At 70.2% G+C, this 56047-nt stretch carries 51 protein-coding genes and 1 pseudogene (1 of these 52 cut by a window edge); 30 read left to right on the top strand and 22 right to left on the bottom strand.

Translation table 11 applies throughout. The features are described 5' to 3' along the window. Positions 1-65 precede the first annotated feature (65 nt). Positions 66-947 carry an NmrA family NAD(P)-binding protein gene (locus OCJ37_RS01560; RefSeq protein ID WP_263111931.1) on the bottom strand — a complete coding sequence of 294 codons (882 nt, stop codon included), beginning with the start codon at positions 945-947 and terminating at the stop codon, positions 66-68. Positions 948-1083: 136 nt separating this feature from the next. Between OCJ37_RS01560 and OCJ37_RS01565 the strand changes: the two genes are divergently transcribed. Both OCJ37_RS01565 and pcaD read left to right on the top strand, forming a co-directional pair. After that, on the top strand, positions 1084-1989 hold the full coding sequence (locus OCJ37_RS01565; RefSeq protein WP_263111932.1) for a LysR family transcriptional regulator: 906 nt from the start codon (positions 1084-1086) through the stop codon (positions 1987-1989). A 226-nt stretch (positions 1990-2215) separates the two neighbouring features. Beyond that, a complete protein-coding gene (gene pcaD / locus OCJ37_RS01570) occupies positions 2216-2995 on the top strand; it encodes a 3-oxoadipate enol-lactonase (protein ID WP_263111934.1) in 780 nt (259 codons plus the stop codon). 103 nt (positions 2996-3098) lie between these two features. On the opposite strand, the gene OCJ37_RS01575 is transcribed toward pcaD, so the two are convergent. Together OCJ37_RS01575 and OCJ37_RS01580 are read right to left on the bottom strand one after the other, a co-directional pair. Then, a complete protein-coding gene (locus tag OCJ37_RS01575) occupies positions 3099-4145 on the bottom strand; it encodes an NADPH-dependent curcumin/dihydrocurcumin reductase (RefSeq protein ID WP_263111935.1) in 1047 nt (348 codons plus the stop codon). After that, positions 4142-5101, bottom strand: coding sequence for an aldo/keto reductase (locus OCJ37_RS01580; protein WP_263111936.1), 960 nt, complete (start codon positions 5099-5101; stop codon positions 4142-4144). The genes OCJ37_RS01575 and OCJ37_RS01580 overlap by 4 nt, the downstream gene beginning before the upstream one ends. Positions 5102-5470: 369 nt before the next feature. Between OCJ37_RS01580 and OCJ37_RS01585 the strand changes: the two genes are divergently transcribed. After that, positions 5471-6328, top strand: coding sequence for a class I SAM-dependent methyltransferase (locus OCJ37_RS01585; RefSeq protein WP_263111937.1), 858 nt, complete (start codon positions 5471-5473; stop codon positions 6326-6328). Between the two features lie 104 nt (positions 6329-6432). After that, positions 6433-6969 (top strand): pseudouridine synthase, encoded by a 537-nt coding sequence (locus tag OCJ37_RS01590; protein WP_263111938.1) that lies wholly within the window; start codon positions 6433-6435, stop codon positions 6967-6969. A 222-nt stretch (positions 6970-7191) separates the two neighbouring features. Here OCJ37_RS01590 and OCJ37_RS01595 read toward each other — a convergent pair whose 3' ends face one another. Both OCJ37_RS01595 and hrpB read right to left on the bottom strand, forming a co-directional pair. Further along, the gene (locus OCJ37_RS01595; RefSeq protein ID WP_263111939.1) at positions 7192-7608 is read right to left on the bottom strand and encodes a hypothetical protein; all 417 of its coding nucleotides are present in this window, start codon (positions 7606-7608) and stop codon (positions 7192-7194) included. 516 nt (positions 7609-8124) lie between these two features. Next, entirely contained in the window at positions 8125-10752 is a 2628-nt protein-coding gene (gene hrpB / locus OCJ37_RS01600; protein WP_263111941.1) for an ATP-dependent helicase HrpB, read from the bottom strand. Between the two features lie 111 nt (positions 10753-10863). Here hrpB and OCJ37_RS01605 point away from each other — a divergent pair, with 111 nt between their 5' ends. The 3 genes from OCJ37_RS01605 to OCJ37_RS01615 all read left to right on the top strand — a co-directional run bounded on the left by OCJ37_RS01605 (position 10864) and on the right by OCJ37_RS01615 (position 15924). Next, positions 10864-11661 (top strand): TatD family hydrolase, encoded by a 798-nt coding sequence (locus OCJ37_RS01605; RefSeq protein WP_263111942.1) that lies wholly within the window; start codon positions 10864-10866, stop codon positions 11659-11661. An 88-nt stretch (positions 11662-11749) separates the two neighbouring features. Beyond that, on the top strand, positions 11750-12850 hold the full coding sequence (locus OCJ37_RS01610) for an efflux RND transporter periplasmic adaptor subunit (protein WP_263111943.1): 1101 nt from the start codon (positions 11750-11752) through the stop codon (positions 12848-12850). Then, positions 12847-15924, top strand: coding sequence for an efflux RND transporter permease subunit (locus OCJ37_RS01615; RefSeq protein ID WP_263111945.1), 3078 nt, complete (start codon positions 12847-12849; stop codon positions 15922-15924). Before OCJ37_RS01610 ends, OCJ37_RS01615 begins: the two co-directional genes overlap by 4 nt. Before the next feature lie 13 nt (positions 15925-15937). Here OCJ37_RS01615 and OCJ37_RS01620 read toward each other — a convergent pair whose 3' ends face one another. The 5 genes from OCJ37_RS01620 to OCJ37_RS01640 form a co-directional block, all read right to left on the bottom strand. Next, positions 15938-16450: a hypothetical protein gene (locus OCJ37_RS01620; RefSeq protein ID WP_263111947.1), complete on the bottom strand. Its 513-nt coding sequence runs from the start codon at positions 16448-16450 to the stop codon at positions 15938-15940. A gap of 490 nt (positions 16451-16940) precedes the next feature. Further along, complete coding sequence (gene panE / locus OCJ37_RS01625) at positions 16941-17885, bottom strand: 2-dehydropantoate 2-reductase (protein ID WP_263111948.1); 945 nt, start codon at positions 17883-17885, stop codon at positions 16941-16943. Positions 17886-17927: 42 nt separating this feature from the next. After that, entirely contained in the window at positions 17928-18380 is a 453-nt protein-coding gene (locus OCJ37_RS01630; RefSeq protein WP_263111949.1) for a hypothetical protein, read from the bottom strand. Between the two features lie 2 nt (positions 18381-18382). After that, positions 18383-19198: an ABC transporter permease gene (locus OCJ37_RS01635; protein WP_263111950.1), complete on the bottom strand. Its 816-nt coding sequence runs from the start codon at positions 19196-19198 to the stop codon at positions 18383-18385. A gap of 22 nt (positions 19199-19220) precedes the next feature. After that, positions 19221-20243, bottom strand: coding sequence for an ABC transporter ATP-binding protein (locus OCJ37_RS01640; protein ID WP_263111951.1), 1023 nt, complete (start codon positions 20241-20243; stop codon positions 19221-19223). 102 nt (positions 20244-20345) lie between these two features. On the opposite strand from OCJ37_RS01640, the gene OCJ37_RS01645 reads away from it, so the two are divergent. Beyond that, the gene (locus OCJ37_RS01645) at positions 20346-21095 is read left to right on the top strand and encodes an FAD-binding oxidoreductase (protein ID WP_263111953.1); all 750 of its coding nucleotides are present in this window, start codon (positions 20346-20348) and stop codon (positions 21093-21095) included. Between the two features lie 113 nt (positions 21096-21208). Here the strand turns inward: OCJ37_RS01645 and OCJ37_RS01650 are convergent, their stop codons facing one another. After that, positions 21209-21577, bottom strand: coding sequence for a helix-turn-helix domain-containing protein (locus OCJ37_RS01650; RefSeq protein ID WP_263111954.1), 369 nt, complete (start codon positions 21575-21577; stop codon positions 21209-21211). A 27-nt stretch (positions 21578-21604) separates the two neighbouring features. Further along, positions 21605-22102 carry an AraC family transcriptional regulator gene (locus OCJ37_RS01655; RefSeq protein ID WP_263111955.1) on the bottom strand — a complete coding sequence of 166 codons (498 nt, stop codon included), beginning with the start codon at positions 22100-22102 and terminating at the stop codon, positions 21605-21607. Between the two features lie 239 nt (positions 22103-22341). On the opposite strand from OCJ37_RS01655, the pseudogene OCJ37_RS01660 reads away from it, so the two are divergent. Beyond that, a pseudogene (locus OCJ37_RS01660) lies at positions 22342-23096 on the top strand (SDR family oxidoreductase). Between the two features lie 152 nt (positions 23097-23248). Here OCJ37_RS01660 and OCJ37_RS01665 read toward each other — a convergent pair. Next, positions 23249-24004 carry an SDR family oxidoreductase gene (locus OCJ37_RS01665; RefSeq protein WP_263111956.1) on the bottom strand — a complete coding sequence of 252 codons (756 nt, stop codon included), beginning with the start codon at positions 24002-24004 and terminating at the stop codon, positions 23249-23251. A 111-nt stretch (positions 24005-24115) separates the two neighbouring features. On the opposite strand from OCJ37_RS01665, the gene OCJ37_RS01670 reads away from it, so the two are divergent. Next, a complete protein-coding gene (locus OCJ37_RS01670; RefSeq protein WP_317633207.1) occupies positions 24116-24694 on the top strand; it encodes a TetR/AcrR family transcriptional regulator in 579 nt (192 codons plus the stop codon). Between the two features lie 53 nt (positions 24695-24747). Here the strand turns inward: OCJ37_RS01670 and OCJ37_RS01675 are convergent, their stop codons facing one another. Continuing rightward, positions 24748-25665 carry a LysR family transcriptional regulator gene (locus OCJ37_RS01675; RefSeq protein WP_263111959.1) on the bottom strand — a complete coding sequence of 306 codons (918 nt, stop codon included), beginning with the start codon at positions 25663-25665 and terminating at the stop codon, positions 24748-24750. 156 nt (positions 25666-25821) lie between these two features. Here OCJ37_RS01675 and OCJ37_RS01680 point away from each other — a divergent pair, with 156 nt between their 5' ends. From OCJ37_RS01680 to OCJ37_RS01715, 8 genes are all read left to right on the top strand, one after another. Further along, positions 25822-26985, top strand: coding sequence for a mandelate racemase/muconate lactonizing enzyme family protein (locus OCJ37_RS01680; RefSeq protein WP_263111961.1), 1164 nt, complete (start codon positions 25822-25824; stop codon positions 26983-26985). Positions 26986-27193: 208 nt separating this feature from the next. Continuing rightward, entirely contained in the window at positions 27194-27934 is a 741-nt protein-coding gene (locus OCJ37_RS01685) for an NADPH-dependent F420 reductase (protein ID WP_263111962.1), read from the top strand. 422 nt (positions 27935-28356) lie between these two features. After that, the gene (locus OCJ37_RS01690; RefSeq protein WP_263113546.1) at positions 28357-28887 is read left to right on the top strand and encodes a hypothetical protein; all 531 of its coding nucleotides are present in this window, start codon (positions 28357-28359) and stop codon (positions 28885-28887) included. Then, entirely contained in the window at positions 28884-29084 is a 201-nt protein-coding gene (locus OCJ37_RS01695; RefSeq protein WP_263111964.1) for a type II toxin-antitoxin system RelB family anti-toxin, read from the top strand. Before OCJ37_RS01690 ends, OCJ37_RS01695 begins: the two co-directional genes overlap by 4 nt. Positions 29085-29178: 94 nt before the next feature. Next, positions 29179-30696, top strand: a complete 1518-nt coding sequence (locus OCJ37_RS01700; RefSeq protein ID WP_263111965.1) for an alpha/beta hydrolase — start codon at positions 29179-29181, stop codon at positions 30694-30696. Positions 30697-30727: 31 nt separating this feature from the next. Then, complete coding sequence (locus OCJ37_RS01705) at positions 30728-31474, top strand: ABC transporter ATP-binding protein (protein ID WP_263111966.1); 747 nt, start codon at positions 30728-30730, stop codon at positions 31472-31474. Beyond that, positions 31462-32652 carry an ABC transporter permease gene (locus OCJ37_RS01710; RefSeq protein ID WP_263113547.1) on the top strand — a complete coding sequence of 397 codons (1191 nt, stop codon included), beginning with the start codon at positions 31462-31464 and terminating at the stop codon, positions 32650-32652. The genes OCJ37_RS01705 and OCJ37_RS01710 overlap by 13 nt, the downstream gene beginning before the upstream one ends. 158 nt (positions 32653-32810) lie before the next feature. Then, a complete protein-coding gene (locus tag OCJ37_RS01715; RefSeq protein ID WP_263111967.1) occupies positions 32811-33740 on the top strand; it encodes a CPBP family intramembrane glutamic endopeptidase in 930 nt (309 codons plus the stop codon). A gap of 89 nt (positions 33741-33829) precedes the next feature. Here the strand turns inward: OCJ37_RS01715 and OCJ37_RS01720 are convergent, their stop codons facing one another. The 3 genes from OCJ37_RS01720 to OCJ37_RS01730 all read right to left on the bottom strand — a co-directional run bounded on the left by OCJ37_RS01720 (position 33830) and on the right by OCJ37_RS01730 (position 36914). Then, a complete protein-coding gene (locus OCJ37_RS01720) occupies positions 33830-34960 on the bottom strand; it encodes an alpha/beta fold hydrolase (RefSeq protein ID WP_263111969.1) in 1131 nt (376 codons plus the stop codon). A 154-nt stretch (positions 34961-35114) separates the two neighbouring features. After that, positions 35115-36140, bottom strand: coding sequence for an energy transducer TonB (locus tag OCJ37_RS01725; RefSeq protein ID WP_263111971.1), 1026 nt, complete (start codon positions 36138-36140; stop codon positions 35115-35117). A 162-nt stretch (positions 36141-36302) separates the two neighbouring features. Further along, positions 36303-36914, bottom strand: coding sequence for a TIGR00645 family protein (locus tag OCJ37_RS01730; RefSeq protein ID WP_263111972.1), 612 nt, complete (start codon positions 36912-36914; stop codon positions 36303-36305). A gap of 111 nt (positions 36915-37025) precedes the next feature. Between OCJ37_RS01730 and OCJ37_RS01735 the strand changes: the two genes are divergently transcribed. The 4 genes from OCJ37_RS01735 to OCJ37_RS01750 all read left to right on the top strand — a co-directional run bounded on the left by OCJ37_RS01735 (position 37026) and on the right by OCJ37_RS01750 (position 42756). After that, a complete protein-coding gene (locus OCJ37_RS01735; RefSeq protein ID WP_263111973.1) occupies positions 37026-37715 on the top strand; it encodes a glutathione binding-like protein in 690 nt (229 codons plus the stop codon). A 76-nt stretch (positions 37716-37791) separates the two neighbouring features. After that, positions 37792-40023, top strand: coding sequence for a dipeptidyl aminopeptidase 4 (locus OCJ37_RS01740; protein ID WP_263111974.1), 2232 nt, complete (start codon positions 37792-37794; stop codon positions 40021-40023). Between the two features lie 43 nt (positions 40024-40066). After that, positions 40067-40663: a cytochrome c oxidase assembly factor 1 family protein gene (locus OCJ37_RS01745; protein WP_263111976.1), complete on the top strand. Its 597-nt coding sequence runs from the start codon at positions 40067-40069 to the stop codon at positions 40661-40663. 305 nt (positions 40664-40968) lie between these two features. Continuing rightward, the gene (locus OCJ37_RS01750; protein WP_263111977.1) at positions 40969-42756 is read left to right on the top strand and encodes a DUF885 domain-containing protein; all 1788 of its coding nucleotides are present in this window, start codon (positions 40969-40971) and stop codon (positions 42754-42756) included. Between the two features lie 156 nt (positions 42757-42912). On the opposite strand, the gene OCJ37_RS01755 is transcribed toward OCJ37_RS01750, so the two are convergent. Together OCJ37_RS01755 and OCJ37_RS01760 are read right to left on the bottom strand one after the other, a co-directional pair. Then, a complete protein-coding gene (locus tag OCJ37_RS01755; protein ID WP_263111978.1) occupies positions 42913-43284 on the bottom strand; it encodes a hypothetical protein in 372 nt (123 codons plus the stop codon). A gap of 306 nt (positions 43285-43590) precedes the next feature. Continuing rightward, positions 43591-44058: a YbjQ family protein gene (locus tag OCJ37_RS01760; RefSeq protein ID WP_263111979.1), complete on the bottom strand. Its 468-nt coding sequence runs from the start codon at positions 44056-44058 to the stop codon at positions 43591-43593. 178 nt (positions 44059-44236) lie between these two features. On the opposite strand from OCJ37_RS01760, the gene OCJ37_RS01765 reads away from it, so the two are divergent. After that, positions 44237-44485 (top strand): hypothetical protein, encoded by a 249-nt coding sequence (locus OCJ37_RS01765; protein ID WP_263111980.1) that lies wholly within the window; start codon positions 44237-44239, stop codon positions 44483-44485. A 308-nt stretch (positions 44486-44793) separates the two neighbouring features. Beyond that, entirely contained in the window at positions 44794-45786 is a 993-nt protein-coding gene (hemB, locus tag OCJ37_RS01770) for a porphobilinogen synthase (protein ID WP_263111981.1), read from the top strand. 136 nt (positions 45787-45922) lie between these two features. Here the strand turns inward: hemB and OCJ37_RS01775 are convergent, their stop codons facing one another. Continuing rightward, positions 45923-46942: an NAD-dependent epimerase/dehydratase family protein gene (locus tag OCJ37_RS01775; protein WP_263111982.1), complete on the bottom strand. Its 1020-nt coding sequence runs from the start codon at positions 46940-46942 to the stop codon at positions 45923-45925. Positions 46943-47035: 93 nt separating this feature from the next. On the opposite strand from OCJ37_RS01775, the gene OCJ37_RS01780 reads away from it, so the two are divergent. Beyond that, positions 47036-47923, top strand: a complete 888-nt coding sequence (locus OCJ37_RS01780; protein WP_263111983.1) for a LysR substrate-binding domain-containing protein — start codon at positions 47036-47038, stop codon at positions 47921-47923. A gap of 206 nt (positions 47924-48129) precedes the next feature. On the opposite strand, the gene OCJ37_RS01785 is transcribed toward OCJ37_RS01780, so the two are convergent. After that, positions 48130-48882 (bottom strand): DNA/RNA non-specific endonuclease, encoded by a 753-nt coding sequence (locus OCJ37_RS01785; protein ID WP_263111984.1) that lies wholly within the window; start codon positions 48880-48882, stop codon positions 48130-48132. A 181-nt stretch (positions 48883-49063) separates the two neighbouring features. Here OCJ37_RS01785 and OCJ37_RS01790 point away from each other — a divergent pair, with 181 nt between their 5' ends. After that, positions 49064-51568 carry a PepSY domain-containing protein gene (locus OCJ37_RS01790; RefSeq protein ID WP_263111986.1) on the top strand — a complete coding sequence of 835 codons (2505 nt, stop codon included), beginning with the start codon at positions 49064-49066 and terminating at the stop codon, positions 51566-51568. A gap of 667 nt (positions 51569-52235) precedes the next feature. Here OCJ37_RS01790 and OCJ37_RS01795 read toward each other — a convergent pair. Beyond that, a complete protein-coding gene (locus tag OCJ37_RS01795) occupies positions 52236-53135 on the bottom strand; it encodes a TolB family protein (RefSeq protein WP_263111987.1) in 900 nt (299 codons plus the stop codon). 51 nt (positions 53136-53186) lie between these two features. On the opposite strand from OCJ37_RS01795, the gene aroE reads away from it, so the two are divergent. The 4 genes from aroE to dinG form a co-directional block, all read left to right on the top strand. Then, entirely contained in the window at positions 53187-54035 is an 849-nt protein-coding gene (gene aroE, locus OCJ37_RS01800; protein WP_263111988.1) for a shikimate dehydrogenase, read from the top strand. Between the two features lie 43 nt (positions 54036-54078). Beyond that, positions 54079-54405, top strand: a complete 327-nt coding sequence (locus OCJ37_RS01805) for a hypothetical protein (protein ID WP_263111989.1) — start codon at positions 54079-54081, stop codon at positions 54403-54405. A gap of 203 nt (positions 54406-54608) precedes the next feature. Further along, positions 54609-54869 (top strand): hypothetical protein, encoded by a 261-nt coding sequence (locus OCJ37_RS01810; RefSeq protein WP_263111990.1) that lies wholly within the window; start codon positions 54609-54611, stop codon positions 54867-54869. A 55-nt stretch (positions 54870-54924) separates the two neighbouring features. Continuing rightward, positions 54925-56047, top strand: the 5' portion of a protein-coding gene (gene dinG, locus OCJ37_RS01815; RefSeq protein ID WP_263111991.1) for an ATP-dependent DNA helicase DinG. It continues 1007 nt past the right edge of the window; only the first 1123 of its 2130 coding nucleotides appear in the window; it begins with the start codon at positions 54925-54927; the stop codon falls past the right edge of the window.

A 56047-nucleotide genomic window follows, 5' to 3' on the forward strand; every position in this document is an offset into this window, starting at 1 on the left:
CCGCTCGCCGGCAGATGGAGGTTTCGTGTGGGCAAACAACGCAACGGCCGAACGCAACCGCTCGCTCACTCCGCGCCAGCCTGCTCTTCGAGCATCGCGCGCAGGGCCGCTTCGATGCCGACCTGGCCCTTGCGCGACTCCACGGATGCATCGCCGTCCTGCGCGAAATCGATCCAGCCGGCGTTGAAGCCGTCCAGCATCTGCATGCGCGGCAACGGATGCTGCATGCCCTGGGCGCGGAAGCGCTCCTCCCACGTGTCGCGCGGCACGGTCTGCACGCTCACGTCGCGTCCGAGCAGGCGCCCGAATGCGGCGGCGATCGCGTCCGGGCTGGTGCGCTGCGGGCCTTCCAGCTGCACGATGCGATGCCCTTCCCACCGCTCCTGCAGCAGCCCGGCGGCGGTGCGGCCCACGTCCTGGGCCGAGACCATCGCGATGGCGCGCGACGCCGGCTGCAGGTAGCTGGCGATGGTGCCGGCGTGGGCGGCGTCGATGTCCCAGCGCGCGTTCTCCATGAACCAGGCCGGGCGCAGGAAGGCCGTCGGCATCGGCAGCGTGGCGAACTGCTGCTCCATGATGCGCAATTGGTTGAGCAGGTTGGGGCGCTCGGCATCGGCGCCGATGGTGGACAGCGCCACGACCTTTTCCGGCCGCGCCTGTTCCAGCGCCTCGCGCAGCGCGGCGATGATGCGGCGCGCGGCCGGGAACCCCGGTTCGGGGTCGAAGGCCGGCGGCAGCAGGATGAAGACGCCCTCGGCGCCGCGGAAGGCGCGGGCCAGGGCCGGGACGTCGGTCAGTTCGGCCAGCGCCACCGTGCAGCCTTGCGCGGCCCAGCGCTCGCCCTTGGCGGCATCGCGCAGCACGGCGCGCACCGGGTGCCCTTCTGCCAACAAGCTGCGGGCGAGCGTGCCGCCGACCTGTCCCGTGATTCCGGTGATTGCGTACATGCTGCGCTCCTCGTGGGTGGCCCGCCGCCGCGGCGGGCATGGCGCGCATTCTGGGCGCTGCCGGCGCCGCTTCCGATATCATCGGTGTCACTTCATTGATGACGCGGGGTCAGCAATCGGATGGACGGAGCTTGCGATGGCCTTTGACGAACGCCTGGCCAACGGCATCGGCGTGCTGTGCGCCATCGTCGACAGCGGCAGCTTCGCCGCCGCGTCCGAGCGGCTGGACATGACGCCGTCCGGGGTCAGCCGCGCGGTGGCGCGACTGGAGGCGCGGCTGGGCATCCGCCTGTTCGACCGCACCACGCGCGCGATCGCGCTCACCGACGAGGGCCGCCGCTTCCACGGCGAAGTGGCGCCGTTGCTGGCGGCGCTGGAAGAGGCGGCCGCTTCGGCGCAGCAAGGCGGCAACGTCGTGCGCGGCCGCTTGCGGGTCAACGTCGATCCGTTCTTCTCGCGCATGGTGCTGGGCCCGCGCCTCGGCGCCTTCCTGCAGGCGCATCCGGACCTGAAGCTGGAACTGATCACGCGCGACGAACCCGGCGACAGGGTGGCCGACGGCTACGACCTGGTGCTGCGCTTCGGCCATCCGCCGCAGTCGACCCTGGTGGCGCGCAAGCTGATGGACTGCCGCGTCGTCACCATCGCCGCACCCGCCTACGTCCAGCGCCACGGGCGGCCGGCGACGCCGCAGGAGCTGCAGGAGCGACGCCACACCTGCATCCTGTTCCGCGACGCGCACACCGGGCGGCCCTTCACCTGGGAGTTCGTCCGCGGCAGGAAGCGCATCGAACTGGACATGGAAGGGCAGCTGACCGTCAACGACGCCGGCTCGCTCTACAGCGTGTGCCTGGCCGGCTACGGCGTGGCGCAGGTGTTCGATCTGGGCCTGCGGCCGATGCTCGACGACGGCCGGTTGCTCGACCTGTTCCCCGACTGGCCCGACGAGCGTTTTCCGTTGTACGCGCTGTACGCATCGCGCCAGCACATGCCGGCCAAGGTGCGCGCCTTCCTCGACTTCGTGTTGGCGCTGCTGCGGTAGGCAGCGGCGTCCGGCGATGTGCGCTGCGTACCATGACGCGGCTGCATGCCAGCGCCGAATGCGCGCGCATCGCGTGCCGACCGCGGGCGCTGGCCTGATGGCGCTCGTCACCGCATGCGTGCCGCGGTGGATACCGACGATGCGGGCTGGCGCATTCCTGCCGTGGCAAGAGCGCTAGACTCCGCTGGTGGCCGACACCCGCGCTTCCTCCTTCCGACCTGCCGCCATGGCCTTCCTCGAACTCCCCACGCACCGCCTGCATTACCGCATCGACGGCAGCGAAGGCCGCCCCTGGCTGACCTTCTGCAATTCGCTGGGCACCGACCTGCACATGTGGGACGCGCAGATCGATGCGCTGGCGCCGTACTACCGGGTGCTGCGCTACGACCGCCGCGGCCATGGCGCGTCGGGCGCGGTGCCGGGACCGTACCGGATCCAGGACCTGGCCGGCGATGTGCTGGCGTTGCTGGATGCGCTATCGATCGAGCGCACGCATTTCTGCGGCCTGTCGATCGGCGGGCTGACCGGGCAATGGCTGGGGCTGCATGCCGGCGCGCGGCTGCAGACGCTGGCCGTGTGCGCGACCGCGGCCAGGATCGGTACCGAGGACAGCTGGCGCGCGCGCATCGCGCAGGTGCGCGCCGAGGGCCTGGCGGGATTGCTGGACGGCACCCGCGAACGCTGGTTCACGCCGGCCTTCGCCGACATGCAGCCGACGGCGGTCGAGGCGATCATGGCGACGTTCCTTGACACCGATGCGCAGGCCTACGCGGCCTGCTGCGAGGCGGTGGCCGGCGCCGATTTCCGCGGCGCGCTGGGCGGCATCGCCGTGCCGCTGCTGGCGCTGGCCGGGCACGACGACCCGGTGTGCCCGCCCGACGGCCTGCAGGCCATCGCCACGCAGGCGGCGCGCGGCAGCTTCGCCCAGGTGCACGGCCGGCACCTGTGCAACGTGGAGTCGCCGCACGCGTTCAACGACGCGCTGCTGCGCTTCCTGTTGCAGTAACGGGGCCGGGTCGCAGAGACAGTCGACGCAGCGCAGGTTCTCGAATCCGAATCCCCAATCCCTAATCCCTAATCCCTAATCCCTAATCCCTAATCCCTAATCCCTAATCCCGGCTCCCATCCAGCTGCACCACCAGCTTGCCGAAGTTGCCGCCGCCGAGCATGTCGATGAAGGCCTGCGGCGCGTTCTCCAGTCCGTGCACGACGTGCTCGCGGTAGCGCACGCGGCCGTCGGCCAGCCAGGCGCCCATCTCGCGCAGGAACTCCGGGTAGAGCTTGACGAAATCGCCGACGATGAAGCCGCGCAGGGTCAGGCGTTGGCGCAGCACCTGGCTCATCAGCGCCGGTACGCGGTCCGGCCCTGGCGGCAGCTCGCCGGCCTTGTTGTAGGTGGCGACGGTGCCGCACACCGGCACCCGCGCGAAATCGTTGAGCAGCGGCAGCACCGCATCGAACACGTGGCCGCCGACGTTCTCGAAGTAGACGTCGATGCCGTCGTGCGCGGCAGCGCGCAGCTGCCCGGCGAAATCGGCGGCGCGATGGTCCAGGGCCACGTCCACGCCCAGTTCCTCGCGCAGGTAGCGGCATTTCTCGGCGCCGCCGGCGATGGCGATCACCCGCGCGCCGCGCAATTTGGCGATCTGCGCCACGGTGGCGCCGACCGGGCCGGTGGCCGCGGCGACCGCCACGGTCTCGCCGCTCTGCGGCTTGCCGATCTCGTGCAGGCCGGCGTAGGCGGTGAAGCCGGGCATGCCGTAGACGCCGAGCGCGGTGCTCGGCGGCAGCGGCGATTGCGGGTCGAGCTTGCGCCGCAGGCCGGCGCCGTCGGCGACCAGGTGGGTCTGCCAGCCGCCGTTCTGCACCAGCACCAGGTCGCCGGGCTTGAGGTCGGGATGATGCGATTCCAGCACTTCGGCGACGGTGCCGCCGACCATCACCTCGTCCACTTGCACCGGCGGCGCGTACGACGGCGCATCGCTCATGCGTCCGCGCATGTACGGATCCAGCGACAGCCAGCGGTTGCGCAGCAGCACCTGGCCGGGGCCGGCGGTGGGCAGCGGCGCCTGTTCGGTGCGGAAGTGCTGCGCGGTCGGTGCGCCCTGCGGGCGCGAGGCCAGCACGATGCGCGTGTTCCGGGGCGATGCGCTCATGGGGTTTCCTCGCTCGCCGCATCCAGTTGCGCGATGTCGTCGGCCGACAGGCCCAGCTGCGCCGAGGCCAGCACGTCATGCAGTTGCTTGACGCTGGTGGCGCCGGCGATCGGCGCGGTGAGGCCGGGCCGCGCGATCAGCCAGGCCAGCGCGACCTGCGCCGGCGTGGCGCGATGCTTGCCGGCGATGTCGTCGAGCGCAGCCAGGATGCGCAGGCCGCGCGGATTGAGGTACTGCCGGATCACCCGCTCGCCGCGCGCGTGGCTCTTGGCCACGTCGTCGGCGCTGCGGTACTTGCCGCTGAGGAAGCCGCTGGCCAGCGAGTAGTAGCCGATCACCCCCAGCCCCTGCTCGCGCGCCAGCGCTTCCAGGCCGTTTTCGTAGCCGGCGCGGTCGTACAGGTTGTATTGCGGCTGCAGCGTCTCGTAGCGCGGCAGGCCGTACTGGGCGGACACCTTCAACGCGTCGGACAGGCGCTCGGCACTGTAGTTGGACGCGCCGATCGCCCGCACCTTGCCCTGCTCGATCAGGCGGCCGAACGCGGCCAGCGTCGCCTCCAGCGGCACCGACGGGTCGTCCTCGTGCGACTGGTACAGATCGATCGCATCGACCTGCAGGCGCTGCAGCGATTCGTCCACGGCCGCGGCGATGTTGTCGGCCGACAGCCCCGGGCGTTCGGCCCACATGCCGACCTTGGTGGCGATGACCACCCGGTCGCGCTTGCCGCTGCGCTTGAGCCATTTGCCGATGACCGTCTCCGACTCGCCGCCGCGATTGCCGGGCACCCAGGCCGAGTACAGATCGGCGGTGTCGATCAGGTTGAAACCGGCATCGACGAAGGCGTCGAGCAGCGCGAATGCGGTGGGCTCGTCCACGCTCCAGCCGAATACGCTGCCGCCAAACGCGATCGGCGCCACCTGCAGGCCGCTACGGCCCAGTTCTCGCGTCTGCGGCATACGCAACACTCCTCGAAGACGGTAGGCGACAGGATAGTCGCGTCAGGTTTCAGTACCCTTCCGATGATGGCGAAAACAGTGTTCTGCCTGCGTGAGTCGATCGGCATCTCCTCCATGCCGAGAAGACGGCACCGGCCTGGCGGACGCCGGCCGGCAGCGTGCCACTGCAGCGGCCGGTACCGCGTTCACCGGCATCAGGCGCTGCGCAGCGCGGGCGTTCTTGTCGCGCGGCCCATGCCGCGCTCCGCGCCCAGCCCGCCATCGCGATTTGCCCGTGAATGGACGGGCGCGCGCCGACGCCGCGGCAACGAACCGCGTCCGCCGTCTGCATGCTAGGCTCGCGCCACATCACTTTCCGGGAAGCACGTCATGACGCTACGCACCTCGCTCGCCTGTGCCTGCACGCTGGCCGTCGCCGCCGCGTTCGCCGTCCCGTCCGCGCAGGCGATCAAGCCTGCCGACAGCGCCACGCTGCCGGCGCCGGATGCGGCGCTGCAGGCCGCCATCGATGGCAGCTGGCGCGACCGCACCTACGTCGCGCGCGACGCCTACCGGCACCCGGGGCAGACCCTGGCGTTCTTCGGCATCAAGCCGACGCAGACGGTGATCGAGATCACGCCGGGCGGCGGCTGGTATTCGGAAATCCTCGCCCCGTACCTGCGCGAGCGCGGCCAGTACATCGCCGCGGTGGTGGATCCGGCGGCGGTGCCCGAAGGCCGCGGCCGCGACTACCAGCAGAAGGCGCGCACGGCGCTGGAACAGAAATTCGCCGCCGCGCCGGCGCAGTACGGCAAGGCCAAGCTGGTGGGCTATTCGCCGACCGCGCCGGTGTTCGGCCCGGCCGCGTCGGCCGACCTGGTGCTGACCTTCCGCAACGTGCACAACTGGCGCACGTCCGGCCAGGCCGAGGGCATGTTCAAGGGCTTCTACCAGGTGCTCAAGCCCGGCGGCGTGCTCGGCGTGGTCGAGCACCGCGCCAAGGCCGACGTGCCGGCCGACGACAAGAGCGGCTACGTCGGCCAGGCGCAGGTGATCGCGATGGCCGAGGCGGCCGGCTTCAAGCTGGCCGGGCAGAGCGAGGTCAACGCCAACCCGCGCGACACCAAGGACTACCCGGGCGGCGTGTGGACGCTGCCGCCGAGCAACGACCACGATGCCGCCGACGACGCCAAGTACAAGGCGATCGGCGAAAGCGACCGGATGACGCTGAAGTTCGTCAAGCAGTAGGCGCCGGCGCCAAGCGGGGGAACCGGAATCCGGCGTGGGACAATGCCCACGCCGCAGCGCCGATGCGGCGCCGATTCCGATCCTGCTCTCCGATTCCCGCTTCCATGCTGATCGCGTTCAACAAGCCGTTCAATGTGCTGTGCCAGTTCACCGACCGCAGCGAACCGCCGCGGCGCACCCTGGCCGGATTCGGCCTGCCTGCCGGCGTGTACGCGGCCGGGCGGCTGGACTACGACAGCGAGGGCCTGCTGCTGCTGACCGACGATGGCGCGCTGGCCAATCGCGTCACCGATCCGCGGCACAAGCAGCCGAAGACGTATTGGGTGCAGGTGGAAGGCGTACCGCAGCCGGAGCAGTTGCAGCGCCTGCGCGATGGCGTGGTGTTGAACGACGGGCCGACTGCGCCGGCCCAGGCCAGCGTGCTGGAGACCGCGCCGGATCTGTGGCCGCGCGATCCGCCGGTGCGGTTCCGCAAGACGGTGCCCGATGCATGGTTGCAGATCGTGCTGCGCGAAGGACGCAATCGCCAGGTGCGGCGCATGACCGCCGCGGTCGGCCTGCCGACCTTGCGGCTGGTGCGCGTGGCCATCGGCGCGCACCGGCTGGAGGGGCTGGCGCCGGGGGCGTGGCGGATGCTGTAGCGCCGCTGCCCGCCAATATCCCCTGTAGGAGCGGCTTCAGCCGCGACGCTTTTGCTGTTGGAGCTGTCGCGGCTGAAGCCGCTCCTACAGGGAGCAGGGCGCATGCATCACGAAGGCAAACGCGTGGGTCGGCGCATAAAAAAAGCGACCGGATTCGTCATCCGGTCGCTGTCTTTACGGCACTGCTGTCGCCACCGCCGTCGCAGCGGCGATGCTGCCGGCTTATTCTTCGGTCGCTTCCTGCGCAGCCGCGGCGCGGCGGGAGGCGCGGTTCGCCGCCGAGCGGCGCGCGCCGGCATTGCCGCGCTTGCTGGATTCGATGCGCTGCGAATCGCCTTCGATCGGGCCGTTGCGGTCGCGCTGGCGCTTGCGGTAGATCGCGTAGCCGAGCAGGCCGGCGCCGAGCGCCGCGGCGGCGATGGCGATGACCGGATTGCGCCGCACCACGGTGCGCGCGACCTTGGTGCCGGTCTTCACCGCACCCATTGCCGCGCCGGTCTTGATCGCGCCCATCGCGGCGCCGGACTGCAACCACTTGTTCGCCTGCGGGCCGATGTGGCGGAGACTGTCACCGGCATGGCTGGCGAGATCCAGTGCGCGGTCGACGGCACGGTCGGTGATGATGGTCAGCTTGCTCATGGGCGTCCCTACTGGCAGGAATAAGGGCTGCAGTGTCCCCCGGGCGCCGTATAGAGGGCGTTAGCGCGCGGGCGCGGAATCGTCTGGCGGCTGAATGCGCGGGGCGGTGCGGGCTCCGGCCGGGCGGCCGTAGCGAGCGCGGTATGGCCTCGAGCGGATGTGGGCAGGCGCTGGGTCGACGCCGCCGCGGAAGGCGCGGGATGGGCGTGCACGCGGTTCCGCGGCATCGTTCGCGCCGCTCCGCTGTCCTTCGTCGCGCACAGCGAGCCGGCGTGACACGGCGTGGCCTGCGACGGTACCGACGTTCCTCCTGGCGCTTTCACGCACGGCTAGCCGTGCGACACAGCCGACGGAAGCACGACGTGGGAACGCCATATGTCGATCGAATTGATGTTCGTTGCTTCCGCTTCCGCTTCCACCGACCACCGACCACTGACCACCGACCACTGACCACTGACCACTGACCACTGACCACTGACCACCGCAACTCGCGCCCGGGTGGATTCGCCGCACCGCTCAGGTGCCGCGCGGCTTGGCGCGATGGCTGGCGGTGGCGGTCCATGGATCGTCCGGCCACGGGTGGCGCGGATAGCGGCCCTTCATCTCCTTCTTCACTTCCGGATAGGTGCTGGACCAGAAGTTGCGCAGGTCCTGGGTCACCTGCAGCGGGCGCCCGCCGGGCGAGAGCAGGTGCAGCACCAGCGGCACGCGGCCGTCGGCGATGCGCGGGGTATCGGCCAGGCCGAACAGCTCCTGCAGCTTCACCGCCAGCACCGGCGGCTGCGGCTGGCCGTCGTGGTCCAGCGCATAGTCGATGCGCCGCTCCATGCCCGACGGCACCGTGATCCTGTTCGGCGCGTGCCGGTCGAGCGCCTGCCGCCGGTCCCACGGCAGCAGCGATTTCAGCGCCTCGCCGAGCTCGTCCTCGCCCAGCGCATCGAGCCGGGTCTTGCCGGCGAAGGCCGGGCGCAGCCAGCGCTCCAGGCCGTCCAGCAAGGCCGCATCGCCGAGATCGGGCAGGGCCAGCTCGGGCATCCACGCGCGCAGGCCGACCGCACGCGCGCGCCACTGCGTCAGCGCCTCGCTCCAGGGCAGCGCCGCCAATCCCAGTTCGCGCACCGCCTCGGTCAGCGCCGCCGCCGCATGCGCCGGATCGACACGGCCGGCCGGGCGGCTGTCGAGCACGATGCGGTCGAAGCGGGTTTCGCGCAGCGCGCTCAAGGCGCGCTTGTCGGCGTCCCAGCGCACCACGTCCTGCTGCACGAAGCGCTGCGGGAAATCGGCGCGCAGGCGCGTCTCGTCCACTGGCGCGGCGCGCAGCAGCAGCGCGTCCTTGGCTTCGTAGCGCAGCTCGGTGGCGACCAGCCACGGTTCGCCGCGCAGGTCGCTGTGCTCGAACAGGCGCGCGCTGCGGCCGTTGGCCAGCAGGTAGCGCAGCGGATCGGCGGGATGGCGCGCGGCGATGCGATCGGGGAAGGCGTGCGCGAGCAGGTCGCCGAGTTCGTGCGCGTCTACGCTGTCCGGCGGCGGGGCGTCGCTGCGCAGGCGCCGCCGCCATTGCCTGGCCGCCGCGTCGATCGCGGCCAGGCCGCCGCGGTTGGCGTCGTGCGGGGCGCGGCCGCGGCGGAATGCGGCCAGCGCGCGCCAGCGCGCCGCCAGCGCGTCGCCGCCCTGGCGCAGCGGGTCGCGCGCCTCGACCAGCGCGGCCAGGTCGCAGGCCAGCGCCTGCGCGCGCGCGTCCGGCGCGGCCAGCAGCATCGCCGCCAGCCGCGGGTGCGTGCCCAGCGCGAGCATGCGCCGGCCGATGGCGGTGATCGCATCGTCCTCGCTCAGCGCGCCCAGCCGCTGCAGCAGTTCGCGCGCGGCGGCCAGCGCGCCGGCCGGCGGCGGATCGACGAAGCGCAGCGCCGCGCTGCCCCAGGCCGCCAGTTCCAGCGCCAGGCCGGCCAGCTCGACCTGCAGGATTTCCGCGCGGCGCTGCGCTTCCAGGCGCTGCGACTGCGGCCACAGCCGGTACGCCCAGCCCGAGGCGACGCGGCCGGCGCGGCCGGCGCGCTGGTCGGCCGAGGCCTGGGCGATGGCGGTCACGTCCAGCCGCGAGAAACCGCTGTTGGGATCGTAGTGCGGCTCGCGCGCCAGCCCGGCGTCGATCACCACCCGCACGCCGGGCAGGGTGACCGAGGATTCGGCCACGTTGGTCGCCAGCACCACGCGGCGGCGCCCGAGCGGATCGGGCTGCAGCACCTTGCTCTGCTGCTCGACCGGCAGTTCGCCGTGCAGGGGCAACACGTCGACGCCGCCGCCGCTCCCTTCCCCCACCGGGAGAAGGGAGCGCGCAGCGCCGGATGCGGGTGCGCCCGAAGCGGTGCCTGGCGAAGAGGCGCCAGAAGCCGTGCCGGAAGCGCTACCCGGCGAGAGTCCCGACACGAGCTCAGACCCCTCCAGCGCCGCCTGCACCCGTGCGATCTCGCGCTGCCCGGGAAGGAACACCAGTACATCGCCCGGATGCTGCTGCAGCGCGTGTTCCACCGCGCGGCGCGTCTGCGCCTCCAGCGATTCTTCGCGCCGCGCCGGGAAATGCGCGATCTCCACCGGATGGCTGCGCCCGGCGCTGGTCATCCTGGGCGCGTCCAGGAACTGCGCCAGGCGCTCGCCGTCCAGCGTCGCCGACATCACCACGATGCGCAGGTCCTCGCGCACCTGCGCCTGCACGTCCAGCGCCAGCGCCAGGCCCAGGTCGGCGGCCAGGTGGCGTTCGTGGAATTCGTCGAACAGCAGCGCGCCGACGCCGTCGAGCATCGGGTCGTCCTGGATCATCCGGGTCAGGATGCCTTCGGTGACCACCTCGATGCGGGTACGCGCGGACACCTTGTTCTCGAAGCGGATGCGGTAGCCCACCGTCTCGCCGGGCGCCTCGCCGCGCTGCCGGGCCATGAACGTGGCGGCGCTGCGCGCGGCCACGCGGCGCGGTTCCAGCATCACGATGCGGCGGCCCTGCAGCCACGGCGCGTCCAGCAACGCCGGCGGCACCTGGGTGGTCTTGCCGGCGCCCGGCGGGGCTTCCAGCACCAGCCGCGGATGCGCGGCGAGGCTGTCGCGGATCTGCGGCAGCAGCGGATCGATCGGAAAAACGGGAGAGGCCATCGGCCAAGGATACGGATCGCCCGCGCCGCTGTAGAGCGCGGTCGACGCCGGCGCGTCGCCGCGCCCCGTACAATCCTCCGCTTTCCCGCTCCGGCTTCCTCGGCACCTCGCATGACCCTGATCGACATCGGCGCCAACCTCACCCACGATTCCTTCGATCGCGACCGCGACGCGGTGCTGCAGCGCGCGCGCGATGCCGGCGTGGCGCAGATGGTGGTCACCGGCGCCAGCCGCGCGCATTCGCCGCTGGCGCTGCAATTGGCGCAGCAGCATCCCGGCTTCCTGTACGCCACCGCCGGCGTGCACCCGCACCACGCGCTCGAGTACACCGCCGAATGCGACGCCGAACTGCGCGCGCTGCACGCGCATGCGCAGGTGGTGGCGGTGGGCGAGTGCGGCCTGGACTACTTCCGCGATTTCGCCCCGCGCCCGGCGCAGCACCGCGCGTTCGAACGCCAGCTGCAGCTGGCCGCCGACACCGGCAAGCCGCTGTTCCTGCACCAGCGCGACGCGCACGCGGACTTCCTGGCGCTGATGCGCCAGTTCGACGGCAAGCTCGGCCCGGCGGTGGTGCATTGCTTCACCGGCACCCGCGAGGAGCTGTTCGACTACCTGGACCGCGACTGGCACATCGGCATCACCGGCTGGCTGTGCGACGAACGGCGCGGCGCGCACCTGCGCGAGCTGGTCAGGAACATCCCGGCCGCGCGGCTGATGATCGAGACCGACGCGCCGTACCTGCTGCCGCGCACGCTCAAGCCGCTGCCCAAGGACCGCCGCAACGAGCCGGCGTTCCTGGCGCACATCGTCGAGGAACTGGCGCGCGACCGCGGCGAGGATCCGGCCACGACCGCGGCGGCCAGCACCGCCACCGCCCGCGCGTTCTTCGGCCTGCCTGCCGCCGCCTGACGCGCCGGCGGCGCGGGCCGCGCGCCCCGGACTTGCCAGTACAATCGGCCGGCACCGATCCGGCTGCATCGTCTACGGAAAGCCCTGCATGCCCGTCCGCTCCTTGTTGGCCGTGTCGCTCGTGTCCGGCGTGCTGCTGGCCCTGGCCGGTTGCGGCAAGCCCGCCGAACCGGAGCCCGGCGCCGACGCCTCGGCGCTGGCGGTGACCCTGGTCCGCGCCGCGCCGCGGTCGATCCAGCGCACCGTGCTGGTGTCCGGCCCGGTCTCGGCGTACGAGGAGATGCAGCTGGGCGTGGAGATCAGCGGCGCGCGCGTCACCGCGCTCAACGTCGACGTCGGCCAGGCGGTGCGCCGCGGCCAGGTGCTGCTGGAACTGGACCATCGCACCCTGGACAGCGACCTGCAGCAGGCCCGCGCCGGCCTGGCGGAAGCCGACGCCAGCGTGGCGCTGGCGCAGGCCAACCTGGCGCGCGCCGAGAAGCTGGTCAAGGACAAGTACATCAGCGCCTCGCAGCTGGACGAACTGCGCGCCGCGCGCACCCAGGCCGAGGCGCAGCGCAACACCGCGCGCGCCGCGCGCGACGCGGCGCAGCTGCGCCGCGACTTCGCCGAACTGCGCGCGCCCGCCGACGGCATCATCTCCAAGCGGCTGGTGCAGCCCGGGCAGGTGGTCGCCTCGGGGACCGAACTGCTGCGCCTGATCCGCGACGGCCGCCTGGAATGGCGCGCCGAACTGCCCGAGGCCGAGCTGGCGCTGGTCGCGCCGGGCGCCGCCGTGAGCCTGCCCGCCGCCGGCGGCAGCGTCGCTGGGCGCATCCGCGCGGTCAGCCCGGGCGTGGACAGCCAGACCCGCACCGGCACCATCTACGCCGACCTGCCCGCCCCCGGGCCGCTCAAGCCCGGCACCTACGTCGAGGGCCGCATCGTGGTCGGCGCCGGCCCGGCGCTGATGGTGCCGGCCGCCGCGGTGGTGCAGCGCGACGGCCATCCTTACGTGTTCGCGGTCGACAAGCAGGTCGCGCGGCGCCTGCGCGTGCGCACCGGCGCCACCGTCGACGGCCGCATCGAGATCGTCGACGGGCTCAAGGCCGGCGACGCGGTGGTCGAGCAGGGCGCCGGCTTCCTCGGCGACGGCGACCGGGTGCGGGTGGTGGCGAACGCCGCCGCCGCCGCGAAGCCGGCGCCATGAACTTCTCCGCCTGGGCGATCAAGCGCCCGCTGCCGGCGCTGATGGTGTTCCTGGTGCTGTGCGTGGCCGGCCTGTGGGGCTTCCACAAGCTGCCGGTGGCGCGCTTCCCGGACATCGCGTTCCCGATGACCACGGTGACCATCACCCAGCCCGGCGCGTCGCCGAGCCAGCTGGAGACCGAGGTCACGCGCCGGATCGAAGATTCGGTGGCGACCATCCCCAACGTCAAGCGGGTGATGTCCACCGTCAACGAAGGCGTCAGCGTCACCACCATCGAGTTCTTCCTCAACGCCGACCTGGCCACCGCGCTGGACGACACCCGCGACGCGGTCACCAAGATCCGCACCGACCTGCCGCAGGACATCCAGGAACCGGTGGTGTCCAAGGTCGACATCGGCGGCTCGCTGATGACCTATGCGGTGGTCGCGCCGGCGATGACGCCGGACGAGCTCAGCTGGTTCGTCGACCGCGAGGTCAGCAAGGCGATGTACGGCGTGCCGGGCGTGGCCCAGGTCACCCGCGTCGGCGGCGTGGAGCGGCAGGTGCGGGTGGACCTGGACCCGAACGCGCTGCAGGCCTTCGGCGTCACCGCCGGCGACGTGTCGCAGCAGCTGGCGCGGATCCAGGTCGAGCGCGCCGGCGGCAAGGCCGAGCTCGACGGCAGCCAGCAGGTGATCCGCACCGTCGGCACCATCGCCGACGCCGCGGCGCTGCGCGACTACAGCATCAGCGTAGCCGACGGCCGCGCGGTGCGCCTGTCGGCGCTGGCGCGGATCAGCGACGCCGCCGCCGACCCGACCCAGGCCGCGCTGCTGGACGGCAAGCCGGTGGTGGCGTTCTCGATGTCGCGCACCCGCGGCTCCAGCGAGGTCGACGTGGCCAAGGGCGTGGAGGCGGCGCTGGAGACGCTCAAGGCCGCGCATCCGGGCGTGGACTTCCAGCTGGTCACCACGGTGATCGACGAGACCCTGCGTTCGTACGACTCGTCGATGACGATGCTGTGGGAAGGCGCGCTGCTGGCGCTGCTGGTGGTGTGGCTGTTCCTGCGCGACTGGCGTGCGACCTGGGTGTCGGCGGTGGCGCTGCCGCTGTCGATCATCCCCACCTTCGCGGTGATGTACTGGTTCGGCTTCAGCCTCAACCTGATCACGCTGCTGGCGCTGAGCGTGGTGGTCGGCATCCTGGTCGACGATGCGATCGTGGAGATCGAGAACATCGTGCGCCACCTGCGCATGGGCAAGCCGCCGCTGGAGGCCGCGCGCGACGCCGCCGCCGAGATCGGCACCGCGGTGATCGCCACCTCGCTCACCTTGGCGGCGGTGTTCGTGCCGGTGGCGTTCATGCCCGGCATCGCCGGCAAGTTCTTCCGCGAGTTCGGCTGGACCGCCGCCACCGCGGTGCTGTTCTCGCTGCTGGTGGCGCGCCTGCTGACGCCGATGATGGCCGCCTACACGCTCAAGGCGCATCCGGAAACGCACCGCGAAACGCGGCTGATGACCTGGTACCTGGGCTGGGTGGACGCGGCGCTGCGCCACCGCGCGCGCACGCTGTGGATCGCCACCGGCCTGTTCGTGGTGTCGCTGGCGATCGTGCCGCTGATCCCCACCACCTTCATTCCCACCTCCGACCTGGGCCGCAGCAACCTGAGCCTGGAATTGCCGCCGGGCACCACGCTGCAGCAGACCATGGCGGTGGCCGAGCGCGCACGCGCGCAGCTGCGCGGCATTCCCGAACTCAAGCAGGTGTACACCGCGGTCGGCGCGGTGCTGGACGTGGGCGATCCGTCCAAGTCCGGCGTCGGCGAACCGCGCAAGGCCACGCTGATCCTGGACTGGGGCCGGGCCGAGGACCGCGACCGCGACCAGAAGACGCTCGAACGCCTGGTGCGCACGCGGCTGGCGAACCTGGCCGGGGTGCGGGTGAGCTATCTCAGCTCCGAGGCCGGCGAAATGATGCAGCTGGTGCTGGCCGGCGACGATCCGCAGCGCCTGCAGGACGCCTCGATCGCGCTGGAGCGCGACCTGCGCATGATCCGCGGCCTGGGCAGCGTCACCTCCTCGGCATCGCTGCTGCGCCCGGAGATCGTGATCACCCCGGACTCCGCGCGCGCCGCCGACCTGGGCGTGGCCACCGCCGAGATCGCCGAGGCCGCGCGCATCGCCACCGCCGGCGACTACGAACAGCGCCTGGCCAAGCTCAACCTGCCCGAGCGGCAGGTGCCGATCCGGGTCGGCTTCGCCGAGGCGCAATTGGCCAATCCGGCGCTGATCGGCCAGTTGCGCGTGAACGGCCGCTACGGCCCGGTACCGCTGGCGGCGGTCGCCGACATCAGCGCCGGCAGCGGCCCTGCGCAGATCTCGCGCTACCAGCGCCAGCGCAACGTCACCCTCAGCGCCGAGCTCAACGGCCGCCCGCTGGGCGAGGTGATGGACGAGGTGCAGGCGCTGCCCAGCGTGCAGAAGCTGCCCGACGGCGTCAGCTTCCTCAACACCGGCGACGCCGAGGTGTTCGTCGAACTGTTCGTCGGCTTCCTGCTGGCGATGGCCGCGGGCCTGGTGTGCATCTACATGGTGCTGTTGCTGCTGTTCAACCACGCGCTGATGCCGCTGACCATCCTCACCGCGGTGCCGCTGTGCGCCGGCGGCGCGTTCGGCGCGTTGCTGCTGACCCAGAACCTGCTGTCGCTGCCGGCGCTGATCGGCCTGCTGATGCTGATCGGCATCGCCAGCAAGAACTCGATCCTGCTGGTGGACTATGCGGTGATCGCCGAGGACGAACACGGCCTGAGCCAGCACGACGCGCTGATCGACGCCTGCCGCAAGCGTGCCCAGCCGGTGATCATGACCACGCTGGCGATGGGGGCGGGCATGATGCCGATCGCGCTGGGCTGGTCCGGCGATTCCAGCTTCCGCGCGCCGATGGCGATCGCGGTGATCGGCGGGCTGATCACCTCCACGCTGCTGAGCCTGATCGTGATCCCGGCCGCGTTCACGGTGCTCGACGACCTGGGCGAATGGATGACGCGGCGCCTGCGCCGGAGGTCCGCGCCGGCGTCGCCGACGCCGGCCGACTAGCGCGGCACGCGGGTCACTCGACCTGCTTGTCCTCGCGCTTGGCCTCGGCCATCGCTTCGGGCTCCAGTTCCTCGGCGCTGCGGTTGAGCTTGACGAACACGCCCCAGGCGATCAGCAGCAACGCCGCGCACAGCCCGACCGCGGTGGCGTAGGGCAGCTTGGCCGGATCGTCGTGCATCAGTTCGAAGATCGACACCAGCGTCTCGATCGCCAGCGCGATGACGATGACCACGAAGAACCGCGACAGGTAGCGGCGCACGCGCGTGGGGCCGCTGACCTTGACGTCGCGCTGCACCTCTTCCTCGAAGATGGTCTGGCCCAGTTCCAGCGTCACCAGCGCCACCGTCAGCAGCCCGATCGCCTCCAGCACCACGTTGAAGCGGTCGCGCACCACCAGGTCGCCGCCGGGGGTGAGTCCGTGCCACAACTCCAGTACCGCCATCGCCACCAGGCCGGTGGCGCACAGCAGGAACAGCAGGATGATCACGATGTGGCCGCCGCGGAATATCTTTTCCATGAACTTCATGGGCTGTGGGCCGTGGTGAGGTCGCCGAGCATAGGCGGGCCGGGCGTAAGCGGCGCGCGAAGATGGTCGGGGCGGGGATGGGGGGTATGGGCGCGTTGGCAGGGGCGTGCAGGAGGGTCTGGCTGGCATTGGGCCATTGGCGCGGACCTCGCCCGGCGGTGGCAGGTGCGCCGCTTCGTTCGTCGCGACTGAAGTCGCTCCTGCAGGGTTGGATGCGCTTTTTCGGCGCGCGTTGTTTTACGACGAGTAGGCAACTGCGGATGCCAGGCATGCAGCAGGTCGCGGCCCTGCTGCCCGGTGCACTGTAGTAGGAGGGGCTTCCGCCCCGACGGCGCCCGGCGCCAGGGCACCCGTCCACGTCGGTTCATCGCGAATGGCCCAAGCCATCGGCGTTGCGCAGGACGCCGCGGATCGCCGCAGCGCATCTCCGGCGTTGGTCGCCACCCGCGCTGCCTTGCCGGCGTCGAGCGCCACGCCGCTGGCGGCTGCGTCAGCGCTCCGCCAGCCCGGCCTGGTAGGCCTGCAGGTGGCAGTACGCGGCCAGCAGCCAGGGTGCGGCGTGGCCGGCGGCGCGGGCGCGCGCCAGCATGTCGCCGACGATGTGCTGCGCTTCCACCTGCTGCCCGGCTTCCAGGTCGCGCAGCATCGAGGCCTTGGTCGGCGAGCCGGGCTGGGTCAGCAGCTGCAGCGCATTGGCCTGGGCCGTGTCGGGGATCGGCTCGCCCGCCGCGGCCGCCACCGCCAGGCACTCGGCGTACAGTCCGCGCATCAGCGCATCGCCGTCGTCGCCGGCGACGATGCGGCCGACCGGTGCGCGCATCAGGCAGGTGCCGGCGGCCAGCGCGGTCAGGAAGGTGTACTTGATCCATTGCTCCTGCGCGATCCGCGGCGTGGCGACGTGGTCGATGCCGGCCGACGCGCAGGCGGTGGCGAGCGCACGCACGCGTGCGCTGTCCGTGCCGCGCCCGTCGCGTTCGCCGAAGGTCAGCGAGGCCGGCTTGCCCAGGTGCTGGACCGCGCCGTCCGCGGCCAGCGTGGCGCTGATGAAGCACAGCCCGCCGAGCACGTTGCCGGCACCGAAGCGCGCGTCCAGCACCGGGTAGTGGCGCAGCCCGTTGAGGATCGGCAGCAGCGTGGTGGCCGCGCCCATCGCCGGCGCCACCGCGTCCAGCGCACTGTCCAGGTCGTAGGCCTTGCAGCTGAGCATCACGAGATCGAACGGCTGCGCGGCGGCCGCGGCCGGCAGCGTATCGGCGGTCAGCGTGGCCACGGCCACGTCGGCATCGCCGCGCGGACTGCGGATGCGCAAGCCGTCGCGCTGCAGGCGCTCGGCCCGCGCTGGACGGACCAGGAAGGTGACGTCGACGCCGGCCTGGGCCAGGCGTCCGCCGAAGTAGCCGCCGGTCGCGCCGGCGCCAAGGATCAGGATGCGCATCTGTAGGGCCTTCTGGTAGTGGGAATCCGCCGGCGGGTCGCGCTAGTCCTTGGCGTCCTGCTTGGACAAGGGGCCGATCAGGGTTTCGATCCCGGCGCGCACCTCGGCGCACTGCTCGCGGTAGTGCGCCTGGCGCTGCGCCAGGTCCTGGGCGTCGTCGCCCTGCGCGTCGAGGGTGGCCATCAGCTGGCGGAAATCGTCGAAGCCGGCGCGCATCGCAGCGTCGTGCGCGGCCGCATCGAAGGCCACGTTCGCGGCCAGCGCGCGCTCGCGCGCGGCCTGCTGCAGGGCGCCGGCGAGACGGGACATCTCGGCCGGCGGCAGATCGCAGTAACGCGCCTGCGCCAACTGCGTGCCGTCGGCCTCGCCCAGCCGGTACAGCGTCTCGGCGCTCGGCGCGGCGGCCGGATCCTGGCCGGCGGCGGGTGCGGCAGCCGGCACCGCGGCGGCGCCGCACAGCAGCGACAGCGACAGCGGCCCGATGGCGCGGCGCATGCTCAACTGCGCAATCCCACTCCGCGCTTGAGCAGCCACAGCGCCAGCGCGCTGAGTACCGCGACGAAGCCCAGCATCAGCGCGTAGGCCACCCACACCGGCACGTCGCTGCTGCCGAGCAGGCCGTAGCGGAACGCGTTGACCATGTAGAAGATAGGGTTGGCGTGGGTGGCGGCCTCGGCCCAGCCGGGCAGCAGCTTCACCGAATAGAACACGCCGCCCAGGTAGGTCAGCGGGGTCAGGATGAAGGTCGGCACGATCGCCACGTCGTCGAACTTCTTCGCGTACACGGCGTTGATGAAGCCGGCCAGCGAGAAGATGGTGGCGCCCAGCAGCACCGTGGTCAGCGTCACCAGCGGGTGCGGGATGCGCACCGGGGTGAAGAACATGGCGATGATCAGCACGATCACGCCGACCATCAGCCCGCGCAGCACCGCGCCGGCGACGTAGCCCCACAGGATCACCCAGTTCGGCATCGGGCTGACCAGCAGCTCCTCGACGTGGCGGCCGAACTTGGCGCCGAAGAATGAGGAGCTGATGTTGCCGTAGCTGTTCTGGATCACGCTCATCATCACCAGGCCGGGAACGATGAACTGCATGTAGCTGTAGCCGCCCATGTCGCCCACGCGCGAGCCGATCAGGCCGCCGAAGATCAGGAAGTACAGGGTCATGGTGATCGCCGGCGGCACCAGGGTCTGGCCCCAGATGCGCAGGATGCGCTTGACCTCGCGGCGCACGACGGTGCCCAGCGCGACCCAGTTGCGCCGGGTCGGCGTGGCCGCGGGGAGAAGCGGTTGCGGAGTGCTTGTGGTGTTCATCGTCGTCCAGCGGAAGAGGGGATCAGGCGGCGGGGGATGGCTTCGGCGGATCTGCGGCCGCCGGGCCTGCGGGGCTCGCGGACGCAGGCTGGTCCCCCCGGTTGTCGCCGGTGAGGCGCACGAACAGTTCCTCCAGGCGGTTGCTCTTGGTGCGCATCGAGCGCACGCGGATGCCGGCGCTGCCGAGCGCGGCGAACACGCGGTTGAGGTCCATCGCCCGCGGCATGTCCAGGTCCAGCGTGTGCGCGTCCTGCGCCAGCAAGGTGGTGCCCTCGATCGCCGGCAGCTGCGCCGGCAGTTCGCCGTCGATGTCCAGCAGGAAGCCTTCGACGTCGAGCTTGGCCAGCAGTTCGCGCATCGGTCCCTGCTCGACGATGCGGCCGCGGTCGATGATCGCCAGGTTGCGGCACAGGCTCTCGGCTTCCTCCAGGTAGTGCGTGGTCAGGATGATGGTGGTGCCGGCGGCGTTGATCTCGCGCAGCACGCGCCACATGTCGCGGCGGATCTCGATGTCCACGCCGGCGGTGGGCTCGTCCAGGATCAGCAGGCGCGGCTGGGTCATCATCGCGCGGGCGATCATCAGCCGCCGCTTCATGCCGCCGGACAGGGTGCGGCTCATCACCTGCGCCTTGTCCCACAGGTGGGCGCGCTTGAGTTCCACTTCGGCCAGGCGCTCGGCCTCGGCCCGCGGCATGCCGTAGAAGCCGGCGTAGTTGACCAGGATGTCGAAGGGCTTCTCGAACAGGTTGAAGTTGATCTCCTGCGGGACCAGGCCGAGCAGGCGCATCGCCGCGCTGCGCTGGGTGGCCAGGTCGGTGCCGAATACCTCGACCTGGCCGGCGCTGAGGTTCACCAGCGAGCTGATGATGCCGATCAGGGTGGACTTGCCGGCGCCGTTGGGGCCGAGCAGGGCGAAGAAGTCGCCGGGCAGCACGTCCAGCGACACGCCGTGCAGCGCCTGCACGCCGTTGTCGTAGGTCTTGCGCAGCTCGCGCACGCGCAATGCGGGGGCGTTCGGGAGCGGGGTCGGGGACGGGGAAGTCAAAGCCAGAGCCTTTTGCGCCTTGTTGACGGCGCCGGAGAAATGCAGCCGCTATTATAGGAGACCTCGCGGGCCCGGCCCCGGCTACAGACTGTTGCATCCTTCGTGCCTGCCCAATATCCGCTCAAACTGGTCGACCGCCACATGCTGGCCCCGGCCGTGGGCCATTACCGCTTCGTCCGCGACGACGGCCAGCCGTTGCCGTTCGTCCCCGGCCAGTTCATCCAGGTGCATTTCCACTACGCCGACGGCACCGCGGCCAAGCGCAGCTATTCGCTGGCCACCCGCCACGACCCGGCGCAGCCGGCCGATGCGACGGTCGAGATCGCGGTCAGCTTCGTCGCCGGCGGCGCGGCCACGGCGCTGTTCGAAGGCCTGGAGATCGGCGGGCAGGTCTGCGCCAGCGGCCCGTACGGCCGTTTCTGCCTGAACCACGGCGACAGCAACCGCCGCTACCTGCTGATCGCCACCGGCACCGGCGTCACTCCCTACCGGTCGATGCTGCCGCTGCTGGAAGCGGCGATGGCCGAGCGCGGCGTGGAAGTGGTGCTGCTGCTGGGCGCGCGCGCGCCGGCCGAGCTGCTGTACGGCGACGAGTTCCGCGCCTTCGCCGACGCGCATCCGCGCTTCCGCTTCGTGCCGTGTTTCTCGCGCGAACTGCCCGCTGCACCGCATGCGGACGTGCGCCACGGCTACGTGCAGCAGTTCCTCGGCGAGTTCGCGCCGCAGGCCGACGGCGATATCGCCTATCTGTGCGGCAATCCGAACATGGTCGACGCCTGCTTCGATGCGCTGAAAGAGGCGGGTCTGCCGGTGCAGCACATCCGCCGCGAGAAGTACGTCAGCAGCAAGTAGCGCCTGCGCGCCGTCGCTCGCCATGCGCCGGCGCCTGGTGGCTCGCTTCCTGCCCGCGCCGGACATCGCTCCGGGCGCTGCAGTGTTTGCTCGGCAGGGGACGCGCGCCTCGGCTACGCGGCCGAGGTCAGGCGTTGCCGGGTGTCCTTGATGTCCTTGCCCGGCGGCATGCCGAACATGCGGCCGTATTCGCGCGTGAACTGTGGAACGCTTTCGTAATCCACCGCCGAGGCCGCCCGGCCGATCGTCGCGCCTTCCGCCAACAACAGACGCCTGGCCTCGATCAGGCGCAGCTGCTTCTGGAACTGCAGCGGGGTCAGCGAGGTGATCGCGCGGAAGTGCACATGGAACGTCGACAGGCTCATTCCCGCCGCGTCCGCCAGCTGCTCCATGCGCAACGGCCTGGCGAAGTCCGAGCGGATCCTGGCCACCGCGCGGCCCACCCGCCGGGCATGGCTGTCGGTGACGCCCAGCGCGCGCATCGCGCCGCCGTGTCGCCCCGACAGCAGCTAGTAGTGCAGCTCGCGCAGCAACTGCGGGCCCAGCACGGGGACCGACGCGGGGCGGTCCAGCAGGCGGATGAGCCTGTCCGCGGTGTCGGCGACTTCCGCCTCGGTCGGATCGACGCGTACCGGCGACCCCATCGCGAAAGGGGTCGTGCCCATCTCGGCCACCAGCGATGCGATCGTGGCCGGATCCAGCTCCACCACGCAGGCGTAGTAGGGCGCGGCGAGCGAGGCACGGGTGATCTGGCTGACCGTGGGCACTTCCGCGGTGACCAGCAGGGACTCGCCGGCACCGAAGTCGTAGCTGCTACTGCCCATCGTGACCTGCTTCCTGCCCTGCAGCACCAGCGCCACCAGCGGCCTGCAGATGGCGTAGTGCAATGGCGTCGGCCGGGTCTCGCGCAGGATCGCAAGCCCGGGCAAGGGCGTGCGCGCGACCCCGGCCTCGTCGACGTTCGCATCGGCGTAGCGACGCGCGGTTTCCAACAGATTCGCAGGCATAAGCAGACCCTAGCGCGTGGCCGCAGCGGGCACAATCGAGTTGGATGATTGGGCAAGAAATCCGGAAGAAAAGGCAGGGGTGCGCTGAGTTTTGCGGTGATGAAATGAGGGGTTCTTGAGGTTCGTTGGTGCGAATTCGGGACGAATAGGCAAGAAATGGGCGGGATCGGGAAACTGCGCGAGGGCGTTCCGTCCGATCGTCTCTCCACCCCGCAACATCCACCCTGCTGGAGATCCCCATGACGTCGATCACCCTCATCACCGGTGCCAACCGCGGCCTCGGCCGCAATACCGCCATCAGCATCGCCCGCCGTGGCGGCGATGTCGTTCTGACCTACCGCAACGGCGCCGACCAGGCCAAGGCCGTCGTCGCCGAAATCGAAGCGATGGGCCGCAAGGCGGTGGCGCTGCCACTGGACGTAAGCGACGTGGCGTCCTTCGGCGCCTTCGCCGACGCGGTGCGCAGCGCCTTGTCCGGCACCTGGTCCCGGACCGGCTTCGACCACCTGCTCAACAATGCCGGCCATGGCGAGATGGCCATGCTCGCAGAGACGACGAAGCCCAGTTCGATGCGCTGTTCGACACCCACGTCAAAGGCGTGTACTTCCTGACCCAGGCGCTGCTGCCGCTGATCGCCGATGGCGGTCGCATCGTGAATTTCTCCTCCGGCCTGACCCGCGTGTCGATGCCGGGCTTCTCTGCCTACGCGGCCGCCAAGGGCGCCGTCGAGATCCTGTCGGTCTACATGGCCAAGGAATTCGGTGGCCGCGGCATCGCGGTGAACACCGTGGCCCCGGGCGCGATCGAAACCGACTTCCTGGGCGGCGCCGTGCGCGACCTGCCCGATCTGAACAAGCAGTTCGCCGACATGACCGCCCTGGGGCGCGTGGGCGTGCCCGACGACATCGGCCCGATGGTCGCCAGCCTGCTCGGCCCGGACAACCGCTGGGTCAACGCGCAGCGGATCGAGGTGTCCGGTGGCCAGGCCATCTGACCTGCGGGTCGACCTCGCGGGCGGCAACCAGCCACGTCGTGGCAGCGGCGCAGCTGGTGGCGGGCGAACGAACCGCTGGTGCGCCAGGGATGGTTCGTTGCGCGCAGCTCGCTACGGCGCCGTCGCCGTGCCGAAGACCTGGACGTGCTGCCTTAGTCCGGAACGCCTACGGCGGAGAGCATTCCCAGAACCTCATCGTAGTTGCCGTTTGCCTCGGCATGGCGAAGAAACTTCGCGCGTTCCACGATGATCTCCTTGGGGGTGGTTTCTGCATGCAGAAGCGCCAGAGCCTCATCGAGGAATTCGTCCAAGGGCATGGCGTGCTCGTCGTTGCCCTGGCCGAACAGCTTGGTGCGCACGCCGGGAGGCGCCAGTTCGACGACTTGCACCTTGGTACCGGCCAATTGAACGCGCAGGCTCTCGGTAAACGAGTGCACGGCCGCTTTGGTGGCGCTGTACGTGATGGCAGCCGGGAACGGAACGAACGCCAGTGCGGAACTGACGTTGATGATGACGCTGTCGTTGTTCCTGGCAAGTTGCGGCAAGAACGCATAGGTCATGCGGATGGTGCCGAGCAGGTTGATGGCGATCGCCTCTTCGGCGGCCTTCAGGGATTCCGGCTTGAAGACGTTCTCGCTCGGCATGATGCCGGCATTGTTGATGACCACATTCAGGTCGGGATAGCGTTCGGCCGCCAGGCGGCTCGCTTCGACGACGGCAGCCGCGTCTGCAATGTCGAGTTCGATGGCCTCAATGCCCGGATGCTCGGCGGTAATCTGATCCAGCAGTTCCTTCTTGCGCCCTGAGACGATGACGGTGTTGCCGGCCTGCTGGAGCCGCAGCGCCAGCCCAAGTCCGATGCCGGAGGTAGAGCCGGTAATGAGAATCGTATTGCCGTTGTTCTTCACGGATATCTCCTGAGTGGGGAAAGAGGTAGAATTAAAGCGGACAGTAGTCCGTTTCGTGGACGGTAACGGACAGTTGTCCGTTTGTCAACGAATATGTCGAAAGGAAAAAGTGTGGAGAAGCCGAAGCGGTCTGATGCATTGCAGAACCGGGAGCGCATTTTGTCCGTGGCGCTCGCGGAATTGGTTCGTTCAGCCGATGTCCCACTGAGCACGATTGCCAAGAAGGCGGGCGTGGGGCAGGCCACCTTCTACCGGCATTTCCCGACCCGAGAGGCACTGGTGATAGAGGTCTATCGCCACGAAATGCTGCAGGTCACAGGGTTCGCCGAGCACTTACTGAAGACGCTCCCCCCTGAGCGGGCACTGCGCGAGTGGATGAACCGCTTGGCGGAGTACGCCATCACCAAAGCAGGCCTGGCTGGCGCATTTCGGGAAGTTGCCAACGCGAAGGAGTGCGCAGGTAACGAGGGCTATGCTCCGGTGATCGCTGCCGCGCAGATGCTGCTCGATGCGAACGAGAAGGCTGGAACGATCCGGCCGGGGATCACCGCGGACAAATTCTTCCTGGCCATCGCGGGTATCTGGCAAATCGACGTTACCGAGGACTGGCAGCCACGCCTGACCTGGCTCATGGATACGGTCATGGAGGGCTTGTGCGCGGGCGCTCCCGGACGGGCGGCAGCCGGGTAACGGGCTCGCCTTCTTTCGGCAGGGAAAGGGCCGTGTTCATCACGCTGTCTCTGCTAGTTCTTCAGCTTGCCTTGCTTGAGCTGTTCCCACAGTTCCTCGGCTTGCTGAGATAAAAGCCCGGTGTGCCGGATGAGACAGATGTCCACGCTGATATCCCAGTCCGTGCGCCCGGGCGCCGCATGGACAAGCCGTCCCTTCTCGACATCATCGTCCACCAGCGTGCGCGGCAGCCAGGCGACCCCTGCCCCGGAGCGGCACATGGCCAGCAACGTCGCTGCGAGGTCGGACGTCAGTGCAGGTGCCAAGCGGGCTTCCACTTCCTTGAACTTTGGATGCCCCGACACGATGCGCCCCAAGCCGGAGTCTGCGCTGTAAGACAAGAGTGGAAGATCACCACTGGAGGTGAGCGACCAAAGTGGGCGCCCGTCGCCGTCTTCGCCAGGCGCACTGAATGGTTGCAGCACATCGCTGCCTACGACGACCCGTTCGAACTGTTCCGAATCCAGTCCTGGACGCATACCGGGATGGTGGTGACAGAGCAGGAACTGCGCTGCGCCTTGCAGCATCAGTTTTTCGCATGCCCTGAGCGTGTCGGAGATCAGCTGAAACGCTCCGATCCCGCTGTTCGATTCTATTCGCCTGACAAAGGACGGGAAGAAGGTGAAGGACAGAACGTGCGTTGCAAGAAATGCCAACGCAGGCTTGTGCAGTCCAGCCACCGTTAAAGCCTCTTGTCGAGCCGCATAAATCGCCGTCGCCAGTCCCGATGCCTTGCGGATGAAGGCCTCCCCGGCCGGGGTCATCAGCACTTCTTTGCGCGAACGGACAAACAAAGGCGTGCCCAACCATTCTTCGAGGGCATGAATGCGTCTGCTGAAAGCAGGCTGGGTGACAAAGCGACGTTCCGCTGCGCGCGAGAAATTCAGTGTCTCAGCCAACGCCAAGCAGTCTTCGAGCCAGGTCAGTTCCATGATGCCGATTGTGCATCAAGCGTAGAAAAAAGGCATTGGCAGCACTTGGGGAATGGCCATTACTCTTTGACGCGGGCTTGCAGCGCCACGACAAACAGGTGCAGCGACTTCGGCAGACCCATAACGCAATCGAACCCGAAAAAGGTGGAATGTCCAATGCGCATCACCGATGTTGTCGAAATTACCAAGCCGATCTCCTCGCCAATCCGCAACGCCTACATCGACTTCTCCAAAATGACCGCGAGTCTCGTGGCGGTGGTCACCGATCAGGTCCGCGACGGTCGCCGGGTCGTTGGCTACGGCTTCAATTCCAATGGGCGCTACGGACAAGGCGGTTTGATCCGCGAGCGCTTCCGCGATCGCATTCTGGAGGCCGAGAGCGACTCGCTGTGCAACGACGCTGGCGACAACCTGGACCCTTCTAGGATTTGGAAGGCAATGATGTCCAACGAGAAACCCGGTGGCCATGGTGAGCGTTCAGTGGCGGTAGGCACGCTTGACATGGCGATCTGGGACGCCACCGCCAAGATCGCCGGCATGCCACTGTTTCGCTACCTTGCCCAGATGAAGGGCAGGGAAGCCAACCCCCGGGTATTCGTCTATGCAGCCGGCGGCTACTACTACCCAGGCAAGGACAACAGCGCTCTGCGCAAGGAGATGCGCGGCTATCTCGAGCGCGGCTACAACGTGGTCAAAATGAAAATCGGTGGCGCCTCCCTGGACGAGGATCGCGGGCGGATCGAGTCGGTGCTGGAAGAGATTGGCAGCGAGGCACGTTTGGCGGTAGATGCCAATGGTCGCTTTGACTTGGAGACTGGCATTGCCTACGCCAAGATGCTGCGCGAATACCCCTTGTTCTGGTATGAAGAGGTAGGCGATCCGCTCGACTACGCGCTGCAGGCCAGCCTGAGCGAATTTTATCCTGGGCCAATGGCGACCGGCGAGAACCTGTTTTCGCACCAGGACGCACGCAATCTGCTTCGCTATGGCGGCATGCGTCCGGATCGCGATTACCTGCAGTTCGATTGTGCGCTGTCTTATGGCTTGGTCGAATATCTCCGCACGCTTGAAGTCCTAGCGCAGTTCGGTTGGTCTCCCGCACGCTGCATCCCGCATGGCGGACATCAGATGTCGCTCAACATCGCGGCAGGATTGGGCTTGGGCGGCAATGAAAGTTATCCGGACTTGTTCCAGCCCTATGGTGGGTTCCCGGATGGGGTGAAAGTTCAGGACGGCCATATTCTGATGCCCGAGTTGCCGGGCATTGGTTTCGAGGGCAAGTCCGACCTCATCGAAGTGATGCGCGGGCTTGCTGAGTAGAGGTCGGGCCAATGGCGACAGCGGCGCCTTCTCGCTGCGGGCATGGGCTGGTGCAGGCGCGGGTCCAATCATCCAAAAAGGGAAGCTCATTCGTATTCTACGGACGTAGCTTCGTCCTGCGCGATCATCTGTGTGTTCCCGCACAATAGGAGATCGATCCGCACGTCACGCGACACCTTCAATCAACGATCATCCAGAGGAGATCAACATGAAGATCGGCATTATCGGCGCGGGAAACATCGGCGCTACGCTTGCACGAAAGCTGGCAGCGGCCGGACATGCAGTGAAGCTTGCCGGTTCGAAGGGACCTGACGACGTCCGCGAGAAGGCCAGGGAGGTCGGCGCGGTCCCGGTTGCCGCGCAGGATGCGGTCATGGACGTCGACGCGATCGTTCTTTCGATCCCGTTCGCGAAGATCCCCGAGGTCGCCGGTGTCTTTGCCGAGGTGCCGGCCGGCGTGGTGGTGATCGATACCTCCAACTATTACCCGATGCGCGACGGGAACGTCGCGGAGGTCGACGGCGGCAAGCCGGAAAGCGTCTGGTCGAGCGAACAGCTGGGCCGGCCAGTGGTGAAAGCGTTCAACGCGGTCCTCGCGCAGACGCTCGCCGAAGGTGGCGCGGCGGCCGGTACGGCCAATCGAATCGCGATCCCGGTCGCAGGCGACGATGCGCATGCCAAGGCGATCGCGTGCGAGCTGGTGAACGAAACCGGTTTCGATGCGCTGGATGCCGGCGATCTTGCGAATTCATGGCGCCAGCAACCGGGCACGCCCGCCTATTGCACGGAACTGACGCTGCCTGATCTTCAGGATGCGCTGTCGGCGGCCGACAAGGCGCGCGCACCCGGCGATCGCGAGGCTCTGATCAAGAGCTTCATGGCGGAGAAGTCCGCCCTCAGTCACGAGCAGACCGTCGCGCGCAATCGTGAAGTCACCGCTCCACGTTGAGCTGACAGGGCCCGATCGAAAATAGCGGGTACGCCTCCCGTCGGACCGATCCTTCCGCGATCGGGGATAGACATCAACATCGAAATTCCTGGCCCCGGCCACATCGGAAAACCCCGCCCTCGAACTGGGCGCGGCCGGCCGCAAGAGAAAAGGCGCGAACTCGCTTGGACCGGACGCGATAGACGCCGAAGCGCTACCCAGCAGAGCCCGCGCGGTCCCACACCGCTGCCTGTAAAGGACGCTTGACATAGCTCCCGGTCACGCGCATCCTCCTGTAAAGCGTGCTTGACAGGGGGATGTATGCGGAACGTCGTGGTGGCATTTGATCGGTACCGGCCGCGGTCGGCCGGCGCTGTGGTCGGGGTCCGGTCGTGAACCGCTGCAAGCGCAGCGCGATCGTGGTGCTGAGCGTCAGCGTGGCGATGCTCGCGGCCACGTCGTGGTTGCGGCTGTTGCGCGGCGACGATTACCTTCGCGGGCTTTGGTTCGGCCTGTGCATCGGCGGCGTGTTCCTGGCGCTGGTGCTGTGGTCGTCGTCGGGCAGCATGCGCGACAGCGCGCCGCCGGCGCTGGCGCGTCGCTACTACCGCGAGTTCGGCCCGCCGATGCTGGTCTACGTCGTGGTGATGCTGTGCTGGAAGCGCCTGCTCACCAGCGTGGATGCCGGTTGGGCACGGGTGCTGATCGCGCTGCTGCCGGCGCTGCTGGTGGCGCTGGTGATCCGCGCGGTGGCGCGCTTCGTGCGCGATTCCGACGAGATGCAACGGCGCATCGAACTGGAGTCCATCGCCATCGCCGCCGCACTGGTCAGCGGCGGCTACATGACCGCCGGATTCCTGCAGGCGGCCGGCATGATCGCGTTGCCGGCGTCGGCGGCGATGCTGTGGGTGTTCCCCATGCTGTGCGTGACCTACGGCATCGCCAAGGGCGTGAATGCGCGCCGCTACCAATGAACAGCCGCATCCGCGAACTGCGCGAGGCGCGCGGCTGGTCGCAAGGCGAGCTGGGCGAGCAGTTGGGCGTGTCGCGGCAGACCATCAATGCGCTGGAAACCGGCAAGTACGATCCGAGCCTGCCGTTGGCGTTCCGCATCGCGCGGCTGTTCGCGCACAGCATCGAGCAGGTGTTCCTGTTCGACGACGCCGAGTAGCGGCTTGCAGCCATCGTCTGCCCTGCCATCGGTCACCTACGCCGCCATGCTCCGGCATGGCATCCTGCACCCCATGAATTCAAGGACGCGAACCATGCCACACCCATGCAGACCGCTCGCCGTCGTCGCGGCGACCCTGCTGCTCGCCGCCTGCCAGGCCGCGCAGGCACCCACGGCGCAGAGCGCGGGACGCAGCTACGGCGCGTTGCGTTTCCATCCGTGCACGCTGACCAGCCCGGTCGCGGCCAGCAACGTCGAAGCGCAATGCACGCGCATGCCGGTGCCGGAGAATCCGGCGGCGCCCGGCGGGCGCAAGATCGAACTCAACATCGCCTGGCTGCCGGTCAGCGGCCAGGGCAGCAGCGAGCCGGACCCGGTGTTCTTCCTCGCCGGCGGACCGGGCCAGGCGGCGACGGAGGTGGCCAGCATCGTCGACCTGGCCCTGCGCGACACCCGCAAGCGCCGCGACGTGTTCCTGATCGACCAGCGCGGTACCGGCCAGTCCAACCCGCTGAGCTGCCTGGGCGCGGACGGCAAGGAGATGCAGCTGGCCGATCCGGCGCGCGCGCCCACCGCGGCGGAACTGGCCGACTATGCCAAGCAATGCGCGCAGTCGCTGCAGGGCCGCGCCGATCCGCGCTACTACACCACCACCCAGGCCATCGCCGACCTGGACGCGGTGCGCGCCGCGCTCGGCGCGGACAAGCTCAACCTGATCGGCGGCTCCTACGGCACCCGCGTGGCCCAGCAGTACGCGGCGCGTTACGCCGCGCACACCCGCAGCGTGGTGATCGATGGCGTGGCGCCGAACGACCTGGTGGTCGGCGGCGAATTCGCCACCACCTTCGAGGATGCGATCACGTTGCAGTCCGAGCAGTGCAAGGCCACTCCGGCCTGCGCCAAGCGCTTCCCCACCGATACCCGCGCGCAGTTGCGCACGGTGGTGGAACGCTTGCGGCAAGCGCCGGTGGAGGTGGACTACCGCGACCCGGCCAGCGGCGAGAGCAAGCACGACCGGGTCACCGCCGACACCGTCACCAGCCTGGCGTTCTCGTTCTCGTACGTGCCGCAGACCGCCTCGCTGCTGCCGCTGGTGCTGGACGAGGCCGCGCACGAACGCTACGCCCCGCTGATGTCGCTGGCGCAGATGATGGGCAAGCAAATGGACGGGCAGATGAACCGCGGCATGCAATGGTCGGTGATCTGCGCCGAGGATGCGGACCGCTACCGCGCGCCTGCCGCCGGCGGCGACACCTTGCTCGGCCCGGAGGTGGCGCAGATGTTCTTCGCCGCCTGTCCGTCGTGGCCGACCGGCACGCGCCCGGCCGGTTTCACCGCGCCGTTCAAGTCCACGCTGCCGGTGCTGCTGACCTCCGGCGAGCTGGATCCGGTGACCCCGCCGCGCTACGCCGCGCGCGTGCTGCAGGGCCTGCCCAACGGCCGCCACCTGGTGGTGCGCGGGCAGGGCCACGGCACCATGACCCTGGGCTGCATGCCGAAACTGCTCGGCCAGTTCTTCGAGAACGCCGACGCCAAGCGCCTCGACGCCACCTGCCTGGACGCGATGAGCGGCGTGCCGGCCTTCACTTCATTCAACGGATGGGAACCATGAGCCGCGCAGCGTTTCGCAGGGAGGACCGCGCATGATCGTCGCCGACAATCTGCACAAGGCGTTCAAGACCAAGGCCGGCACCGTGCAGGCGGTGCAAGGGGTCAGCTTCGAAGCCGCCGACGGCCAGATCACCGGCCTGCTCGGTCCCAACGGCGCCGGCAAGACCACCACCTTGCGCATGCTGTACACGCTGATGACGCCCGACCAGGGCCAGGTGCGCGTGGACGGCATCGACGTCGGCCAGGATCCGCTGGCGGTGCGCCGCGCGCTGGGCGTGCTGCCCGACGCGCGCGGCGTGTACAAGCGCCTGACCGCGCGCGAGAACATCGCCTACTTCGGCGAACTGCACGGCTTGTCGGCGGCGCGCATCGCCGAGCGCACGCGGCTGCTGGCGGCGGCGCTGGACATGGACGACATCCTCGACCGCCAGACCGAGGGCTTCAGCCAGGGCCAGCGCACCAAGACCGCGATCGCGCGCGCGCTGGTCCACGATCCGCGCAACGTGATCCTCGACGAACCCACCAACGGCCTGGACGTGATGACCACCCGCGCGATGCGCGGCTTCCTGCGCGGGCTGCGCGAAGAGGGACGCTGCGTGATCTTCTCCAGCCACATCATGCAGGAGGTGGCGGCGCTGTGCGATCGCATCGTCATCGTCGCCAAAGGCACGGTGGTGGCCGCCGGCACCGCCGACGAACTGCGCGCCCTCACCGGCGAGGACAACCTGGAAGACGCCTTCGTCAAGGCGATCGGCAGCGACGAGGGATTGCACGCATGAGCCTGTTCCGAACCGTGTTCACCGTGATGCGCAAGGAACTGCGCGATCTCTCCCGCGACCGCCGCACCCTGGCGCTGGCGCTGCTGCTCGGCCCGCTGCTGTATCCGGCGCTGATCCTGGGCATGGGCGCGCTGGCCGAGAGCCGGGTCAGGACCCAGATCGACAAGCCGCTGGACATTCCGGTGATCGGCCGCGAGCGCGCGCCGAACCTGGTCGCCTTCCTCGCCGCTCAAGGCCTGAACGCGGTGGACCCGCCCAAGGACCTGACCGCGGCGATCCGCAACCAGGACATCGACCTGGCGCTGCGCATCGGCGACGACTACGCGCAGGACTGGCGCGAGGGCCGGCCGGCGCTGGTCGAGATCGTCAAGGACAGCACCCGCCGCGATGCCGACATCCCGGCCACGCGGGTGCAGGCGGCGCTGAGCATGTATAACCAACAGGTCGGCGCCCTGCGGCTGCTGGCGCGCGGCATCGACGCGCAGGTGGCGCGGCCGCTGGACGTCGCCACCCAGGACCTGGCCACCGCCGAGGCCAAGCGCGGCGCGCTGCTGTCGATCCTGCTGCCGGTGCTGCTGACCATCACCTCGTTCATCGGCGGCGCCTACCTGATCCTCGACGCCACCGCCGGCGAACGCGAGCGGCAATCGCTGGAACCGCTGCTGGCCACGCCGGCCTCGCGCGGGGCCATCGTCAGCGGCAAGATCGCCGCCGCCTGCGTGGTCGGGCTGGCCTCGCTGCTGCTGACCCTGCTCGCGTTCAAGCTCAGCGCGCAGTTCGCCAGCGGCATCGGCCGCCAGCTCAACGTCGGCTTCGTGGCGATGCTGCAGATGCTGTTCGTGCTGGTGCCGATGCTGTTCATCGGCACCTCGCTGCTGACCGTGCTGGCCGCGGCGGCCAAGAGCATGAAGGAAGCGCAGAGCCACATGACCTGGCTGATGCTGCTGCCGATGCTGCCCGGCTATGCGCTGATGGTGTATCCGCTGAAGACCACGCTGTGGCAGTTCGCGGTGCCGTTCCTGGCGCAGAACCAGATGCTGCTGAAGATCATCCGCCGCGAACCGATCGACCTGCAGATCTGGGCGGTGTACCTGGCCGCCGGCTTCGGGCTGGCCGCGGTGCTGTGGCTGGCCGCGGTGCGTCGTTACCGGCAGGAGCGCCTGGCGATCTCGGGGTGACGCAAGCGCAGGGCGCGCGGACCGGTGTTGGCCTTGGGCCGCCGCGCCGCCGCTCTTGATCGCAGGCGCGTCACCGGCCTGCCGCCGCCGCTCACCGGTGCGACGGCGCAGGCCGTTCTTCGCGCGCCGTTCCATGCGTCATGCACTTATGGAAACGTATGCTCTCCGATTCGCCACCTCGCCACGCTCCTTCGTCCGGTTCCGTCGCAGCGTTCGGCGCACGCCAGATCGACCTGGGCGAACGCCGCTTTCTGCGCGCCGGGCGGCTGCGCTGGCTCAGGGCGGTCGCCTGGGCCTTCGTGCTGTTCGTGCTGGTCGCCGCCTCGTCCGCGTGGACGGCGAAGCTGCTGGGCGCCTGGTCCAGGACTTCCGGCCTGGCGCAGTTCGCTCCCTACCTGGCGTCGGTCGCGGTCGCCTTGGGGGTCTATGTGCTGGCCGTTCGGCTGTGCGAAGACCGTTGGCCTTCCGAACTCGCGATGCGGCCGTTGCTGCCGCAGATGGTGGCCGGCCTGCTGCTGGGGGCGGCGATGTTCGCCACGGTCATGGCCATCATGGCCGCGTGCGGCCTCTACGAGATCCGGTTCGCTGGCCCGGCGCCGGCCTGGGTCGCGGTCGGCAAAGCGGTGCAGGCGGGCGTCGTCGAGGAACTGATGCTGCGCGCCATCCTGCTGCGCCTGTTGTGGCGGGCCTTCGGTCCGTGGGTGGCGTTCGCGGCCTCGGCCGCGCTGTTCGGCTTCGCCCACATCGGCAATCCGAACGCGACCGTGTTCGCGGCGATGTGCATCGCCTTGGAGGCCGGCATCATGCTCGGCGCCTTCTATGTCCTCACCGGGCGCATCTGGATGTCGATCGGCGTGCATGCCGCCTGGAATTTCACCCAGGGCTATCTGTTCGGCGCGGCCGTCTCCGGCACCGCGATGGGCCCCGCGATCGCGCACAGCACCGCACGCGCCGGTGTCCCGGACTGGCTGACCGGCGGCGCGTTCGGTCCGGAAGCCTCGTTGCCCGGGCTCGTGGTGTGCATGGCGGTCGGCCTGGCGGCGACGAGGCGCGCCTGGCGCGCGGGACGCTTCTCCGGCGACCGCTGACGTTCCGAGCGCGCGGCACCCGGATCGCGCGGGGGAGGGCCGATCGGTCAGGCGCGGCCAGCGCCGCGTGCTGCGTCCGAGGCGCCGCGCTAGCCGCCCGCCTGGCCGCCCGGCTGGCGTGGCGCCGGGGTGGCCAGCGGCAGCGCCTCGGCGAGCAAGGCCTGCAGCACGCGGCCGGGCTCCTCCACCATCGGCAGGTGCGCCGAGTGCTCGAACCAGACCGCCTTCTTGCGCGGCGCCTGCAACCGCTCCAGCCAGCGGGCGGTCAGGGCCGAGGGCGTGGTGTAGTCCTGCCGGCCCAGCAGCATGATCACCGGCACGCGCAGCGTGTGCAGCGAGGCGAAGCTGACGTCGGCCAGTTGCGGGAACAGCGTGGCGATGGTGAACGCGCTGCCGTGGTCCCATGCCTGGATGTCGGCCGGCGTGTATTCGGGCGACAGGCGCGGCGCGCGGAAATAGAAATTCGCATCCTCGCGTCCCGCCGCCAGTCCGCCGTAGTGGATCGACCATTTGCGTTGCGTGGTCATCTTGTCGATGTCGAACGCGCCATTGCCCGGGTATGGCTGCAACGCCTCCAGTTCGGCCACCGCCGTGGCGTTGCGGTCGCGGCGCGCCTGCTCCAGCACCCAGTCGTAACCGGCGCGCTCGCTGGCGCGAAAGTCGATCACCTGGCCCATGCCGATGTAGGCGTACAGCAGGTCCGGCCGTTGCGCGGCCACCTCCAGCCCGACGATCGACCCCCAGCTGTGGCCGAGCACGAACACCTTCGACTTGCCGTAGCGCCGCCGCAACTGTTCGATCAGCGCGATCGCGTCGTCGCGGTAGCGCGCCGGCGTCAGGGTCGGCGCCAGGGTCTTGGGATCGTTGAGCGGGAACGAGCGCCCGGCGCCGCGCTGGTCCCACTGCACGACGGTGAAAAAATCCTCCCACGGCCGCTGGAACGACCACGCCACCGGCATCTCGACCGCGCCCGGCCCGCCGTGGATGAACAGCAGCAACGGATTGGCGCGGTCGGCGCCGCGCACGTTGACCACCTGGCGGGTGCCGCCGAGCTCGACCTCGAAGGTTTCCTGCACGCCATCCGGGGTCACGATCCTGCCGATGTCGGCCACGATCGCGCGTGCCGGCGCGTAGGGGTCTTCCGGTGGCGGCGGGTTGCCGGCACGGGCGGCGGTGGCGACGCCAAGCAGGCACAGGGACAACAGGACGCGCAGGTTCATGACGGTCTCCGGTGGCGACGGCTGGGCCGATCCTAGAAGGCGGCGGCGGGCCTGTCATCGGCCACTGGGCCTGGTGACCGACGGCAGAGGCGAGCGCGCGCCCACAAAAAAAGCCCGGATCGCTCCGGGCTTTGCTGGCGGCGCGTTCCGACCCTCAGCCGCCGGGATTGAACGCCAAGGTCCGCCGCGTCGTCACCGGCGCGCTGACCGGTTCGAAGCGCCAGCGCTTGGTCGCGTTCAGCGCCTCGCGGTCGAACACGCGCGGCGGCGTGGCGCGCAGCACGCGGGCGTTGGTGACCGAGCCGTCGGTGCCGACGGTGATCTCCACCAGCACTTCGCCGGCGGTGCCCGAACGCAGGGCTTCCGGCGGGTAGCGCGGCGCCGGCGTGCTGATCGCGCGCAGCGATTGCGTGCCGGCTGCGGCCGTGGCGGCCGGCGACGCGGCGGCAGGTTGCGCGGCCGGCGCTGCGGCGGGAGCCGCCGCGGGGGCCGGCGCCGGCGCGCTGCGCGCCGCGGCGGCCTGGCGTTCGGCGTCCTGGCGCGCGGTCTCGCGGCGCGCGGCTTCCTGCTGCGCGGCGATCTGCTGCGCGGCCTGCGCCTCGCTGGCCTGCTGCTGCGCCTGCTTCTGCTGTTCGGCCAGCAGCTTGGCCTTCTGCTCGGCCTCCTTCTTGACCTTGTCGGTCTCTTCCTGGCTGCGCTGCGCCACGGCCTGGATGCCGTTGCTCACGCCCAGCTTCAGCCGCGGCAACGCCGGCGCCTGGCTGTCCATCTTCTCGATCAGCGCGACCAGCCGCTGCGCTTCCGGGAAGTCCTCGCGGTTGATGCTCTGCTCGGCGGCGATCAGCGTGTACGGCATCAGGTCGGTCAGCGCGCTCTTCACCGCGGCGTCGTCCGGCTGCTTGTCGCGCAGCGCCAGGTAGTACTCGACCGCGTTGTTGCCGGCCGGGGCGTACATGCGGTTCTCGCGCAGCGCCTGGCTGGCCGATGCGTGCAGCTGCTCGGTACCCATCGACTGCACCTTGGCCGAGACCGCCGGCGCAGCCGGTGCGGTCGCCGCCGGTGCCGCTGCCGGCGCGGCGGCCGGAGGGGCGTCTTCCTGCTTGGAACATGCCGCCAGCGCGGCCAGCAGCAACACCGGCGCCACGCGGCGCGCCTTTGCGAATGTCGTTACATGCAACATGCTTCCCCCTAGTCCCCGGTGATGGCAATGAATACGCAGCGTGGGTGCTCCGCGCGGCCGGACCGGCTCCCCCCGTCCCTGCCAGCGCACCCATCCTTCAATCTAGCATCCACGTCCGCCGCGTGCTTGACGGGTCCCTGCGGCGGCCGGACCGGCGCGGCGTCAGTGCGCCGATTTGGCCGGCGCGGACATCAACCGGTCGGTCCAGGCGATGCCGATCGCCGACAGGATGAAGATGCCATGGATGATGGTCTGCCACAGCACCCCGGTCGCGGTCAGCGTGGCGCAGGTCTTCAGGCCCACGGTGGCGGTGGTGGCGCTGGCCAGCTGCTCCGGCGAGCACATCGGCATGCCGTCGAGCGCGCCGACCGCGATGAAGGTCTTGAGCAGGTGGATCGAGGAGATGCCGATGATCGACAGCGCCAGCTTCACCTTCAGCACGCTGGCGTTGACGTGGCTCAGCCACTCCGGCTGGTCCGGGTGGCCCTCCAGGCCCAGCCGCGAGACGAAGGTCTCGTAGCCGCCGACGATCACCATCACCAGCAGGTTGGAGATCATCACCACGTCGATCAGGCCGAGCACGATCAGCATGATCTGCTGCTCGCCCAGGCTCGGCGCCTCGTGGATCAGGTGCCACAGCTCCTTGCCGAACAGGAACACGTACACGCCCTGGGCGACGATCAGGCCCAGGTACAGCGGCAGCTGCAGCCAGCGCGAGGCGAAGATCAGGCTGGACAGCGGATTGAGGCGGGGCTGCGGGCGCGGAGGGCTCATGGCGTGGTGTCGATGCTGCGTTGCAGGAAGGGCGCAGGGTACCGGCCCGCCGGGATGCTGCCAAGCGCGGGGCGCGGCTACACTGGGCGCCCCGTTTCCCGGACCGTCGCCATGATCGATCTGTACTACTGGCCCACGCCCAATGGCCACAAGGTCACCCTGCTGCTCGAGGAAGCCGGGCTGGACTACGCCGTCAAGCCGGTCAACATCGGCGCCGGCGAGCAGTTCGCCCCGGAATTCCTGGCGATCTCGCCGAACAACAAGATGCCGGCGATCGTCGACCATGCGCCGGCCGACGGCGGCGCGCCGCAGAGCGTGTTCGAGTCCGGCGCGATCCTGCTGTACCTGGCCGAGAAGACCGGCCGCTTCCTGCCGGCCGATCCGCGCGGGCGCGTGCTCGCGCTGGAGTGGCTGTTCTGGCAGATGGCCGGGCTCGGCCCGATGACCGGGCAGATGGGCCATTTCAACGTCTATGCGCCGGAAAAGATCGGCTATGCGATCGATCGCTACGGCAACGAGGTGCGGCGCCTGCACGGGGTGCTCGACAAGCGCCTGGCGCACAGCGAATACCTCGCCGGCGCCGAGTACGGCATCGCCGACATGGCCAGCTATCCGTGGATCGAGGTGTACAACGGCCTGACGCCCGACTACGCCGCGTTCCCGCACCTCAAGCGCTGGCACGACGCGATCGCCGCGCGCCCGGCCACGCAGCGCGCCTACGCGCTGAAGGAGCGGGTCAATCCGAACGCCGGCAAGCCGCTCAGCGACGCCGAACGCAAGCACCTGTTCGGCCAGCGCTGAGCCGGTCCGCACCACGCTCCTCAACCCCGGGCGCGCACGCATCGCCGCTGCGCCCGGCGCTCCGCCAGGAACCTTCATGCGCTCTCTGTTCGCCGCCCTCGCCCTCATGCTCGCCACCCCCCTCGTTCCCGCCCACGCCGAGAAACTGACCCTGGAGGCCATCACCGGCAGCAAGCCGTTGTCCGGCCCCACCTTGATGAAGCCCAAGGTCGCACCCGACGGTTCGCGGGTGACCTTCCTGCGCGGCAAGGACAGCGACCGCAACCAGCTGGACCTGTGGGAATACGACATCGCCAGCGGCCAGACCCGGCTGCTGGTGGATTCGAAGGTGGTGCTGCCCGGCACCGAGACGCTGAGCGACGAGGAGAAGGCGCGGCGCGAGCGCCAGCGCATTTCCGCCTACGCGGGCATCGTCGACTACCAGTGGTCGCCGGATGCGCGCGCCTTGCTGTTCCCGCTCGGCGGCGAGCTGTACCTGTACGACCTGCGCAAGAGCGGCCAGGCCGCGGTGCGCAAGCTGACCAACGGCGAGGGCTTCGCCACCGACCCGAAGATCTCGCCCAAGGGCGGCTACGTCAGCTTCGTGCGTGCGCGCAACCTGTGGGTGATCGACCTGGCCAGCGGCCAGCAGCACCAGCTGACGCGCGACGGCAGCGACACGATCGGCAACGGCGTGGCCGAGTTCGTCGCCGACGAGGAAATGGACCGCCACACCGGCTACTGGTGGGCGCCGGACGATTCGGCGATCGCCTTCGCGCGCATCGACGAATCCGGCGTGCCGGTGCAGAAGCGCCCGGAGGTCTACGCCGACCACACCGAGGTGATCGACCAGCGCTATCCGCAGGCCGGGCAGCCCAACGTCCGGATCCAGCTGGGCACCCTCGCGCCGCGCGCCGGCGCGCAGCCGCAGTGGATCGACCTGGGAAAGAATCCGGACATCTACCTGGCGCGGGTGGACTGGCGCGATGCGCAGCGGCTGACCTTCCAGCGCCAGTCGCGCGACCAGAAGCGGCTCGAGCTGGTCGAGGCGACCCTGGCCAGCGGCGCGCAGCGCGTGCTGGTCACCGAGACCAGCAAGACCTGGGTGCCGCTCCACAACGACCTGCATTTCCTCAAGGACGGCCGCTTCGTCTGGGGCTCGGAGCGCAGCGGCTACGCGCACCTGTACCTGGCCTCGGAAGACGGCCGCAAGCTGGTCCCGCTGACCCACGGCGACTGGATCGTCGACGAACTGCTGGCGGTGGACGAGAGTGCCGGCAGAGTCTATTTCTCCGCGACCAAGGAGTCGCCGACCCAGACCCACGTCTACGCGGTGCCGCTGTCCGGCGGCGCGATCGAGAAGCTGTCCAAACCCAACGGCACGCACGCGGCCAGCTTCGCCAGGAACGCCAGCGTCTACGTCGACAGCTGGTCCAACACCGCCACGCCGCCGCAGATCGAGCTGTTCCGCGCCAACGGCGAAAAGATCGCCACGCTGCTGGTCAACGACCTGGCCGACCCGCAGCACCCCTACGCGAAATACCGCGACGCGCAGCGCCCGGTCGAATTCGGCAGCCTGACCGCGGCCGACGGCAAGACGCCACTGCACTACCGGCTGACCAAGCCGGCCGGTTTCGACCCGGCCAAGCGCTATCCGGTGGTGGTCTACGTCTACGGCGGCCCGGCCGCGCAGACCGTGCTCGACGGCTGGCCCAGCCGCGGCGACGCGCTGTTCGACCAGTACCTGGCCCAGCACGGCTACGTCGTGTTCTCGGTCGACAACCGCGGCACCCCGCGCCGCGGCCGCGACTTCGGCGGCGCGCTATACCAGCGCCAGGGCACGGTGGAGGTGGACGACCAGCTGCGCGGCGTCGCCTGGCTGAAGGCGCAATCGTGGGTGGATGGCGCGCGCATCGGCGTGTACGGCTGGTCCAACGGTGGCTACATGACCCTGATGCTGCTGGCCAAGCACAGCGAGGCCTATGCCTGCGGCGTCGCCGGCGCGCCGGTGACCGACTGGGGCCTGTACGACAGCCACTACACCGAGCGCTACATGAACCTGCCCGCGGCCAATCCGGACGGCTACCGCGACGGCCGCGTGGCCGCGCACCTGGATGGCCTGACCTCGCCGCTGCTGCTGATCCACGGCATGGCCGACGACAACGTGCTGTTCACCAACTCCACCTCGCTGATGAGCGAGCTGCAGAAACGCGGCAAGCTGTTCGAGCTGATGACCTATCCCGGGGCCAAGCACGGCCTGTCCGGCAGCACCGCGCTGCACCGCTACCGCACCACCGAAGCGTTCCTGGCACGTTGCTTGAAGCCCTGATCGCACGCCGCGCACCGCCTCTATCCGAAAAGGAGTTCCCTGCATGTCCACGCCTCCGCCGCTTCCCGAGACGCCCGCCGCACCGCCGCAGCCGCAGCCACAGCCGCAGCCGCAGCTACCGGCCAAGCGCGGCTGGTGGTCGCGGCACTGGAAATGGATGGTGCCATTGCTGGCGTTGCTGCTCGGCGCGATGCTGCTGGCCTCGATCGCCGTGTTCGTGGTCGGCATCGCGCGCGTCACCAAATCGTCCGAGCCCTATCAGGTCGGCCTGAAGGCGGCGCAGCACGACCCGCGGGTGCTCGAGGCGCTCGGCGCGCCGGTCGAGGACGGCATCATGCCCAGCGGCAGCATTTCCACCGGCAACGGCACCGGCAGCGCCAACTTCAGCGTCTCGCTGCACGGCGCGCGCGGCAACGGCACCCTGTACATCGAGGCCGAGCGCCATGCCGGCGAATGGCACTACACCACGCTGCAGGTGCTGCCCGACGCAGGCGAGGCGATTCCGCTGCTCGACGACGCGTCGGAGCTGGACGACTCCGGCGAGACCGACGTCGAGTCCGACCCGGAAATGGATGCCGCCAGCGACGCGCCGGCCGACGCGGACCCGGCTGCGTCGGCAGAGGCCGACAGCGCGCGGTAGCAGCGTGCAGGTGGGTGGCACGCGGCGCGTGCCGCCGCCGGCGGCCAAGGGCGCCGGCCGGACCGTCGGGCGACTGCGCGATGCGCCGGCAACCATCCCGGCGCATCGCCGCGCCGCGGTAGCGCAAGCGATGCGTCGATTCGCTGCGCTGCAGTGCGCGCAGCGAGCGGGGCCGGATCGCCATGTCGCCGCGTTCGTTCATGGGTGCCGCACGCGCGGACGCGGCGCGTCCATGACCTACGGCAGGTTGCCGGCCGGGCACGCGCCGCGTACGGTCGCCGCATCGTCCCGCTGGAGATCCACCGATGAAGCCACTCGTCCTCGCCATCGCACTGGCCCTGGCCGCACCGCTGCCTGCGCTGGCGCAGGCCGCCCCGGCGAAGGCCCAGGCCGCCAGCCCGGCATGGGTGGCGCGCAGCAACGAGTTCGCGCAGATCCTGCTGCAGGCGCAGGCCCCGTTCCAGCCGGAGGAAGTGAGCTTCTTCGGCGTGCCCGGCTACGACGACAAGGTCACCGACCTCGGTCCGGACAACGGCCGCCGCTATCGCGACGCGATCGCCCAGGCCAGGCGCGCGCTGCAGGAGAAGCTGGAACTCGAACGCGATCCCAACGTGCGCCAGGACCTGGCGATCATGATCCACGCCGCCGACCAGGCCATCGAAGGCAGCACCCTGGAAGAGCGCCTGTTGCTGCCATGGCACGATGCGCCGCAGATGGTGTTCGGCGGGATCAACAACCTGCTGTCCGAACAGGTGCCGGCGCCGCGCCGGGCCAAGGCGCTGGACCGGCTGCAGCGCTACGTCGGCCTGGCGCCCGGCAGCGCCTCCACGCTGCTGCAGGCCCGCCAGCGCTACGAGGAAAAGCTCGCCGACGGCACGCTGTTGCCGCCGACCCGGCGCGAGGTCGAGCAGGCGCTGAGCAACGTGGACACCTACGCCAAGGGCATCCGCGAACTGTTCGCGACCTACAAGATCGACGGCGCCGCGCCGGCGCTGGCGGCGATGGACAAACAGTTCAAGGACTACGCCGCGTGGACGCGCAAGGTGGTGCTGCCGAAGGCGCGCGAGGACGCGCGCCTGCCGCCGGAGCTGTACGCCTTCCAGCTCAAGCAGGTCGGCATCGACATCGCCCCGCAGCTGCTGATGCAGCGCGCGCAGCTGGAATTCATGGAGACCCGCGCGGCGATGCAGCAGCTGGCGCCGCTGGTGGCCAAGGCCAAGGGCCTGAAGGTCGACGATGCCAATGATTACCGCGCGGTGATCCGCGCGCTCAAGCGCGACACCATCGCCAACGACAAGCTGGAGACCCACTACCGCGGCGTCATCGAGCAGATCGACCCGATCATCCGCCAGCAGCGCATCGTCGACGTGCCGCAGCGGCCGATGCAGATGCGGCTGGGCTCGGCCGCCGAGAGCGCGGCGCAACCGGCGCCGCATTTCCGCCCGGCGCCGCTGGTCGGCAACACCGGCGAGCAGGGCACCTTCGTGCTGCCGCTGGGCAACCCGGATGCCGGCGGCAAGGGCGAGCACTACGACGACTTCAACTACGGCTCGGCGGCGTGGACGCTGAGCGCGCACGAAGGCCGGCCCGGCCACGAACTGCAGTTCACTGCGATGGTCGAGCGCGGCGTGTCGCTGGCGCGCAGCATGTTCGCGTTCAACTCGGTCAACGTCGAAGGCTGGGCGCTGTACGCCGAGGCCGAACTGGTCCCGTACGAGCCGCTGGACGGCCAGCTGATCGCGCTGCAGTTCCGCCTGCTGCGCGCCGCCCGCGCCATGCTCGACCCGATGCTCAACCTGGGCCTGACCGACCGCGAACGCGCGCGCCTGGTGCTGGAGAACGACGTCGGCCTGTCGCCAGCGATGGCGCGGCAGGAACTGGACCGCTACATGATGCGCGCGCCCGGCCAGGCCGGCAGCTACTTCTACGGCTACAGCCGCATCATGGAACTGCGCATGCGCACCGAACTGGCGCTGGGCGCGAAGTTCGACCGGCTCAAGTTCAACAACTTCCTGCTCGACCAGGGATTGCTGCCGCCGGACCAGCTGGCCACGGCGGTGGACGAGGTGTTCGTGCCGGCGCAGCGAAAGTGAACCGGCATGCTGCCGCGCCGCTGGCGCGGCAGCATGCCGGCAGGCGGCTCAGTGCCCGTCTTTCGCTCCACTCGCCCTTCTTGCCGGCCGTCGGCAGATGGGCTTGAACTGCTCCAGCGTGGTGATCGTCGTCGGCGCGCAGGCTCCGCAGCCGCGTCAGTGATCGTAGGGAACGCTCTCGGGGCGCCGCCCGTCCGTGTTCTTCCAGTTGCCTTCTTTCCTGGCGACGGGGCACACGCTCATGTACTGCCCGACGGCGGTCACTGCCGTCTGCGTCCATGGGAGGAAGCAGACATAGCCGAAACAACATGTGCCGGTGGTCGGGTAGGGACAGTATCCCGGTGCGGCGATCCAGGCCCCGCTGACCGGATCGGTCGGAATCCAGTTCTTGTCCTGGTCCTTGCATCCCTGCGTGCAGAACACGAAGGGATCATCGTCGCGGCAGGCCAGGGGAACATAGAAACCCGCCGCTTCAGCAGTCGCCTGCAGCCCGAAGAACGCGACCAATATCCATATCCAGCGCTTCATAACGAGTCCTTCTGTCAAAGACGGTCCAATCCGGGTGCTCAGACTAGCGACGTACCATGACCCTCGCGGGTCCGGACGCAAGGCCGGAGGCGGCCCCCCTGATATACCCGAGGGTCGGGAATACTATAACCTGGCCAATAGCTTACCAAGGGTTCCCGAGGGCGGTCGCCTGTGCCTGGATCCCGCGCCCACCCGGAACCGCGAAGCCGGATGTCGGGGCCGGGCCGGCATCTGCCCGCGACGGCCGATTGTCCGGTGAGCGGCGCTCCGACAGCGGAAAACCGCCGGGCCACTCCCACAGAAGGCTCAGCGTTCCTGCGGCGGCACCGGCTGCTGGGGCTGCGGCGAGGCCGGCACCTGCGCCCCCGGCGGCACCCAGATCGCCATGCCCGCCGCGCGCTTCTGGGTGGTCGGGATGCCGATGCCCAGGCCGCCGCCGACGTGGCCGCCGTAGCTGCCGGCGCCGACCGACATGCCGCCGCCCGAGCGTTGCGAGGCCACGCCCATCAGCACCACGCCGTTGGCGCCGAGCTTGGCCGCCTCGCGCTTGAGCCGCGCCATCGCCGCATCGGTCTGGCCCTGAGTGCCGAAGCCGGCCGCGCTGGAGGATTCGAGCTGGGCGATGTCGACCGCGCCGACGGGCGGAGTCGAATAGATCTGGACCAGGGCCGGGTCGATCGGCGGGCGCGGCGCGCCGACCATCACCTTGGAGGAACTGGCGCAGCCGGCCAGCGCGAACAGCAGCGCCAGCGGCAACAGCGGTCGGATGTTCATGGCATTACCCCCGCGGATCGGATACGAGGCGATGATAGGCGGGATCGGTGAACCGCGACGTACCCGCCATCGCCGCGCCACCGTGGCATGCCGGCCGTGAGCCCTGTGCCAAGAGTTGGCTTGCGCCGGCAGGGGCGCGCGCTATGGTGCGCACTGGCATTCAGCGAAGGGCGACGGCATGGGCTTGATCAGTCTGTTGTGGGGCATCGTGGCGTTGCTGTGGATGATCCTGGCCTTCATCCCGCTGCTGGGCTGGGGCAACTGGTTCGTGATCCCGTTCGCCGCGGTCGGCGCGATCATCGCCGCGATCGGCCTGCTGTTCACCTCGGCGCCCAAGCGCGGCCGCGCCAAGACCGGGCTGATCCTCAACGGCCTGGTGATCGTGGTCGGGGTGATCCGGCTGAGCCTGGGCGGCGGGGTGATCTGACCGCCGCTCCCCCCGCGCGGCCGCCGGCACGGCGGCATGCGCGTCCAGTGCGGCATGGGCCGCCCGGCACCGTGTTCGTGCGCTGGCGACGGTGCGATGCCGGACATCCCGATCCTGGCGAGGCAGTGGGCTGCTGTGTTGCAGCACGCCGCGTCCATCCGCGGCCGGCAGGCGTAAAATTCGGGAACGACGGTCGCCGTGGCGGCCGTTCCCGTTCGCGCCGGTGCGTGCGGCGCGGCCCGCGATGCCGGGCGCTGCCTCGTGTCGCCGCGTGCGCGATGCCAGATCCTTCCCTGCAGGAGCCTTGCGTGGCCCATCCCCATTACCGCCCCCGGCGCATGCGCCGCGACGATTTCTCGCGCCGGCTGATGCGCGAGAACACTCTCACCGCCGATGACCTGATCTGGCCGGTGTTCGTGCACGACTTGCCCGGCCGCGCGCCGATCGCCTCGATGCCCGGGGTGGAGCGGCTGTCGCTGGACGAGCTGCTGAAAGAGGCCGAGGCCGCGCTGGAACTGGGCATCCCGGTGATCGACCTGTTCCCGGTGATCGACCCCGCCGGCAAGAGCCTGGACGCGGCCGAGGCCTGGAACGAGGACGGCCTGGCGCAGCGCGCGGTGCGCGCGCTGAAGGCGCGCTTCCCCGAGCTGGGGGTGATGACCGACGTGGCGCTGGACCCGTACACCACCCACGGCCAGGACGGCATCATCGACGCGCACGGCTACGTGCTCAACGACGTCACCGTCGAGGCGCTGGTCAAGCAGTCGCTGTCGCACGCGCAGGCCGGGGTGGACATCGTCTCGCCGTCGGACATGATGGATGGGCGCATCGGCGCGATCCGCCGCGCGCTGGATGCCGACGAGCACCTGCACGTGCGCATCATGGCCTACTCGGCCAAGTACGCCTCGGCCTTCTACGGCCCGTTCCGCGACGCGGTGGGCAGCGCCGGCAACCTCGGCAAGGCCGACAAGAGCACCTACCAGATGGATCCGGCCAATGGCGACGAGGCCTTGCGCGAGATCGCGCTGGACCTGGAGGAGGGCGCCGACATGGTCATGGTCAAGCCCGGCATGCCGTACCTGGACGTGGTGCGGCGGGTGAAGGACGAGTTCCGCGTGCCGACCTTCGCCTACCAGGTCAGCGGCGAGTACGCGATGCTCAAGGCCGCCGCCGCCAACGGCTGGCTGGACGAGCGCAAGTGCGTGCTGGAATCGCTGATGGCGTTCAAGCGCGCCGGCGCCGACGGCGTGCTGACCTATTTCGCGCCGCAGGTGGCGCGCTGGCTGCGCGACGCGCGCTGAGCCGATCCGGACATGCCATTTTGTAGGAGCGGCTTCAGCCGCGACGGGCGTTACCGGTAACGCCCGTCGCGGCTGAAGCCGCTCCTACAGATGCATAAAAACGCTCATTGACGTACGTTTCGCGCAGGCGCGGCGCTTATGCGGATGTCGTCGATGCGGACGACCGGGGCACCGGCACGGAAGCCGCCGCCGGCAGGCAGCCCAATCCGGCCAGCGTCGCCTCCATCGCCTCGTCCAGCGGCGTGTGCGGCTCTTCGCCGAGCGCCTGCAGCAGGCGCGCGTTGCGCATGCGCAGCGGATGGCGCCACAGCGGGCGCATCTCGCGCAGTTCGCGCGCCAGTGGCCAGAACGGCGCGGCCAGGGTGAACAGCCACCACGGGAAGCGGCGGGTCTTCGGCGTCGCCATGCCGTGGCGGCGCACCGCGCGCGCGATTGCCGCGGCCATCCGGGTGCCGTCGGCGTCCCAGTGTCCGTCCATGTGCAGGCGCGCGAATGCCGGCAGCGTCTCGCGCTGCTGCAGCAGCCGGAGCATGGTCCGCGCCACGTCGGGCACGTAGGCCCATTGGTGGCCGACGCCAGGATCTCCCGGCAGCATCACCGTGGCGACCGGCCGGCCCGGTTTCACCATTCCCTGCGCGAGCCAGCTGTTGCCCACGCGCGGGCCGAAGAAGTCGCCGGCGCGGACCACGATCACCCGCGCGCCGTGCGCGGTCGCCGCCTGCAGGCGCCGTTCCAGTTCGACCCGGATCGCGCCCTTGCGCGTGGCCGGCGTCTGCGGTGCGTCTTCGTCTGGCGCCGGGTAGGCGTCCGGGCCGTAGTTGTAGACCGTGCCCGGCAGCACGACGGTCGCGCCCTCGGCACAGGCCGCGGCGATGGTGTTGTCGATCATCGGCAGCACCAGCTCGGCCCAGCGCCGGTAGCCGGGCGGATTGACCGCGTGCACGATCGCCGCGCAGCCGCGCGCGGCCTGCAGCACGTCCTCGCGGCGCATCGCGTCGCCGCGCAGCCAATGGATGCCGTCGCGGGTCTCGCCGGCGGCCGGAACGTTGCGCTGCAGCGCGCGGACCTGCCAGCCGGCGTCGCGCAGCTGGCGTGCCATCTCGCCGCCGATGCCGCCGGTGGCGCCCAGGACCAGGGCGGTGGAAGGTGATGTCATGGGCGTGCTCCGCTGCGGGGAAGGTGGCCAGTCTGGTCCCGGCCTCGCTGCAAAGGAATTGGCGAACATCGCGGGTCCGCTATACATTTACGCATGGACAACGCCATCGGTTGGGAGCTATACCGGTCTTTCCTCGCGGTGCTGGAGGAGGGCTCGCTGTCCGCGGCGGCGCGGGCGCTGGCGCTGACCCAGCCCACCGTCGGCCGACACGTGGCGGCGCTGGAGAAGGCGCTGGGCGTGCCGTTGTTCGTGCGCTCGCAGACCGGGCTGCTGCCGACCGATGCGGCGCTGGCGCTGCGCGGCCATGCCCAGGCGATGGGCAGCATCGCCGCGTCGCTGCAGCGCGCGGCGGGCCGCCATGGCGAGGCGGTGCAGGGCACGGTGCGGATCTCCGCCAGCGAGGTGATCGGCGCGGAAGTGCTGCCGCCGGTCTTGGCGCGATTGCGCCGTGCGCATCCGCAGTTGCGGCTCGAACTGGTGCTGAGCAACCGCGTGCAGGACCTGCTGCATCGCGAAGCCGACGTGGCGGTGCGCATGACCCGGCCGGAGCAGGACCTGCTGGTCGCCCGCCGCATCGGCGCGGTGGCGCTCGGCCTGTATGCCGATCAGGACTACCTGGCCCGGCACGGCACACCGCAAAGCCTGGACGAACTCACCCAGCACGCGCTGGTCGGCTTCGATGCGGAGACGCCGTTCCTGCGCGCCGCGCGCGCGGCGCTGCCGCTGTGGCGCCGCGAGGCATTCGCGCTGCGCGCCGACAGCGACCTGGCGCAGCTGGCCCTGATCCGCGCCGGCTGCGGCATCGGCTTCTTTCAGGTGCCGCTGGCCCGGCGCACGCCACGCCTGCTGCCGGTGCTGCCGCAGCAGGTGCGCTTGGGCCTGGAGACCTGGATCACCATGCATCAGGACCTGCGCGGGAGCGCCGCCTGCGCCGCGGTGTTCGCCGCGCTGGTGGAGGCCATGACCGCGCACGTGGGGTGAACGCCGTGCACTGCGATCCACGGATGATTCGACGAGCGAGCCCGCTGCCCGCAGCGGCGCACGCCCTGCCCGCGCGAACGCACCTGCAGACGTCTTTCACAGCTCCGTACGCAGCCAAGGGACCCGTACAGACTCAGCAGGCCGCACGGTCACGAATCCCCAATCCCCAATCCCCGCGCCACTCACGGCTCCACTCACGGCTCCACTCACGGCAAGGTCAACGCGATCGGCCTGGACTTCATCGCCGCGGCGATCGCCGGGAACGGATCGACGCTGGCCATCGTGATCACGTCGTCGATCGACACCACGTCGCAGGTGATGCTGTCGTCGTTCACGCACAGGTACGCCGCCGCGCCCACGCCGGGCTCGTACACCGCCTTCCACACGTATTCCGGCACTTCCACCTGGTCGGTGCCGATGGTCGCCGCGTTGTCGTCGAAGGCCGGGCCGGTCACCACGTAGAGCTCGCCGCGCTGCCTGGCGAGCTGCCGCACCTGCTCCTCGATGCGCGCCCATTCGCCGGTGTTGAGCTTGTGGTCCTGCGGGACCACGTTGGCCATCGAGAACGTCTCCTTCTCCGAACGCTCGGTGGACGCGTCGCCGGCCGGCGTCATGTGGCCGCGGTCGAAGCCGGTGTTGGTGTAGTCCGAACTCCTGGAGCGGTCGGCGGCGGGGATGGCGGTTTCCTCGTGGAACGAGCCGACCCGGCCGATCGCCTCGGCGCCGGTGACCTGCTGGTCGGTCAGGTGCTCGGCCGAGTACAGCGGCCCCTTGGTCGCGCCCGAGGCCAGTATCGCGTACTCGGTGTGGCAGACCTCGGTGGTGCGCGCGCGCTGCGCGGCGTCCACGCTCGGCGGCGTGCCGCCGGCGTACAGCGTGGCGCAGCCGGTGACGGCCATCGCCGTGTGGGCGGTGAACAACGCAAGCAGCGCCACGCAACCGCGCAGGGAGAAGGACATCGCGCACCTCGCTGACCAGGGGGAGCGAAGAAAATGGCCACGGGCGATGTCGTCGCGGTGACCGTTGCATGTGGCGCCCGTGTCAGCCGCCGTCGTGCCGGCGGAGGGGGGAACGGTCCGGTGCGGATTCGATAAGCATTCTCATCTACAATGCCTGGCCGCCCTTCGACCCTGCCTTGCCGTGACCAAGACGCTGTTGTTCCAGCTGCACTGGCTGCTCGGCATCAGCGCCGGGCTGGTGCTGTCGGTGATGGGCCTGAGCGGGGCCGCGCTGGCGTTCGAGGACGAGATCGTGCGCTGGGCCAACCCGCCGCTGGCCGAGGTGGCCGCGCGCCACGCCGCCGGCGAAGCGCCGCTGCCGCTGGCCGAACTGGCGCGGCGGCTGGACCTGGGCGGCACCCACCGCACCACGCGCCTGCTGATCGACCCCACCGGCACGCGCCCCTCCAACGTGCGCCTGGCCGGCCGCGACGGCGGGCGCCTGTATTTCGATCCCTACACCGGGCAGACCGTGCCGGAGCCGCGGCTCAGCGGGGTGTTCGAATTCGTCGAGGACCTGCATCGGCGCCTGGCGGCGGGCGAGCGCGGCAAGGCGGTCACCGGCGCCTGCGCGTTGGTGCTGATCTTCTTCTGCCTGTCCGGGCTGTACCTGCGCTGGCCGCGGCAGTGGTGGAGCTGGCGGGCGTGGTGGGCGGTGGAATGGAAGCGGCAGGGGCGCGGTTTCCTGTGGAGCCTGCATTCGGTGATCGGCACCTGGTGCCTGGCGGTCTACCTGCTGATCGCGCTGACCGGGCTGTACTGGTCCTACGACTGGTACCGGCAGGGGCTGGTGGCGGTGCTCGGCGGCGAGCGCGCGGAGAATGGCGGTGGCGGCCGTGGCGGCAAGCCGCCGGCGGTCGACTATGCGCGGCTGCAGGCCGCGCTCGACGCACTGCCGGGCGTGCGCCGCGCCTACCTGGACCTGCGCCTGCCCGGCCGCCCCGGCCAGCCGGCGATCGCGCGTTACCTGGCGGACGATCCGGCGCACAGCCGCGCCTTCGACGGCGTGGAGATCGACCCGCGCAGCGGTCGCGTCGTGCGCCGCCTGGACTACCGGCAGCAGCCGCTGGGGCGGCAGCTGCTGAGCAGCGTGTTCGCCCTGCACAGCGGCAGTTTCTTCGGCCTGCCCGGGCGCGTGCTGGTGATGCTGGCCAGCCTGTGCATGCCGCTGTTCTTCGTCACCGGCTGGCTGCTGTACCTGGACCGGCGCCGCAAGAAGCGCGCGTTGCGCAGTGCGCGCCGCGGCCTGGAGCTGGTTGCGCCGGCGGCCGCCGAGCCGTGGCTGGTGGGGTTCGCCAGCCAGAGCGGATTCGCCGAGCGCCTGGCCTGGCAGGCCGCCGGCCAGCTGCAGGCGGCCGGGGTGCCGGTGCAGGTGCAGTCGCTGGCGCAGCTGGATGCGGCGCAGCTGGCGCACACGCGGCGCGCGCTGTTCGTGGTCAGCACCTTCGGCGACGGCGAGGCGCCGGACCCGGCGCGGGCCTTCGACAAGAAGGTGCTGCGCCAGGCGCAGGCATTGCCCGACCTCGGCTATGCGCTGCTGGCGCTGGGCGATCGCCAGTACGCGCGCTTCTGCGGGTTCTCGCGCCGGCTGGAGCAGTGGCTGGCCGCGCAGGGCGCGCAGGCGCTGTTTCCGGCGGTGGAGGTGGACAACGCCGATCCGCAGGCGCTGGCGCAGTGGCAGCGGCAGTTGTCCGCGGTGACCGGCGTGGACGCCGCGGCGCCGGAACTGCAGGCGCCGCCGTCGCTGGAATGGCGCCTGGCCGGACGCGCGCTGCTCAATCCCGGCAGCGCCGGCGCGCCGGTGTGGCGCATCGATCTGGCGCCGCCGGCGCAGGCGCAGTGGCAGGCCGGCGACATCCTGGAAGTGCAGCCCTGCCACGCTGCGGATGCCGTGCGCGACTGGCTGGCCGCGCACGGCGTGGCGGCGGACGTGCCGGTGCGCGCCGGTGGCGTGACGGTGCCGTTGCAGGCGGCGCTGGCCGATCGCGCGCTGGCGCCGCCCGGGCACGCGCACGAGCTGCAGGCCTGGCTCGATGCGCTGCCGCAGCTGCCGCTGCGCGAATACTCGATCGCCTCGGTGCCGGCCGACGGCCTGCTGCAACTGGTGGTGCGCCTGACCCGGCGCAGCGACGGCGGCGCCGGCCTGGGCTCGGGCTGGCTGTGCCTGCATGCGCCGCTCGGCGCCGCGGTCCAGGCGCGGGTGCGCGCCAACCCCGGTTTCCGCCGCCATGGCGATGCGCCGCTGCTGCTGATCGGCAACGGCACCGGCATCGCCGGGTTGCGCAGCCTGCTGCGCGAAGCCGAGCAGGCCGGCGCGCACGGGCATTGGCTGCTGTTCGGCGAGCGCAATGCCGCGCACGACGCGCTGTTCGGCGCGGAACTGCGCGCCTGGCGGAACAGCGGCCATCTGCAGCGGCTGGACTGGGCGTTCTCGCGCGACCAGCCAGGCAAGGTCTACGTGCAGGATCGCCTGCGCGAGGCCGCCGACGAGGTGCGCGCCTGGCTCGCGCGCGGCGCCACGCTGCACGTCTGCGGCAGCCTGGACGGCATGGCCCGCGGCGTGGACGCGGCCTTGCGCGAGATCCTGGGCGAGGAGGCGCTGGATGCGCTCAGTGCGGCCGGGCGGTATCGGCGCGACGTGTATTGAAGTGGGTTGGGGTGGTTGGGCGATCCGGGCGAGCGCTTGGTCCGGGCCGAATCCGGTAATGGTGTTTCCACCGCCATGGCGTCGCGACTGAAGTCGCTCCGCGGTGCAGCCGGTGTTCGGCGCCATCGCCGACCAGCGCGGCCCGCTGCCGGTGCTGTGGCTGGGCGGCGCGTTGCTCGCGCTGGGCCTGGGCCCGGCGCCCCACAGGGGGCGGCGCTGGCTGGGTGCATGGAGGACGAGGCTTCGGTCCTGATGTCTGTGACCGGCCTGTCCAACGCTGTGTCCGTCGCGGCTGAAGCCGCTCCTACAGGACTCGCACAAGGTTTGCGGTGTGTCGGTTGGGCGAGATTTCCCATTCGTGGCGCCGCCGGACGACGCATTGCGGGAAACGTTGGCCTTGGAGTCCTTCGCAATCATCGCTTCACGCTGTCTGTCGCGGCTGAAGCCGCTCCTACAAGAGCGCAGGGCGCGCACCGCTTTTTTGTAGGAGCGGCTTCAGCCGCGACAGATCGCCAAATGGCGCATTCGAATCACTCCTGCACGCCGCCGAAGCGCTCCGCTGCATCGCGTTGGCTGAGCGAGAAACCAGCGCGATGTGCGACATCAACGCTGTCGGCGGTTTCGAGGGGGGATGCAGACGATCGGCCGCCACGGCATGGAGCCGCCGTCAGCGCCCACCCGCACAATCGCCGCTGCCGCTCGCCGCAGGAGCCTTCATCCGGTACACGTCGAGCTTGCCGGCCTTCGGCGCGCGTGCGCTGCCGGCGACCAGCAGTTCGGCCGGCTTGGACGCATCCAGGACCGCGCCGCGCGTGTCGCCGTCGGCGCCGTTGAACGACAAGGCCAGCGGTTGCGGTTGCGCGTAGCGCCCGCCGGCGCACTGCGCCAGCAACAGCTGCGCGCCGTGCGCCTTGCGCGCCCGCGCGAACAGCAGCGCGCGGCCGTCGCCCAGCCAGGCGGCGTCGGTTTCGTCGTCGGCGCTGTTGACGCCGTCCAGCGCCTGCGGCCGGCCGAAGGCCTGGCCCTGCAGCCGCGCCACGAACAGGTCCTGGCCGCCGGCGCCACCGTGGCCGTCGCTGGCGAACAGCAGCCGGGTGCCGTCCAGCGACAGCGTCGGCGCACGCTCGTCGCCGCGCGAATTCACCGCCGCGCCCAGGTTCTGCGGCGGCCCGTAGCGGCCGTCGGCCAGCAGCGGCGCGCGGTACAGGTCGCTGCCGCCGTGGCCGCCGGCGCGGTCGGAGGCGAAGTACAGCCAGTGCCCGTCGGCGCTGAAGAACGGGTCGCTGTCGGCGCCGGGCGCGTTCAACGGCGCCGGCAGCGGCTGCGCGTCGACCCAGCGCCCGTCGCGCAAAGTGGCCTGCCACAGGTCGCCGCCGCCCGGCCCGCCGGCGCGGTCGGGACTGGCCCAGACGATGCGCTGGCCGTCGGCGGCCACGCTGGCGCGGGTCTCGCTGGCCTTGGTCGAGACCACGCCCATGCCCTCGATGCCGAATTCGGAAAGCGCGAACGCCGACGGCGCGCAGAGTAAACTCGCGGCCAGCGCGAGCGGCAGGGCGGGGGTCCGCATGTCGGATTCCTTCGGATGTCGCGACCAGTCTAAACAACCAACGAGCGTTCCATGCCCACATCCCGCTATGCCGTGTTCGGCCATCCCGTCACCCACTCGCTGTCGCCGCGCATCCATGCCGCCTTCGCCAAGCAGACCGGCATCGCCCTGCAGTACGACGCGATCGACGCCTTGCCGGACGGCTTCGCGGCGGCGCTGGCAGCGTTTGCCGCGCAAGGCGGCCTGGGCGCCAACGTGACCATGCCGCTGAAGGAAGCCGCCTACGCGCACAGCGTCATCCACAGCGAACGCGCGCAGCGCGCCGGGGCGGTCAACACGCTCAGCTACCGCGACGGGCAGTGGCACGGCGACAACACCGATGGCGCCGGCCTGGTGCGCGACCTGACCGGGCGCAACGGCCTGGACCTGCGCGGCCGCCGCGCGCTGCTGCTCGGCGCCGGCGGCGCCGCGCGCGGCGTGGCGCCGGCGCTGCTGGAGGCCGGCGTGCAGCAGCTGATGATCGTCAACCGCTCGCCCGAGCGCGCCGATGCGCTGGTCGACGCGCTGGGCGAACCGGCACGCGCCATCTCCCGCTACTGGGAAGACCTGCGCGAATTGGGCGACTTCGAACTGATCGTCAACGCCACCGCCGCCGGCCGCGACGAAGCCGCCGGCTTCTCGCTGCCGTTGTCGCTGGTCAACAGCATGACCCTGGCGGTGGACCTGAACTACGGCGAGATCGCGATCCCGTTCCTGGCCTGGGCGCGCGCGGCCAACTGCCGCGATACCGTCGATGGCCTGGGCATGCTGGTCGAGCAGGCGGCCGAGAGCTTCGAGCGCTGGCACGGCGTGCGTCCGGACACCGATCCGGTCTACGCCGCGCTGCGCGCACGCGACGCGGTGCTGGTCAGCGCCGACTGACCCGAGCGCTCCGGCGCGTTCCTTCAGCCTCCACGGAGATCCCATGGACAATGGATTCCTGCTCCAGTTGTTGACCACGGTGGGCTTCCAGCTGCCGATCCTGCTCGTGCTCGGCGCCGGGGTGGTGCTGCTGTCCACGCGCCGGCCCGGCCGCGCACGCACGCTCGGCCTGTGGGGCTTGAGCCTGTTGCTGGTCGGCGGGCTGTGCGGCTCGGTGACCTCGCTGTTGCCGATATGGATCGTGTCCCAGGGCGGGACGTTCTCCAGCTACGCGGCCTGGTACGGCATCCTGCAGGCCGTGTTCACCATCCTGCATGCGGTGGCGATGCTGCTGGTGGTGCTGGCGCTGCGGTTCGCCTTGCCGCGCTAGCAGCACTGCCGGAGAGCGTGCCCAGGCGACGGCCGCGCTCGGCACGCGGCCGCTCGCTGGCGCAGACGAAGGAGAGGGCGATGCTTGCGACTGCGATCCAGCCGCTGCTGGAGGTCGGGATGGTGACCGGTGGGATCGGCCTGCTGGCGCGCTTCCTGCTGCGTTGATCGGCCTGCTGCTGCTCGCGCGCCTGGCGCCCGGCCGTGCGCGCACGCTGGCGCAGTGCGCGCACGCTGGCGCAGGCGGGATTGGCGGTGCTGATGGCGAACGCGGTGCTGCCGCGCGCGCTGAACGCGGCGGTGGGCTGGAGGCAACTGGTATCCGATCGCCTCGCCGATCCGTACGCATGGACCTACGCGTCGATCCGCCTGCTGGAAGACGCGCTGTACGTGCTCGGCGTGGCGCTGCTACTGCAGGCGCTGCGCCACGCGCTGCCGCGCAAGCCCGCACCCGTGCGGCATTAAGGTTCGCGCCCACGCCGGTTTCAATCCCTGCGACGGGACGTGAGAAAATGCCTGGATGAACGATGCCCCCACGCCGGCCGCGCAACCCGCGCCCGGCAAGCCCCAGCGCGAGCTGACCGAGCCGCTGAAGCTCGCCATCCGCGACGCCTACACCAAGCTGCAGGCCAATACGCCCGGTTTCCGCGTGCGCCGCGCGCAGAGCCAGATGATCGGCGTGGTGTCGCGCGCGCTGGGCACCTCCGGCGGAGTCGGCGTGGCCGAGGCGCCGACCGGCGTCGGCAAGAGCCTGGGCTACCTCACCGCCGGCGTGCCGATCGCGCTGGCCAGCAAGAAGAAGCTGGTGATCAGCACCGGCACCGTGGCGCTGCAGTCGCAGCTGGTGGAGCGCGACATTCCCGCCTTCCTCAAGGCCACCGGCATCGAGGCGACGGTGGCGCTGGCCAAGGGCCGCACCCGCTACCTGTGCGCGCGCAACGTGGCCGAGCTGCATGGCGAAGCCGCGCAGGACAGCATGTTCGAGGACGAGGCGCCGCTATACGACCGTCCGCTGAGCCCGGCCGAGGCCGAACAGGCGCGCGCGCTGGCCAAGGCCTACGCCGACAAGACCTGGAACGGCGACCTGGATGCGGCGCCGGAGCCGATCCCGGGTTCGCTGCGCGCGCGCATCACCACCAACGCCGCCGGCTGCGCCGGGCGCCGCTGCTCGTTCGCGGTGCAGTGCCCGGTGCTGAAGGCGCGCAGCGAGGTGCGCGATGCGCAGATCGTGGTCACCAACCACGCGCTGCTGCTGTCGGCGCTGGCGCTGGGCGACAGCGACAACGGCCAGCCGCTGATCGCGCCGCCGTCGGACATGCTGCTGGTGCTCGACGAGGGCCACCACATCGCCGGAGTCGCCATCGACCAGGGCGCCGCCAACCTGGCGCTGGACGACATGGCGCGGCGCACCGGGCGGCTGCAGGCGCTGGTCGGCGCCGCCTACCGGCTGGCCGACAAGGACACCATCGGCAACCAGTTGCCGAACGAGGCGATCGAACTGGCCACCCAGGTCAGCAAGGGATTGAAGGCGTTCCGCGCGCAGATCGAGCGCGCCTGGGTGCCGGAGCCGGGCCAGGAGGAACCGATGTGGCGCGCGCCCAACGGGCGCCTGCCCGAGGACTGGAAGCCGCTGATCGACGCGC

The sequence above is a fragment of the Xanthomonas sp. AM6 genome, assembly GCF_025665335.1.
GTDB lineage: Bacteria > Pseudomonadota > Gammaproteobacteria > Xanthomonadales > Xanthomonadaceae > Xanthomonas_A.

What these genes read in the sequence shown, in the direction of transcription:
- OCJ37_RS01560 (WP_263111931.1), bottom strand. Translation starts at nt 947, where the DNA reads ATGTACGCAATCACCGGAATCACGGGACAGGTCGGCGGCACGCTCGCC.
- OCJ37_RS01565 (WP_263111932.1), top strand. Translation starts at nt 1,084, where the DNA reads ATGGCCTTTGACGAACGCCTGGCCAACGGCATCGGCGTGCTGTGCGCC.
- pcaD (WP_263111934.1), top strand. Translation starts at nt 2,216, where the DNA reads ATGGCCTTCCTCGAACTCCCCACGCACCGCCTGCATTACCGCATCGAC.
- OCJ37_RS01575 (WP_263111935.1), bottom strand. Translation starts at nt 4,145, where the DNA reads ATGAGCGCATCGCCCCGGAACACGCGCATCGTGCTGGCCTCGCGCCCG.
- OCJ37_RS01580 (WP_263111936.1), bottom strand. Translation starts at nt 5,101, where the DNA reads ATGCCGCAGACGCGAGAACTGGGCCGTAGCGGCCTGCAGGTGGCGCCG.
- OCJ37_RS01585 (WP_263111937.1), top strand. Translation starts at nt 5,471, where the DNA reads ATGACGCTACGCACCTCGCTCGCCTGTGCCTGCACGCTGGCCGTCGCC.
- OCJ37_RS01590 (WP_263111938.1), top strand. Translation starts at nt 6,433, where the DNA reads ATGCTGATCGCGTTCAACAAGCCGTTCAATGTGCTGTGCCAGTTCACC.
- OCJ37_RS01595 (WP_263111939.1), bottom strand. Translation starts at nt 7,608, where the DNA reads ATGAGCAAGCTGACCATCATCACCGACCGTGCCGTCGACCGCGCACTG.
- hrpB (WP_263111941.1), bottom strand. Translation starts at nt 10,752, where the DNA reads ATGGCCTCTCCCGTTTTTCCGATCGATCCGCTGCTGCCGCAGATCCGC.
- OCJ37_RS01605 (WP_263111942.1), top strand. Translation starts at nt 10,864, where the DNA reads ATGACCCTGATCGACATCGGCGCCAACCTCACCCACGATTCCTTCGAT.
- OCJ37_RS01610 (WP_263111943.1), top strand. Translation starts at nt 11,750, where the DNA reads ATGCCCGTCCGCTCCTTGTTGGCCGTGTCGCTCGTGTCCGGCGTGCTG.
- OCJ37_RS01615 (WP_263111945.1), top strand. Translation starts at nt 12,847, where the DNA reads ATGAACTTCTCCGCCTGGGCGATCAAGCGCCCGCTGCCGGCGCTGATG.
- OCJ37_RS01620 (WP_263111947.1), bottom strand. Translation starts at nt 16,450, where the DNA reads ATGAAGTTCATGGAAAAGATATTCCGCGGCGGCCACATCGTGATCATC.
- panE (WP_263111948.1), bottom strand. Translation starts at nt 17,885, where the DNA reads ATGCGCATCCTGATCCTTGGCGCCGGCGCGACCGGCGGCTACTTCGGC.
- OCJ37_RS01630 (WP_263111949.1), bottom strand. Translation starts at nt 18,380, where the DNA reads ATGCGCCGCGCCATCGGGCCGCTGTCGCTGTCGCTGCTGTGCGGCGCC.
- OCJ37_RS01635 (WP_263111950.1), bottom strand. Translation starts at nt 19,198, where the DNA reads ATGAACACCACAAGCACTCCGCAACCGCTTCTCCCCGCGGCCACGCCG.
- OCJ37_RS01650 (WP_263111954.1), bottom strand. Translation starts at nt 21,577, where the DNA reads ATGCGCGCGCTGGGCGTCACCGACAGCCATGCCCGGCGGGTGGGCCGC.
- OCJ37_RS01655 (WP_263111955.1), bottom strand. Translation starts at nt 22,102, where the DNA reads ATGCCTGCGAATCTGTTGGAAACCGCGCGTCGCTACGCCGATGCGAAC.
- OCJ37_RS01675 (WP_263111959.1), bottom strand. Translation starts at nt 25,665, where the DNA reads ATGGAACTGACCTGGCTCGAAGACTGCTTGGCGTTGGCTGAGACACTG.
- OCJ37_RS01680 (WP_263111961.1), top strand. Translation starts at nt 25,822, where the DNA reads ATGCGCATCACCGATGTTGTCGAAATTACCAAGCCGATCTCCTCGCCA.
- OCJ37_RS01685 (WP_263111962.1), top strand. Translation starts at nt 27,194, where the DNA reads ATGAAGATCGGCATTATCGGCGCGGGAAACATCGGCGCTACGCTTGCA.
- OCJ37_RS01690 (WP_263113546.1), top strand. Translation starts at nt 28,357, where the DNA reads ATGCTCGCGGCCACGTCGTGGTTGCGGCTGTTGCGCGGCGACGATTAC.
- OCJ37_RS01695 (WP_263111964.1), top strand. Translation starts at nt 28,884, where the DNA reads ATGAACAGCCGCATCCGCGAACTGCGCGAGGCGCGCGGCTGGTCGCAA.
- OCJ37_RS01700 (WP_263111965.1), top strand. Translation starts at nt 29,179, where the DNA reads ATGCCACACCCATGCAGACCGCTCGCCGTCGTCGCGGCGACCCTGCTG.
- OCJ37_RS01705 (WP_263111966.1), top strand. Translation starts at nt 30,728, where the DNA reads ATGATCGTCGCCGACAATCTGCACAAGGCGTTCAAGACCAAGGCCGGC.
- OCJ37_RS01715 (WP_263111967.1), top strand. Translation starts at nt 32,811, where the DNA reads ATGCTCTCCGATTCGCCACCTCGCCACGCTCCTTCGTCCGGTTCCGTC.
- OCJ37_RS01720 (WP_263111969.1), bottom strand. Translation starts at nt 34,960, where the DNA reads ATGAACCTGCGCGTCCTGTTGTCCCTGTGCCTGCTTGGCGTCGCCACC.
- OCJ37_RS01725 (WP_263111971.1), bottom strand. Translation starts at nt 36,140, where the DNA reads ATGTTGCATGTAACGACATTCGCAAAGGCGCGCCGCGTGGCGCCGGTG.
- OCJ37_RS01730 (WP_263111972.1), bottom strand. Translation starts at nt 36,914, where the DNA reads ATGAGCCCTCCGCGCCCGCAGCCCCGCCTCAATCCGCTGTCCAGCCTG.
- OCJ37_RS01735 (WP_263111973.1), top strand. Translation starts at nt 37,026, where the DNA reads ATGATCGATCTGTACTACTGGCCCACGCCCAATGGCCACAAGGTCACC.
- OCJ37_RS01740 (WP_263111974.1), top strand. Translation starts at nt 37,792, where the DNA reads ATGCGCTCTCTGTTCGCCGCCCTCGCCCTCATGCTCGCCACCCCCCTC.
- OCJ37_RS01745 (WP_263111976.1), top strand. Translation starts at nt 40,067, where the DNA reads ATGTCCACGCCTCCGCCGCTTCCCGAGACGCCCGCCGCACCGCCGCAG.
- OCJ37_RS01750 (WP_263111977.1), top strand. Translation starts at nt 40,969, where the DNA reads ATGAAGCCACTCGTCCTCGCCATCGCACTGGCCCTGGCCGCACCGCTG.
- OCJ37_RS01755 (WP_263111978.1), bottom strand. Translation starts at nt 43,284, where the DNA reads ATGAAGCGCTGGATATGGATATTGGTCGCGTTCTTCGGGCTGCAGGCG.
- OCJ37_RS01760 (WP_263111979.1), bottom strand. Translation starts at nt 44,058, where the DNA reads ATGAACATCCGACCGCTGTTGCCGCTGGCGCTGCTGTTCGCGCTGGCC.
- OCJ37_RS01765 (WP_263111980.1), top strand. Translation starts at nt 44,237, where the DNA reads ATGGGCTTGATCAGTCTGTTGTGGGGCATCGTGGCGTTGCTGTGGATG.
- OCJ37_RS01775 (WP_263111982.1), bottom strand. Translation starts at nt 46,942, where the DNA reads ATGACATCACCTTCCACCGCCCTGGTCCTGGGCGCCACCGGCGGCATC.
- OCJ37_RS01780 (WP_263111983.1), top strand. Translation starts at nt 47,036, where the DNA reads ATGGACAACGCCATCGGTTGGGAGCTATACCGGTCTTTCCTCGCGGTG.
- OCJ37_RS01785 (WP_263111984.1), bottom strand. Translation starts at nt 48,882, where the DNA reads ATGTCCTTCTCCCTGCGCGGTTGCGTGGCGCTGCTTGCGTTGTTCACC.
- OCJ37_RS01795 (WP_263111987.1), bottom strand. Translation starts at nt 53,135, where the DNA reads ATGCGGACCCCCGCCCTGCCGCTCGCGCTGGCCGCGAGTTTACTCTGC.
- aroE (WP_263111988.1), top strand. Translation starts at nt 53,187, where the DNA reads ATGCCCACATCCCGCTATGCCGTGTTCGGCCATCCCGTCACCCACTCG.
- OCJ37_RS01805 (WP_263111989.1), top strand. Translation starts at nt 54,079, where the DNA reads ATGGACAATGGATTCCTGCTCCAGTTGTTGACCACGGTGGGCTTCCAG.